Source organism: Streptomyces sp. WMMC1477, assembly GCF_027460245.1.
GTDB lineage: Bacteria > Actinomycetota > Actinomycetes > Streptomycetales > Streptomycetaceae > Streptomyces.
The window spans coordinates 2,835,162-2,892,648 of record NZ_JAPZBD010000003.1; the positions used below are offsets into that span (position 1 = coordinate 2,835,162).

Genomic DNA, 57,487 nt, shown 5'->3' on the forward strand with positions numbered 1-57,487 from the left:
GCGGCACACACCGAGACGAAAAGGGCTGTGGATACCGTTGGTAACCCCTACGGTCGGCGGGAGGCTCTCCACCCTGAGGCGGATACGCCTCCAGCCGTCGAGGCGGACGCCGCGCCTCCGGCGCGCCGATAGCGTCGAGTTGTGACTGTGATCGCGACCCAAAGCCTCACCAAGCGGTATCCCCGGGTGACCGCGCTCGACCGCCTGACCGTCGACATCACACCGGGCGTCACCGGCCTGGTGGGTGCCAACGGCGCGGGCAAATCCACTCTGATCAAGATCCTGCTCGGGCTCTCCCCGGCCACCGAGGGCGGCGCCCGGGTCCTCGGCCTCGACGTCGCCACCGAGGGCTCGGCCATCCGGGAGCGCGTCGGCTACATGCCCGAGCACGACTGCCTCCCTCCCGACGTCTCGGCCACCGAGTTCGTCCTCCACATGGCCCGGATGTCCGGGCTGCCGCCCATCGCCGCCCGCGAGCGCACCGCCGACACCCTCCGGCACGTCGGCCTCTACGAGGAGCGCTACCGCCCCATGGGCGGCTACTCGACGGGCATGAAGCAGCGGGTGAAGCTCGCCCAGGCCCTCGTCCACGACCCGAAGCTCGTGCTGCTCGACGAGCCGACCAACGGCCTCGACCCGGTCGGCCGGGACGACATGCTGGCCCTCATCCGGCGCGTCCACACCGACTTCGGCATCTCGGTGCTCGTCACCTCCCACCTGCTCGGCGAGCTGGAGCGCACCTGCGACCACGTCGTCGTCGTGGACGGCGGCCGGCTGCTGCGCTCCTCCGCCACGACCGAGTTCACCCAGGCCACGGCCGCCCTCGCCGTCGAGGTCACCGACACCGACGCCCACCCCGACGGCGGGGCCGCCCTGTTGGCCGCCCTCCGGGACGCGGGTCTGACCGCCCAGCCGGCCGGCGCCGAGAACGGCCTGCCCGGCGCCGGGCACGTCCTCCTCGTGGACCTCGCCCGCGCCGGGGAGGTCCAAGACGCCGCGGTCGAGGGCGACCAGGACGCCGAGGCCACCTACGACCTCGTGCGGGACGCCGTCGCGGATCTCGGCCTCGGCCTCGTCCGCATGGAACAGCGCCGCCACCGCATCGCCGAGGTCTTCCAGAGCCACGACAGCGACCCGAAGGGAGGCAGCGGCCATGCAGACTGAGCACCCCCACCGGCCCGGCGGGACGCAGCACGCCGCCACCGCGCACGCCGCCAGCATCCACGACATCGGCTACCGCAACTACGAGGGCGCCCGGCTCGGCCGCTCCTACGCCCGGCGCTCGCTGTTCGCCCAGTCGCTGCGCGGCGCCTACGGCCTCGGCCGGTCCGCGAAGTCCAAGATCACACCGATGATCCTGTTCGGGATCATGTGCGCGCCGGCGCTCATCGTCGTCGCCGTGGCCATCACCACCGACCTGAACGACCTCCCGGTGGACTACCGCGAGTACGCCGGCTACCTCTCGGCCGTCATCGGGCTGTACCTGGCGGCCATGGCCCCGCAGTCCGTCTCCCGCGACCTGCGCTTCCACACGGTGCCGCTGTACTTCTCCCGGCCGATCGAGCGGATCGACTACGTCCTGGCGAAGTACGCGGCCATGGCCTCGGCGCTGCTCGTCTTCACCGCGGCGCCGCTGCTGATCCTGTACGTGGGCGCGCTGCTGGGCAAGCTGGACTTCGGGGAGCAGACGGCCGACCTCGCCCTCGGCCTCGTCTCCGTGGCGGTGCTCTCCGTCCTCTACGCCGGGGTCGGGCTCGTCATCGCCGCCCTCACCCCGCGCCGGGGCTTCGGCGTCGCCGCCATCATCGGCGTGCTGACTGTGCCCTACTTCGCGGTGACCACGCTCCAGTTCATCGCCGACAGCAGGAACAACGCCGACGCCGTCGGCTGGCTCGGCCTCGCCTCGCCGGGCACCCTGGTGTCCGGATTCCAGGCCAAGTTCCTGGGGGCGCCCTCCGACTTCCCCGGCGCCGTCGTCCCCTCGCACGCCGCGGGCGCCTGCTACCTCCTCCTCGTCCTCGCCCTCGTGGCCGGCTCCTACGCCGTCCTGATGGCCCGTTACCGGAAGGCCGGACTGTGAGCACGATCCGCATCGACCACGTCTCGCGCTGGTTCGGCAACGTCGTCGCCGTCAACGACGTGACGATGGACGTGGGCCCCGGAGTCACCGGGCTGCTCGGCCCCAACGGAGCCGGGAAGTCGACGCTCATCGCCATGATGGGCGGCTTCCTGGCCCCCTCCGTCGGCACCGTCACCCTCGACGGCGCCGCCATCTGGCGCAACGAGGGGGCCTACCGGGAGATCGGCATCGTCCCCGAGCGGGAGGCGATGTACGACTTCCTCACCGGTGAGGAGTTCGTGCTCGCCAACGCCGAGCTGCACGGCCTGCCCGACCCGGGCGCCGCCGCTCGGCGCGCCCTGGCCACCGTGGAGATGGAGTACGCACAGACCCGTCGCATCGACACCTACAGCAAGGGCATGCGGCAGCGGGTCAAGATGGCCTCCGCCCTCGTCCACGAGCCCTCCGTGCTCCTTCTGGACGAGCCGTTCAACGGCATGGACCCGCGGCAGCGCATGCAGCTCATGGAGCTGCTGCGGCGCATGGGCGACGACGGCCGCACCGTGCTGTTCTCCTCGCACATCCTGGAGGAGGTCGAGCAGCTCGCCTCGCACATCGAGGTGATCGTCGCGGGACGCCACGCCGCGAGCGGCGACTTCCGCCGCATCCGCCGGCTGATGACCGACCGCCCGCACCGCTACCTGGTCCGCTCCAGCGACGACCGGGCGCTGGCCTCGGCCCTCATCGCGGACGCCTCGACGACGGGCGTCCAGTTCGACCAGAGCGAGCGTGCCCTGCGCGTGCAGGCCGTGGACTTCGAACGTTTCACCCGTGAGCTGCCCCGCATCGCCCGCGCCCACGACATCCGGCTCCTGACCGTCTCACCCTCCGACGAGTCGCTGGAGTCCGTCTTCGCCTATCTGGTCTCGGCCTAGCAAGGAGCCCGCGAGATGTACGACCCCACCGTCGCCCGGCTCACCTACCGGGCACTGCTCGGCCGCCGCCGGGCCGCCCTGCTGAGCCTTCTCCCGGCACTGCTGCTGCTCATCGCCGTGGCCGTGCGACTCATGGACCTCGCCGACGACGAGGTGGCCGTGGAGCTGCTGCGGGGCTTCGCCCTCGCCACGATGGTCCCGCTCATCGGCGTCATCGCCGGAACGGGCGCCATCGGCCCCGAGATCGACGACGGCTCCATCGTCTATCTGCTCTCCAAGCCGGTGAAGCGGAGCACGGTCATCACCACGAAGCTCTATGTGGCCGTGGCCGTCACGATGACGTTCTCGGCCGTCCCGATCCTGCTGGCGGGCCTCATCCTCGTCGGGGGAAGCCAGCAGATCGCCATCGCCTTCGCCATCGCAGCCGTGGTGGCCTCCATCGCCTACAGCGCCCTGTTCCTCCTGCTGGGCACCGTCACCCGGCACGCCGTCGTGTTCGGCCTCGTCTACGCGCTGCTCTGGGAGACGCTGTTCGGCTCCTTCGTACCCGGTGCCCGTGCCCTGAGCGTGCAGCAGTGGGGGCTGGCCGTCGCCGAGGAGGTGGTGGCCAGCGGTGCCGACGTCACGGCTGACGTCGGCCTCGGTGTGGCGGCGGTCCTGCTCACGGCGGTGACGGCGCTGGGCGCCTGGTACGCCGCACGGCGGCTCAAGGTGCTGACGCTGACCGGAGAGGAGTGAGCTTGCGCCGGTTTCACGTGAAACCGGCGCAAGCATCCGGCCATCACTGACCGGCCATCAGGAGTACCGTCCGTGACGGTCGTCGGCCTCCGCCGTTATACGCGGCGGATCTGCTCCCTCCCCGTTGGGATGTACGCCGATGACCACTCCCTCCTCCGCCACGTGGAACCGCTCCGCCGGCCGCGCCCTGACCGGTGCCGTACTCGCCGCCGCCCTCGGCCTCGCCGCAGCGCCCGGCGCCCTCGCCCTCGACTCGCCCGCCGCTTCCGGCGCCCTGATCGGGAAGCCCGTCAAGGCCAAGCCGCTGCCCGTCGGCGATCCGTCCGACGCCACCGCGGGGGAGGCCGCGGCCGCGCAGAAGGACGGTTGGCGCCAGGGCGACCTCCGTCTCGACGCCAATCAGAACGCCGCGGTCGAGGCCTTCCTGGATCGCGCGGCGAAAGCCGAGAAGACCATCAGCCCCCAGATCCGCACGGTCGCGGCGTGGACCGGTGCCGAACTCGTGGGTTTCGACTACCGGCTGAAGTCCGAGGAGTCCACGAAGCGCAAGATCGCCACCTGGCTCAAAGGCGACCCGAACCAGACCGTGCACGAGGCGCTGGACGACCTCAACGACTCCGTGCGCTACACCCTCGTGTGGCAGGACGGGGAGTACACCGAGGGCGCGCGCGAGGCCTCGCACATGCTCGTCCACTGGGGTCACGACAGCGTGCGCTGGGCCAACGCCTGGAAGAACCGCACCGGCTACAAGGCCATCAACGCGGCGTGGAAGGACCCCATGTGGGGCCACAAGTTCGAGATCCAGCTCCACACCCCCGCCAGCAAGCGGGCGGCCGAGCTGACCCACCCGCTGTACGAGGAGTGGCGTCTGCCCGACACCTCTCCCGAGCGCAAGGCCGAACTGGCAGCGGAGCAGGCCCGGATCTTCGCCGCCGTGCCGGTGCCCGCCGGGGCGGCGGAGCTGAAGGCCCCCGAGCTCACCCGTCCGCCCCGGGTGCCGCAGCCCGCGTGAACCGGGCCGTAGGAGCGCCGGTCCGTGTGACCGGCCACGTGCCCTGGGGCGCCTGACGCGGCCCGCGTGGCCTGGCCCGCGTGCCCTGGGCCCCCGCGCCCCGGCCCGCGAGAGCCCCGGGCGCACGTCACCCGGGCCGGGGCGTACCTCGGCCGCCGCACTCAGCGGCCGAGGTACGCCCCGCCGTTGACCTGGATGACCTGGCCGGTGATGTGGCCGGCGGAGTGCGAGGCCAGCCAGTGCAGCGTCTCGGCCACATCGCCCGGCGTGCCCGGGCGGCCGTTGAACGTCTCGTCGACCAGCCGTTCGTGGCGCTCGCGCGGCAGCCCCTCGCCGAAGAACTCGGTCGACTCCACGTAGCCGGGCGCCACCACGTTCACGGTCACGCCGCGGGGGCCCAGCGTCCGGGCCAGGTCGAAGGCGTACGGGTGCAGTGCGGCCTTGCTCGCCGCGTAGGCGCCCGAGCCCGAGCCGCGGTAGGCCGCGATGGAGCTGAGGAACAGCACCCGGCCGCCGGGGGAGGCGAGCCGCTCCCGCAGGGCCTCGGTGAGCAGGACGGCCGTCAGCGTGTTGAGCCGGAAGTTCAGCGTCCAGTCGTGCTCGGCCGAGGCCACCGGGTCCTCGCGGTCCAGGCCCTCGGGCTCGGACTCCAGGCGGCCGTTGCCGCCCGCGCTGTGCACGAGGACGTCGACCGCGCTGAACTCCTCCGCCACCGTCCGGGCGAGCCGCCGGGCGCCCTCCGCCGTGGCGAGGTCCGCCGGCACGGCCAGGGCCCCGGGCACCTGGGCGGCCGCCTGCTCCAGCACCTCGCCGCGCCGCCCGGCCAGGACCACCTGGTCGCCCTCGGCCGCGAAGCACCGGGCCGTCGCCAGGCCGATGCCGCTGCCACCACCGCTGATCACCACTGTGCGCGTCATGGCGCGAGCGTAACGTCACGCGGCGGACGACGCGTGACGGTTCCTACGCTCCGGGGACGCCGCTCTCGAGCAGGCGCTCCAGCACGAGGGCGATGCCGTCGTGCTCGTTGGAGGCGGTGACCTCGTCGGCCACCTCGACCAGCTCGGCGTGCGCCCCCGCCATCGCGACGCCGTAGCCCGCCCACGCGAACATCGGGGCGTCGTTGGGCATGTCGCCGAAGGCGATGGTCTCCGCGCCGCGCACCCCCAGGCGACGGCCCGCGAGGGAGAGCCCGGTGGCCTTGGAAAGTCCCGGCGGCAGCAGCTCGACGATCCCCGGGCCCGCCATCGTGACGCCGACGAGCGCGCCCACCGTCTCCCGGACGAGCTTGGTCAGGACGTCGTCGGACAGGCGTGGGTGCTGGAGGTAGAGCTTGCTGAGCGGCGCGGCCCACAGCTCGTCCCGTTCCGGGCACGGCAGTACCGGCAGGGGGCCCTCCTGGACCCGGTAGCCGGTCTCCACCAGGACGTCGCCGTCCAGCCCGTCCCGGGCGGCGGCCAGCAGGAGCGGGCCGGTCTCGGCCTCGATCCGCTCGACCGCGTGCCGGGCGAGCCGGCGGTCCAGGGTGACGGAGGTCAGCAGCCGGTGCTCGCCCGCGTGGTAGACCTGCCCGCCCTGGCCGCAGACGGCCAGCCCGCGGTAGTCCAGGGCGTCCAGGATGTGGCGCGCCCAGGGCACCGAGCGGCCGGTGACGACGAGGTGGGCGGCGCCGGCGGCCGTGGCGGCGGCCAGCGCCTTCCGGGTCCGGGGTGAGATCGTCTCGTCGCCGCGGAGCAGGGTGCCGTCGAGGTCCGTCGCCACCAGCCGGTAGGGGAAGCTCACGAGGCGACGGGCTCCAGCAGCTCCCGGCCGCCCAGGTACGGGCGGAGGGCCTCCGGCACCCGGACCGAGCCGTCGGACCGCTGGTGGTTCTCCAGCAGCGCCACGATGGTGCGGGGGACGGCGCACAGCGTGCCGTTGAGTGTGGCCAGCGGGCGCACCTGTTTGCCGTCGCGCATCCGCACCGACAGCCGGCGGGCCTGGAACTCGTCGCAGTTGGAGGTGGAGGTGAGCTCTCGGTACTTGCCCTGGGTGGGGATCCAGGCCTCGCAGTCGTACTTACGCGAGGCGGAGGAGCCCAGATCGCCCGAGGCCACGTCGATGACCTGGAAGGGCAGTTCGAGCGAGGTCAGCCACTGCTTCTCCCACTCCAGCAGGCGGGCGTGCTCGGCCTGGGCCTCCTCCGGGGCGACGAAGGAGAACATCTCCACCTTGTCGAACTGGTGGACCCGGAAGATGCCCCGGGTGTCCTTGCCGTAGGAGCCGGCCTCACGGCGGAAGCAGGGTGAGAAGCCCGCGTAACGCAGCGGGAGCCGGGAGGCGTCCAGGATCTCGTCCATGTGGTAGCCCGCGAGCGCGACCTCGGAGGTCCCGACGAGGTAGAGCTCGTCCTTCTCCAGGTGGTAGACGTCCTGCGCGGCCTGGCCGAGGAAGCCGGTGCCCTCCATGGCGCGCGGCTTGACCAGCGCCGGGGTCAGCACGGGGGTGAAGCCGGCCGCGGTGGCCTGCGCGATGGCCGCGTTGACCAGGGCCAGTTCGAGCAGGGCTCCGACGCCGGTGAGGTAGTAGAAACGGGAGCCGGACACCTTCGCGCCGCGCTCGACGTCGATGGCGCCGAGGAGCTGGCCCAGCTCCAGGTGGTCCTTGGGCTCGAAGCCCTCGGCCGCGAAGTCCCGGGCGGTGCCGATCGTCTCCAGCACGGTGAAGTCGTCCTCACCGCCGACGGGGACGTCGGGGTGGACGAGGTTGCCGAGGCGGCCCAGCAGCTCCTGCGTCAGGGCCGCGGCCTCGTCCTGTTCGGCGTCCGCGGCCTTGACGGCGGCGGAGAGCTCGGCGGCCTTCTTCAGCAGCTCGGCCTTCTCCTCCCCGGTGGCCTTGGGGATGAGCTTGCCGAGCTGCTTCTGCTCGGATCGCAACGCGTCGAAGCGGGCGCTGGAGGACCTGCGCCGCTCGTCGGCGGCCAGGAGCGAGTCGACGACGTCGACGTCCTCGCCTCGGGCGCGCTGGGAGGCGCGCACACGGTCTGGGTCCTCACGAAGCAAGCGAAGGTCAATCACTCCCCCAGGCTACCGGGGTGTGGAAGGGGTGCTCTCACCGATATCCCGGTTGGTGGCTCTATGCACCGTTTGGTCGTTTGTGTCGATGGCGGGTGAAGGGAATTCCGCCGTGTTCGCCACCGGCTTATCCACAGGTCACGGGGGGTCGGCGAAGATATCCACAGGGTGTTCACGACCTCTGTGGAAATGATCGGAACAGGTTTGAGGCGGGGAATCCCGGGTGTGGCGCGGGCTGCCACGCGGGGGCACTTCGGACAATTCGTCGGCCAAACTCGAAATCCCTACCCGAAAGGGGGGTGTGGCTGTGATGCGTCTCACTGTGAAGTGTGCTGCGTCTCCGCCCCATTGACCCTGCCACGTCCGCGCCGGGTCGCGCCCGCCCGTCACCGCCGGGCTCGGGTCGACTTATACACAGGAGAATGCCCCCAGCCTGTGGATAACTTGGCACCCGGCCTGTTTCCCCGTCGGTCCCCGGGCGTTTCCCGCCTCTTTCCGGACCCTTCGACGACCGCCGAAGACCGAAGACGCCCCTCGGCGCCCGGCGGCGGCTCAGCCGCGGCCGTCCATACAACGCAGCACCCAGTCCGCGGCGGCCGTGAAATCCGCGTCCGTCGTGCCCTGCTCCAGCGTGGGCCGCACCTCGTCGGCGCGCGGGTACGAACCCAGGAACCGCACCTCGCGGCAGGAGCGTCGCAGCCCCATCAGCACGTCGGCCACCCTGCGGTCCTGGATGTGCCCCTCGCAGTCCACCGAGAAGCAGTACCGGCCGATTCCCTCGCCCGTGGGCCGCGACTCGATGCGCATCATGTTGACCCCGCGCGACGCGTACTCGTGCAGCAGCTCCAGCAGCGCGCCCGGGTGGTCCTTGCGCAGCCACATCACCACCGACGTCCTGTCCGCGCCGGTCGGGGCGGCGGGACGGGCCGGGCGGCCGACGAGCACGAACCGCGTCACCGCGTTCTCGGCGTCGTGGATGTCCGTGACGAGTGCCTCCAGCCCGTAGGTGGCCGCCGCGAACTCCCCGGCGAAGGCGGCGTCGTACCGTCCCTCGCGCACCATCCGCGCGCCGTCCGCGTTCGACGCGGCCGACTCCCAGACCGCCTCCGGCAGCTTGGCCGCCAGCCAGTTGCGCACCTGCGGCTGGGCCACCGGGTGCCCCGTGACCGTCCTGACGTCCTCCAGCGCGGTACCCGGCCGCACCAGCAGCGCGAACGCGATCGGCAGCAGCACCTCGCGGTAGATCATCAGCGGCTCGCCGGACGCCAGCTCGTCCAGCGTGGCGGTGACACCGCCCTCCACCGAGTTCTCGATGGGCACGAGGGCCCCGGCGGCCTCCCCGGCGCGCACGGCGTCCAGAGCGGCGGCCACCGAGACCATGGGCACGAGCTGCCGGGTCGCGGCCTCCGGCAGGGAGCGCAGGGCCGCCTCGGTGAAGGTTCCCTCGGGGCCCAGGTAGGTGTAGCGGCTGGCAGGTGACATGTCGCAACAGTAGGCGCATCCGGGCGCCCCGCGCCCCGCCGTCTCACCCGATGCGGGACGGGACGTCCCCTCCCACCGACACGCGACGCGGCCTCCCGCCGGGCCGGAGGGGCGGGAGGATACGGCCGGGCTCAGCCCTCCAGCAGCGGCTGGCCCACGTACTCGCCCTCCGCCGGCGCCGGCGGGACGGCGAACAGGGCGCTGGCCTCGTGCCGGATGAACGCGGACAACGCGTCGCCGCGGTCCAGCTTCCGCTGCACCGGCACGAAGCCCCGCAACGGGTCCGACTGCCAGGCGACGAACAGCAGGCCGGCGTCCACGGTGCCGCCGGGGCGCTGCCCGTCCTGGTAGGAGTACGACCGCCGCAGCATCGCGGCGCCGCCGTTCGTCTCCGGCGCCGAGACGCGGACGTGGGCGTTCGCCGCGACGGCGAGTTCGCCCCCGGGCGTGCGCTTCTCCAGGTCCACAGGCGTCGTCTCGCCGCCCCCGGACAGCGGCGCGCCGTCGGACTTCCGGCGGCCGATCACCTTCTCCTGCCCGGCGAGCGGCAGCTCGTCCCATGAGTCCAGCAGCATCCGGATGCGCCGGACGACGGCGTAGGAGCCGTCGGCCATCCACGCGGGGTGGCGGCCGTCCCCGCCCTCCCGGGGCACGAAGACCCGGGCGTCGAAGTCCGGCTCGCCGGGCCTGGGGTTGTTCGTGCCGTCCACCTGACCCATGAGGTTGCGCTGCGACCGCGGCTCGGTGGTCGCGCCGGGGGTCCGGTTGAAGCCGGTCATGTGCCAGCGGACGCGGGCCGCGTCGCGCGCCTGCCGCCGGACGAGGCGCAGCGCGTCGAAGGCCACCAGGGCGTCGTCGGCGGCGATCTGCACCCACAGGTCGCCGTCGGAGCGCCGCCGGTCGAGCGCGTCGGAGGAGAAGGCGGGCAGCGGGGCGAGCGCGGCGGGGCGGGCGTCGGCCAGCCCGGTGCGGTCGAAGAAGGTCGCGCCGAGCCCGAAGGTGATCGTCAGGGCCGACGGTCCGGCGTCCAGCGCGATGCCGGTGGGCGTCGCGTCCGCGTCCTGCGGCGTCCGGCCCGCCATGAGCTCGGCGGCCGTCCGCGACCAGCGCCGCAGCAGCGCCGCCGCCTCCCGCCGCCCGGCGCCGGGCGCCAGGTCGAAGGCCACCAGGTGGCCGTGGGCCTGGAGCGGTTCGACGATGCCGGACTGCCGTCGGCCGTGGAAGGCGTACCCGGTGCCGCCGACGCTCTTCAGCGCCGTCGGCGGCTCCGGTTGCGCGGCCGCGTGCCCGAACACCCCGCCGGCCGCGCCGGCCGCCACGCCGACCGCCCCCGCGGCGCCCGCCGTACCGAGCAGCCGCCGCCGGGAGACGCCCGCAGAGGCGGCCGGGCAGGCGGGGGGAGGGGCAGCGGAGGAGGCGCGACCGGCCCGGTCCGGCGCGGCGCCCTCGTCGATGTCGTCGTGCGCGGGGGAGTCCCCGCCTGCGTCGTGTGTCTGGTTCATGAGCTTCGCTTCAGCCGATCGTGAGGGTCTTCTTCTCGGTGACCTGGTCGATGTCCGAGGTGCGGACGGTGACGGCGACCTCCCACTCACCCGCCAGCGGCAGCCGTACGCCGGTGGCCGTCCACACGCGCCCGGCGGCGTCCGTGCGTTCGGGGGTGACCGTCAGCGGGCCGATATCCCGGGAGGGCAGCGTCAGCGCGACGCGGACCTCCTCGGCGGCCACGTCGGTGCGAAGGTCCAGGGTGTTCTCGCCGCTTCGGCCCGGGTCGAGTTCGAGGGTGGCGGTGCCCCGGCCGTCCGGGCCGCCGGTGTCGAAGGGCACGCTCAGGCGGACGGGACCGGCCTCCGCCTCGGCCGCCTCGGCCGCCGCGGCGGCCTCGGTACGGGCCGGCTGGGTGCCGGTCAGCGCCGTGGTGACGGCGAGCAGGACGACGGCCACGGCGGCCTCCGCCAGGACGGAGCGCCGGAGCGCGGCGCGCGGAGCGTCGGCGTCCAGCTCCCGTCGGCGCCGGGCGGCCGCCACGGCGGCCCGCTGCCGGGCGAGCTGACGGGCCCGCTCAGGCGGGACGTCGTCCCCGGCGCCGCTCCCGGCCGCGTTCGCGGTGCCGTCCCCGGCGCGGTCCTCTACACCGTCCCCGGCGCGGTCCTCTACACCGTCCTCCACGCCGTCCCCGGTGTCGTCCCCGCCGCCCGCCGCCGGTGAGGGGGGCCGTGCCGACTCGCCGAGCCTCGCCGTCCAGCGCCGGGAGCGGGCGGCCACCCCGACCAGGACGGCGATCAGCAGCACCTTGACGACGAGCAGCCGACCGTAGTCCGTCCCGGTGAGCGCCGACCACGAACCGACCTGACGCCAGGACTGGTACAGCCCCGTCGCGACGAGGAGCAGCACGCTGACGAACGCGAGCCGCGAGAAGGCGTGGGTGGCGGAGCGGGGGAGGGCCGGCCCCCAGCGCAGGACGGCGGCCAGGGTGGCGAGACCGCCCAGCCACGCGGCGACGCACAGCAGGTGGACGACGTCGAGGGGCATGGCCAGGCCCGGCTGGAGGCCGGTGGAGGCGTGCTCGGACATGGCCCACGTGCCGCCGAGGCCCGCCGCGACCACACCGCCGCCCAGGCAGAGCCCGAACAGCAGGTCGCGCCGTTGGGCCGCCGGGCGGGGGCGGGTGAAGGTGCCGAACAGAACGGTGACGAACAGGGCCGCCGCGCCCAGCAGGACGAGCCGGGAGACGAGGGCGGAGCCCGTCTTCGTCTCCAGCACCTCGCGCATGCCGCCGAGGTCGAGGGCGTCCGCCACGGTGCCGCCCGTGGCGTAGGGGGAGCGCAGCAGCAACAGCGCGAGGGTGGCCACGAACAGGGTCACCCAGCCGGTGACCACCACCCGCCGGACCGGGCGGACGGAGGCGCCCTCGCGCCAGCAGACCAGGACGAAGGCCGTGCCGCCGATCAGCAGCGTGAAGCCCGCGTAGGCGGTGTAGCGGGCCACGTCGTAGAGCAGGCCCACCGTGCCCCCGCCGACCACCTGTCCGGGCAGGGCGACGGTGGTCTCGGACGGGGCGCCGACGGAGAAGGTGTAGGCGCCCGCGATGGGATGGCTGTCGGCCGAGACGGCCTGCCAGGTCACGGTGTACGTGCCGTCCGCGATGCCGGGCCGCAGCGCGACGCTGACGGTGCCGGACTCCGGCTGCTTCGCCCTGCCCTCGTCGACGCGTTCGCCCCGCGGGTCCAGGACGCGGACGGCGTCGTCGGACACGGCGACGTCCTCGGTGAAGGTGAGGGTGACGGCGTCCGGTGCCCGTGCCACCACCGAGCCCTGCGCCGGGTCGGACTCCGTGAGCGTCGCGTGCGCGGCGGCCGGCGGTGCCCAGGCCAGCGCGGCCAGGAAGGCCGCGCAGACCAGGGCGGCGAGCACGAGCCCGGCGAACGGCCGCCGGAGCGGCGGCGGAACGGTGGCGGTCATGTCCGGCGCTCCCTCACCCGTGCCCGGCGTGCTCGTCGTGACCGCCGCGCCGGGCGTCGCTGTCGGCGTCGCCGTCGCCCGAGCCGTCCGCGTGCTCGGAGTGCTCCGCGCCGTCCGCGCCCGGCTGGTAGGTCTTCGCCCTGACCGGCACCTCCAGCGTCAGCGGGGCGGACTTGGAGAAGCGCAGCTCCACCGTCACGGTGTCGCCCTCGCGCGGCAGCCGGGTCAGGTCGTGGAACATCAGGTGGTCGCCGCCGGTGCGCAGTTCGAGCTTCTCGCCCGCCGGCACGGGGAGGGAGTCGACCTTCTTCATCGTGTTGTCGACGCTGCGGTGCAGGGTGACGTCGTCGGACAGCTCACTGCTGACGGAGACGAGCGCGTCGTCCTCGTCGCCCTGGTTGGCGAGGGTGACGTACCCGGCCGCGAGCTTCGCGGTGACGGGCTCGGGCATGTACGCGCTGCCCTCGACGGTCTCCGGCTCGGGCCCTGAGGTGCCGCAGGCGGCCAGCAGCAGGGCGCCTACGAGGGCCAGCGCGGAGGCCGCGACGGTACGGGTGCGGGGCGTCCGGTTCACGGCAGCTTCCCCTCGACCAGCTTCGGCAGGTCCTTCTCGTACGTCGCGAGGGGCACGTCCTCGGTGTAGACGACGCGTGCCTTGTCGTCCTCGGGCGAGAAGTAGACGACCTGCGAGCCGTGCACGGACTCGATCTCGCCGTCCTCCCGCACCGTCGAGGGCTCGACGCTGATGCCGAGGGTGCGGGCACCGGCCTGGATGGTGGGGAAGTCGCCGGTCAGCCCGACGGCGCCGGGCACCACGCCCTGGAGCCATGTGCCCAGCTCCTTCGGCGTGTCCCGCTCGGGGTCGGTGGTGACGAAGACGACCTGGAGCTCGTCCTGCTGCTCCGGGGTGAGCTGGGACTCGGCCAGGGCGATGTTGCCCATCGTCAGGGGGCAGACGTCGGGGCAGTTGGTGTAGCCGAAGAAGAGGAGCGTCGGCTTGCCCGCCGTCTCCTCGACGAGGCTGTACTCCTCGCCCTCGGTGTTCGTCAGGACGAGGTCGGGCTTGTCGAAGGGGTTGTCGAGGACCGTCGCCTTGGACGCGTCGGCCGCGCCGGAGACCTCGACGGCGGGGGTGCCGCCGTCGCCCTGGCCGCCGCCGTCGCCGGAGCCGCAGGCGGTGACGCCGACGGCGAGCACGGTGGCGAGGGTGAGTGCGAGTGCGCCGCGACGGCGGCGCGGGGTACCGAAGTGCATGAAGGTGTCCTTGGTGAGTACTGCGCGTGGGTTGCCGGGGCCGGTCGGCGGGTGGGGCGGGCCCGGCGCTTCGGCCGGGCCCGCCCGTGCCCGGGGGCGGTCCGGCCGTCAGGCGTTGTGGCGGCGTCCGGCGAGGAGGCCGAACGCGACGCCCCCGAGGCCGACCACGATGCCGATGACGGCGAGGACGCGGGCGGTGGCGTCGGTCGTGTCGTCGTCCCCGGCGGCCGTGGTGTCCGCGACGGGGTCCGGGTCCTCGCCCACGATCTCCTCGGCGTTCTCGCCGTGGTGGCCGTGGCCCCCGCCCTCGGTCAGGCTCAGGACGGGCGCCGGGCTGTCGGGCTCCTCGCCGCCCTCCTCGGGGACCTCGATCCAGCGCACGACCTCGCCGCCGTCGTAGGTCTGGATCGCCTTGAAGACGAGCCGGTCGGCGTCCTCGGGGAGCCGGCCCAGGGACACGGGGAAGCGCTGGAAGGTGCCGGGCGCGATGCCGCTGTCGGTCGCCGTCCAGGTGATCTTGCTGGGCGCCTCGTCGATCTTCTTGCCGTGGACCTCCAGCGGCGTGTCGAGCTTGGCCTCCTCGACCTCGACGTCCCAGCCGGGCACGGGCTCGGGCATGGCGGAGGAGAGCGGGTGCTCCTTGGGCAGGGTGACCTCCAGCTTCACGGTGGAGGCGTCGTCCCGCTCGTTCGGGACCTTGAAGTCGACCGTCGCGTAGCCGCCGCCGGGGGCCGTCTTCGGGTCGACGGTGACGTGGGCGAGGGCCGGGGCGGCGGTGGCGAGCACGGCCGCGGCGGCGAGGGCGCCGACGGCGGTGAGGCGGCGCGGGAGGGTGTTCATGAATGCTCTCCGGAGAGGGTGGGTCGGACGACCGCGCGTCCGGGCGCACACACGTCGGTGTGCCGGACGCGGGCCTGGGCAGGGCACGGTCCGCGGTCGCGCCCGGCCTGCTCGGTGCGTCCGAGCCTCCGGGGAAGGCACCGCCGAGGCCCCGTCAGGCGCTGTCAGAGCGCCGTCAGGGCGGAGTCGAGGGCGCGCCGGTCGGGGGCACGCCGGTGGTACCGGCGGAAGGGACGCGTCAGGCCGCGAGCGCGTACACGCGCGGGGACGTCGGCGGGCCGCGGCGGACGACGCTGTGCCGCAGGGCCCGCGGCTGGTCCGGAACCTCGTCCTCGGCACCCGGCGCCGGTACGCCGACGACCGCGCCCGTCGCGTCTGTGCCGAGCCGCAGCCAGGCCAGGGCGACGCGCAGCACGCGCAACAGCCCGTCCACGGCGGTCGCCGACAGCCGCACCAGCCGCCACAGCGCGGCGTCACCGCAGCGCAGCAGCCAGCCCGCGGCGAGCGCGGCCAGCAGGTGCCCCAGCAGCATGGGCCAGGACGTGAGATCGAGCAGGGAGGCCGCGTGGTGCCCGCCGCCCGGGGCCGGGAACGGGTTCTGGGCCGGTGACGGGGTCTGGGCCGCGGCGAGCCCGCCGAGCCCGGCGTCGTCGAGCACGCGGCGGGCCTCGGCCTCGCTGAGCGGCGCCGCGGAGGCGCCGTTGCACAGGAGACGCTGGGCGAGGGCGGCGAGGCCACCGGTCGCCGGTGCCGCTCCGCTCGCCGCCGGGGCACCGGCGGCCGGCTCGGAGAGCTGGGCACCGGCGAAGAGCACGTGGAGGCCCACCTGCCCGGCCGCGAGTCCCGCGGCGATCCCGGGGAGCGAGCGCTCCCGCCCGGCCAGGGGTACGGCGAGCGAGAAGACGAGCGCGGCGGCGGCGCCGAAGGCCCACAGGGGAACCGTCGCCCCGGCCGCCAGCACGTGCCCGGCCGCCGACAGCACGACGCAGGCCGCGGTGAACACCGCGGCCCGGAGAAGTCGCAGATCGGCGCTCGCGCGCGCGACGGGCACGTCCATGGCGGCCACATCATCTCACCGGGGCCCCGCCGCGCGGCCGGGCAGGGGTCCGGTTGGCGGCCTGGACCCGGCTTTCGCCCGGGATCGGCCGATTGAGCGTTCTGCCGCGCGGCCCATGCTTACTGTGCGTGGAGAAGGGCAATACGTATCCGTACGTCAAGCCTCGGTTCGTCGAGCCGCAGCCGGGAGGCCGAAGCATGAGCATCTGGTGGTCTCTTCACCTGCGGCGCGAGGCTGCGAGCGTGCCGCTGGCGCGCCGGCTCCTGCTCGGTGCGATGGAGACCGCGGGGGTGGAGGCGGACATCGCGTACGAACTCTCCGTGGCGCTCTCCGAGGCGTGTGCCAACGCCGTCGAGCACGGCGGCGGTCCGGGGCACGGGGAGCGCTACCGGGTCACGGCGTACCTGGACGGGGACCTGTGCCGCATCGAGGTCACCGACCACGGGCCCGGCTTCGTCCCGCCGGTCATGGCGGACGGCCCGGCGGAGCCGGACGAGACGGAGCACGGGCGGGGGCTGTTCCTCATCAACGCGCTCGCGGACCGCGTCCGCTACCGCAACGGCCCCGGCGACGGGGCCGTCGTCACGTTCGACAAGATCCTCAAGCTGCGGGACGACTCGCTGCTGCGGACGACGCCCTGCTGACGCGCCACCGACGCCCCTGACGCCGCGCCGGCTCCCAGGGCCGGCTGGCGCCCCGGCGGCCCGGCTTCACCGTCGCTCCGGCTCACCGCCCGGGTGCGGCTCGGCGACGTGCCCCGGGTCGAGGGGCGGAGCGACGACGCCGCAGTGGGTGTGGCACTCGGCGGTGCAGTGGTGGGGCGCTGGGGCCCCGGGTTCCGGTTCGGGGGCGTCGCCGGTCTCCAGGACGTCGCCGCGGACGGTCAGCCAGGCCAGCGCACCGCCGACGCCGAGGACGAGCGCGCAGTACAGCATCGAGCGGTCGAACGCCGCGTCGAACACCGTGGGGTCGCGGTAGGACTCGGGGCCCATCCCGGCCAGCAACGGCAGGGCGGCCACCGCGACCAGCCCGGCGGCGCGGGCGACGGCGTTGTTGACGCCGCTGGCCAGCCCGGCCCGGGCCACGTCCACCGAGGCCAGCACGGTCGCGGTGAGCGGCGCCACCAGCAGGACCATGCCGGAGCCGAGGACGAGCAGCGCGGGCAGGACGTCGGACACGTACGACGCGCCCGGGCCCGCGCGGGTCATCAGCAGCATGCCGCCCGCGCACAGCAGCGGTCCGACGGTGAGCGGGACGCGCGGCCCGATGCGGGTGCCGAGCGCCCCGGCCCGGGCCGAGAGCAGCAGCATGAGGACGGTGGTGGGCAGCAGGGCCGTTCCGGCGGCGAGCGCGGAGTAGCCCACCGAGACCTGGAGCTGTACGACGGCCAGGAAGAAGAACCCGCCGAACGCCGCGTAGACGCACAGGGTCACCGCGTTGACGGCGGTGAACTGGCGCGAGGCGAAGATCTCCGGCGGCACCATCGGGGCCGGGACGTGCCGCTCCCACCACACGAAGACGGCGGCGAGCACGGCGCCGCCGAGGGCCGTGCCGACGACGGCGGCGGAGGCGCCCACCTCCGGGGCCGCGATGAGCGCGTAGGTGACGCCGCCGAGCGCCAGCGCCGCGAGCGCCGCCCCGGTGACGTCGAACCGGCCCTCGGCGGCCGGGTCGCGGCTCTCCGGGACGTGCCGCAGGGCGACCGGCACGCACAGCAGCGCCAGCGGGACGTTCAGCAGGAAGACCCAGCGCCAGCCGGGACCGTCCACGAGCCAGCCGCCGAGGAAGGGGCCGACGGCGGCCGCGACCCCGCCCAGGCCCGACCAGGCGCCCACCGCGCGGGCCCGGTCGTCGGGGCGGAACGTGGCCTGGATGAGGGCGAGGGAGCCGGGGGTCAGCAGGGCTCCGCCGACGCCTTGGAGCGCCCGGGCCGCGATCAGCACGCCCGCGTTCCAGGCGAGCCCGCACAGGGCGGAGGCGAGGGCGAACCAGACGATGCCGAGGAGGAAGACCCGGCGCCGCCCGTAGCGGTCGCCGAGCGTCCCGCCGAGGAGGATCAACCCGGCGAGGGTGAGCATGTAGGCGTTGACCGTCCACTGGAGGACGCCGAGGTCGGCGTCGAGATCGGCGCCGATGTGCGGCAGGGCGACGCCGACGACGGTGCTGTCCAGCATCGCCATGCCCGAGCCGAGGACCGTCGTGAACAGCACCCAGCGGCCCTGCCGCTCCGCGAGCCGCAGGGTGCCGGCGCCCGCCGTGCCGTGGGGGTTGGCCGCGCTCATAGGGCGATGATCCATGCTGCCGTCCATCCGGGCCACCGGGCCACCCGGGCCACCGGGCGGCGCGGGTGCCGGACCCCGGCGGGCGGTCATGCGCGTCGGCGTGACGGGCCGCGCCGCGGCGCGGTTGCGCACTACCCTGCCAAGGGGCGGCGAGCGCAGGGGCGGTGACGACTTGGGCAGCGGGACGACGGAGAAGACGACGCGCGGGACGGCGGAGCGGACGACGCGCGGGGCCGGGACGCTGACGCGCCGTGGTGCGGTGTGGCTGGGCGCGGCGCTGGTGACCTTCGGCGCGTCCGTCGTGGCGGGGGCGACGCTGGGCTCCGCCCGGGGCGGCCCGGGCGACGACATGTCCGGGGGAGTGACGCGGCCGTGGCGGGATGCGCCGCCGCGGACGACGACACCGGTGACCTCCGAGGCGGAGGCGGCGTTGTGGCGGCTGCGGCAGGCCGGGCTCCCGGTGGAGTCGGTCCGCGTCGTCACCCGTTCCGACGACCCGGACCGGCTGCTGGGCTACACGGACGGCTACCGGAGCAAGCTGTCCTTCGAGGACCGCAGGGTCAACGGCGGTCTGGTGGTGGACAACGACCCGGGCAGCGTGTCGCTCGGCGGCGTCATCGAGGTGTTCCCCGACGCCGTGGCCGCGCGGAAGCGGGCCGAGCAGTTGCAGCGGGATGCCCGGGGCATCCCGCCGAGGGCCGAGCGCGGCTTCCTCGCCGGGCGGGTGCTGCTGCGGCTCTCGCCCTATCTCGCCGACGCCCAGGCCCTGGAGTACGGCCGCGCCCTCGACGCCCGGCCGGTGCCGGCCCTCGCCCCGCCGCAGGACCTCCGCGACGTCTGACGGGCGCGCCGGACACGCCGGGTACCCCAGGCGCGCCGGGCGTCCGGGCACCCGGACACGGCCCGCCGGACCGCCCCGGCTGACCCGGGCCGGGTCAGCCGCGCAGGCCGGGGAAGTCGTCGCCGATGACGAGGGTGATCACGCCCGGTGCCGCGCCGGGCTCGGCGGCGGCCGGCTCGCTGTCCGGCACCCGCCCCGAGAGCACCTCCGCCTTGGCCTCAAGGCCCTCCGGGTAGCGGATGGCCGTCTCGGCGGCCGGTTCGGCCGCGTTGCCGGTCCCGACGATCTGGAAGCCCGCGCGCCGCAGTTCCTCGGCCACCTCGCCGGCCCGGCCCGCCTCGCCGGTGCCGTTGAGCACCTGGACCCGGATCTGCCCGGGCCGGATGTCGCGGCTGGCCTCGGCGCTGGCCTCCAGGGCCTCCTTGTCCACTTCCTCGTCCCGGGCGAGCTTGCTGAACAGCGTCTCCGTCTGCGGGTACTGCCACACGACGTTGGCCCTGTCGGTGGGGACGTCCAGCTCCCGGGGATAGTTCGGCACCGTCATGAACGTCAGCCGGTCGGTGGGGATGCCCTGCACGCTCCTGGCCAGGTCCGACAGGGGGCGGACGCCGTCGAGGGCGCTGTCGGTGGCGAGGTTGGAGGTGAAGGCGTCCAGGAAGCCGAACATCGCCTTGGGGTCGCTCAGCTTGGACTGGGCCTTCTTGGCCAGCGTCTCCATGAACTCCTGCTGGCGGCCGATGCGGCTGATGTCGCTGCCGTTGCCGAGGGCGTAGCGGGTGCGCACGTAGCCGAGCGACTCCTCGCCGTCGAGCGTCTGGCAGCCGGGCTGCAGGTCGAGGTTGGCCTTCTTGTCCTTGATGGCCTGCTCGGGGCAGACCTCGACGCCGCCGAGCGCGTCGACCATGCCCTTGAACCCGTTGAAGTTCAGCGACATGAAGTGGTCGATGCGCAGCCCCGTGTTCTGCTCGACCGTCTTCACGGTGCAGGTGGCCGCGCCCTCGATGTCGCCGCTGAGGCCGCCGATGGCGAAGGAGGAGTTGATCTTGAAGTGGTGGGGCTCGGACATGGTGCCGTCGCCCTTGTCGCAGGCCGGGATCTCCACCCAGGAGTCGCGGGGCAGCGAGACGACGGCGGCCCACTCCCGGTCGGCCGCGATGTGCACGATCATCAGGGTGTCGGACTGCATGGTCTCGAAGCCCGAGCCGTACTTGCCGCCCGTGCCCTCGCGGCTGTCGGAGCCGACGACGAGGATGTTCTTCGCGCCGGGGCTCAGGTTGGCGGGCCGGCTGTCCTCGTCGAGGCCGCGCTCGAGGTCGAAGCCCTCGATGTTGCCGTCGAGGCGCTGGTAGAGGTAGGCGGCCGTGCCGGCGCCGGCGAGTAGGAGCACGGACAGCGCTCCGGCGGTCCACAGCAGGGCCCGGCGGCGGGTGGAGCGCGGCGCCTTGCGGCGTCTGCTCCGGGCCCGGCGCCCCTCGCCCGGTTCCGCCGACGCGGCGGCCCACGAGGGCGTCTCGGACTCCGGGGCCGCCTCGGACGCGCTGTGTATACCGCCCACCTGTGAGCCTTTCCTCCGTTCGGGGCCTGCCGAGACCGGGGCTCGACGCGGCCGGACAGCTTCCGACCCGACAGACCGCTGCCTGACGCCTGCCCGAGAAGACGGCGGGGCGTCGATCGGGGTTCCGGGGCGCGCCGTGGGGGGCCGCACTGGTGTGCGGGGCGGCGGGTGCGAGGGGACAGTACCAATTGGTCCCGGAGGCAGGGCAGTTTCGCGATCATGAAGGGCGCGGAAAGCCGCGCCCCGATCCGCGTGACCGGCACGGAACGCTGGGTGAGTGAATACCGGGGAAAGGGCGGGGAAAGCCGCCCTGCTCCGGCGCGGTGCGCCGCGGTGAGCCGCTGGTGAGACGCCCGAACGGGGGTGCGCCCCGGTGCGGGAACGGGCTCCTGGGCCGCTTGCCGCCACTGCGCGGGGAATGGCGGGAGAAGCTCCGCTGTTGTGTTGTTCCTCCCGGAATCCCCGACCTCTCGTGTGGCGCAGGCCACGTGCGAATATTTGCGCTTCCTTTACGATGCCCGGATAGGAACTGTCAGCAGCGGGCATACCAGTGTTCCGGCCCGTACGGTGTTGTCACCCGTGGGCCGGTCCGTCCGACACACCCAACCGACCGATCGGCAGTGATCGGCTTCCCGCCCGACCGAAAGGAGCCACAGTCCCGCCATGGGCGAACCTCCCAGTACCGGCCGTGCCAGGCCCTGCGTAGCCACGACTCAGGTGGAAGCGGGGGTGGCACGGTGACCGAAGTGCTGCTTCTGCTGCTTGCCCTGCTGCTGACTCTGGCCTGCGCCGTCTTCGTCGCGGCCGAGTTCTCCCTCACCACCGTCGAGCGCGGTGCGCTGGAGCGCGCCGCGGAATCCGGTGAGCGCGGCGCCGAGGGCGCCCTTCGCGCCGTCCGGCGGCTGACGTTCCAGCTCTCCGGCGCACAGCTCGGTATCACCGTCACCTCGCTGGTCATCGGCATGCTCGCCGAGCCCTCGCTGGCGGCGCTGCTGCGCGGTCCGCTGGAGTCCGCGGGGCTGTCCGGCGGCATCGCGTCCACTGTGGCGCTCGCCCTGGGCGTGGTCGTCTCCACCGTGGTCCTCATGGTCGTCGGCGAGCTCGTCCCCAAGAACTGGGCGATCTCCCGTCCGCTGGCCGTGGCCAAGGTCGTCGCCGGGCCGCAGCGTGGCTTCACCGCCGTGTTCTCCCCGCTGATCCACCACCTGAACGAGACGGCGAACCGCCTGGTGCGCCGCCTGGGCATGGAGCCGGCCGAGGAGCTGGCCTCGGCCCGCACCCCCGCCGAGCTGGTCGCCCTGGCGGAGCACTCCGCGGCCGAGGGCGCCATCGAGGCCGACTCCGCCGAGCTCTTCGTGCGCACCCTGCACCTGGGCGAGCTGACGGCCGAGAACGTCATGACGCCCCGCGTCGACGTGAAGGCCCTGGAGGTCCGCGCCACGGCCGCCGACGCCGCCAACCTCACCCTCGCCACCGGCCTGTCCCGCTTTCCCGTCTACCGCGACACGCTCGACGAGGTCATCGGCGTCGTCCACGTCCGGGACGTGCTGGCCCTGGACGAGGCCCGGCGCGGCTTCACCCCCGTGGGTGAACTCGCCGCCGAGCCGCTCTTCGTCCCGGACAGCCTGCCCGTCGACCGGCTCCTGGACCGGCTGCGCGGCAGCCGCACCATGGCCGTCGTCGTCGACGAGTACGGCGGCACCGCGGGCGTCGCGACGCTGGAGGACATCGTCGAGGAGGTCGTCGGCGAGGTGCGCGACGAGCACGACCCCGAGGAACACCCCGGCCTGCTGCCCACCGGGCGTACGGAGGCCGGACGCCCCGAGTGGGACGCCGAGGGCAGCGTGCGCATGGACGAACTGGCCGCCATCGGTCTTGAGGCCCCCGAGGGCCCCTACGAGACGCTCGCCGGGCTCATCGCGACACGGCTGGAGCGCATCCCCGACAAGGGCGACCGGGTACTGCTGGACGCCTGGGAGCTGACCGTGCTCGAGACCGAGCACCACCGCGCCGACCGCATCCGCATCACCGGCCCGCGCGAGGCCGGCCACCAGGAGCAGGCCGACGTGCCCGCACCGGCGGCCGGCGCCGCGGCCGAGCCCCTGCTGGAGGACGCCCGATGACCGCGCTGCAACTCACCATCGGTGCGATCACCCTCTTCACCAACGCGTTCTTCGTGGGCGCCGAGTTCGCCCTCATCTCCGTGCGCCGCAGCCAGATCGAGCCGCTCGCCCGTGCGGGCAACAAGCGTGCCCGCACCGTGCTGTGGGGCCTCGAACACGTGTCCGTGCTCATGGCCACGGCACAGCTCGGCATCACCGTCTCCTCCCTGGTGCTCGGCATGGTCGCCGAACCGGCCATCGCCCACCTGCTGGAGCCGCCGTTCGAGGCCCTGCACGTCCCGCACGCGCTGGTGCACCCGATCGCCTTCGCGATCGCCCTCGCCCTCGCGACGTACCTGCACATGCTCATCGGCGAGATGGTGCCGAAGAACATCGCGCTGGCCGCCCCCGAGCGCACCGCGCTGCTGCTCGGCCCCGCCCTCGTCGGCCTGACGCGGGTGATGCGTCCCGTCGTCTTCGGCATCAACAAGCTGGCCAACGTGCTGCTGCGGATGCTGCGGGTGGAGCCGAAGGACGAGGTCGCCTCCGTCTTCACCGACGACGAGCTGGCCCGCCTGGTGGAGGACTCCAGCGCCGCCGGGCTCCTGGAGCCGGGCGACAGCGCACGTCTGCGGGACGCGCTGGAGCTGGGCCGCCGCCCCGTCGGCACGGTCATCGTGCCGCTCGGCCGCATGGTGACCGTCGGCCACGGCGTCACCCCGGCGCAGCTGGAGCGGACGGCGACGGCCTCCGGTTTCTCCCGCTTCCCGGTCAGCGGCCCCGGCGGCACCGTCCTGGGCTACCTCCACATCAAGGACGCGCTCGGCGTGGCCCGCGAGCGGCCGTTCCCGCGCAGCGCCCTGCACACGGTGATCCGGGTCCGCATCGACACCCCGCTGGACGACGCCCTCACCGCGATGCGGGCGGCCGGCACGCACCTCGCCGCCGTCACCGGTGACAAGGGCGCCGTCCTGGGCTTCGTCACCATGGGCGACGTGCTGGAGGAACTGGTCGGCTCCACGCCCGCCACGCAGGCCGACGGGCAGGCCCCCGCGCCGCGCTGACGGCACCCGGGCCCCCGGGGAACCGGGCGGGGCCCCGGCACCGTCCGGTACCAGTGTGCGGCGGCTCCCAGGGGCCGCCGCACCGCCGAGGAGGCGTTCCGGACGCGAAGGGGTGGAGACGGCATGGTGTTCAGGCGGCTGCTCGGATCGCTCGGGGTGGGTGGGCCCACGGTCGACACCGTCCTGGAAGGACTCCCCGCCCGGCCGGGCGGGATGCTGCACGGTCAGGTGCGGCTCAGGGGCGGCGCGGCCGGTCATGCCATCGAGCACGTCACCCTCGAACTCGTCGCCCGGGTGGAGAACGAGCACCTCGGCGAGGACGAGGTGACGCACGACCACGTCTTCGAACGGGCCACGGTCGGCGGCGGCTTCCGGCTGCCGGAGGAGTCCGGGCACAGCCTCCCGTTCGCCGTCGCCCTCCCCTGGGAGACGCCCATGACCGAGCTGTACGGCCAGCACCTCGGCCTCACCCTCGGCATCCGCACCGAGCTGGGCGTCGAGGGCGCCAAGGACAGCTCCGACCTCGACTCCCTCCCCGTCGCCGCGCTGCCCGCCCAGGAGGCGGTCCTCCGGGCCCTCGGCGATCTCGGCTTCACCTTCGCCTCCGCGGACCTGGAGAAGGGCCACATCCGCGGCACCGGCCAGAAGCTGCCCTTCTACCAGGAGATCGAGCTGCACCCCGCGCCGCGCTACGCGGCGGCCCTGAACCAGCTTGAGGTGACGTTCCTCGCCGGGCCGGACGGCGTCGAGGTCGTGCTGGAGGCCGACCAGCGCATCGGCGGCGACGCGCTGAACCTCCACCGGGTCCGGCACGAGGGTGTCGAGCACCGCGACGTCACCACGGAGGTCGACGGCTGGGTGCGCGACCTGCTGCGCCGCTGAGGACGTCCGGGCGCGGGCCGGGGCCGTGGGGTGCCCGGCCCGCGGTGCGGTGGGCGCGGGCTCGGGGCGCGGTGGGCTCAGCCGTGGGCCAGCGGAAACGCGGTCAGAAAGCCGCACACGGTGACCAGGCCGGTGATCAAGTGCGCCTTCTCGAACGCCTCGGGGATCATCGTGTCCGCGATCATGGCCAGGATCGCTCCTGCCGCGACCCCGCTGCCGGCCGCCAGCGCCTCGTCCGACATGGTGCCCAGCACCGTGCGGCCCAGCACCGCCGAAACGCCGCTGATCACCGCGATCCCGCCCCACAGCCCGAACACGTAGGAGCGGTCGCGGCCCGCCCGGCGCCAGCCCGCCGAGCTGGAGAGCCCCTCCGAGACGTTGCTGAGGCACACCGCGCTCACCGTCGCCACGCCGACACCGCCAGGGCCGATCAGACTCGTCCCGATCACCACCGACTCCGGGATGCCGTCCAGCAGGGCTCCCAGCGCGATCGCGTTGCCGGACCCCGGCTGCTCGCTCTCCGAGGGCTGCTGCTCGCCGGAGCGCTTGCGGTCCCGGGCGCCGCGCCGGGCGAGCAGGACGTTCGCCCCCGTGTAGACGGCCGCGCCGCCGAGGGCGCCCAGCGTCGTCGGCACCAGCCCGCCCTGCTCATGGGCGTCGGCGATCAGGTCGAAGGAGACCGCGGAGATCAGTACGCCGCTGCCGAACGCCATCACCAGCGCGACCACGAGCGGGGGCACCCGCAGCCCGTAGCCGATGGCGGCGCCGACCAGCAGCGCCGAGCCGGCCAGCAGTCCCCAGCCGCCCGCGGCGAGTGCCTCTCCCAGCAACGCTCTCCCTCTCCGCCGCCCTCACGCCTCCCGTGCGCCGCACAGCCCGCCGGGCGAAGCCGGCGGGTCGGGCGGAACCGGCGGCGGGCCGCCGCGGGGAGCGTTCCCCGGCGACGGCCCACCCGGTACGCACGGGCCTCGGTGCGGCCTGTGTGTCGGTGGTGCTAGGCGCGTCCACGGCGCCGGTACCACAGTGCTCCACCGATCAGCCCGAGCGTCGCCGCCCCGCCGAGTGCCCACGCGGTCGTGTCGGCGGCCGTGCTTCCGCCGACCCCGGTCGCCACGCTGCCCCTGGGCGCCGGGCCGTCGTGCGAGCGGTGCCGCATCGACTCGGAGCCGTCGCCCGCGTGGCGGTCGGCGTGCTCGCCGTTCCGATGGTGGTCACGGGCGTGCTCGCCGTCGGGGTGGCGGTCGGCGCCCCCGCCGTGCCGGTCGTGTCGGCCCGCGTCCTTGCCCCTGTCCTCGTCCTCGTCGTTCTCGTCCTTGCCCTTTTCCCTGCCCCCGTGCTGGTCGCGGCCCTCGTCGTGCTCCGTGGCCCGCTCCTTGCCCTGGCGTTCGTCCCGGGGCTCGTGATGGGGGGCCGCGTCGTGTTCGTCCTCGCCCTTGCGCGGGGTGTCCGGCTCGCCGTCCTTCGTCTCCGGGACCTTGCCGGGTGCCTTGTCGGGCGTCAGGTCGTGGCGTGCCTGCCCGCTCGGCTCGCCGTCGTGCTGGGCGTCGCGGGGCTCGCCGTCCCGGTCGCGCTTGGGCGTCGTCACGGTGAAGCTGCCGGTGAACGGGCCTTCGCCGTCCGCGCATTCGACGGCGACCTTGTAGAAGCCCGGGGCCGTGTCCTTGGGCAGGGTGCCGGTCGCGCCGACCATGTTGGCCAGCGGTTTCAGGTCGAGGTCCGGCAGCCGGCTGCCGTCCGGGGGTGGGATGAAGGAGGCCGTGGCGTTCTCGGCCGCGCAGTTGCCGCCGTCGAAGACGGAGAAGTCGTCGCCCGGTGCCACTCGGCTCGGCTGGACGACGACACCGCGTCCCCGGGTGTCGTCCGCCGTGGTCCGGCCGCGGAATCCGTCGTCGTCACCGTCCGCCGCACCGGCGCCGGCGGCCGTTCCCAGGAGGGTCGTGGCGGCCAGGGCGGTGGCGGCGGCCAGGGTCGGGAGGGTCGGTATACGCATGGTCGTTGCTCCTCGGAGACACGCGGAAGACGTCGGGGCGTGTCCAGGAGCCATGTCACCCGCCGAGGGAACGGCGGGCCATCGGACGGCGGCCGTTCGAGCGAGCGGGCCCCTCGGCGGTCTCGCCGGCGGGAACCGTCTACGGGCACCGTCGGCGGCGTCGGAGGGACCGCCGGAGACGACGAGACCGGGCGTGCGGAGCCTCTCCCGCACGCCCGGTCCGCTCACGCGAACGGGCGGACCGCGTCAGCCGCGCAGCCGTGCCATCCACGCCTCGACGTCGTCCGAGGTGCGCGGGAGCCCCGCGGACAGGTTCCGGTTGCCGTCCTCGGTGACCAGGATGTCGTCCTCGATGCGCACCCCGATGCCGCGGTACTCCTCGGGCACCGTCAGGTCGTCCGGCTGGAAGTACAGGCCCGGCTCCACGGTCAGGCACATGCCCGGCTCAAGGGTGCCCTCGGCGTAGAACTCGCGGCGGGCGGCGGCGCAGTCGTGCACGTCCAGGCCGAGCATGTGGCCGGTGCCGTGCAGCGTCCAGCGCCGCTGGAGCCCGAGCTCCAGGGCCTTCTCCACCGGGCTCTCCAGCAGCCCCCACTCGACCAGCCTCTCGGCCAGGACGCGCTGGGCGGCGTGGTGGAAGTCCAGGTACTTCGCCCCGGGCTTGACGGCGGCGATACCCGCCTCCTGCGCCTCGTACACCGCGTCGTAGATCTTGCGCTGGAGCTCGGTGAAGGTGCCGTTGACCGGCATCGTGCGGGTGACGTCGGCGGTGTAGAGGCTGTGCGTCTCCACGCCGGCGTCCAGCAGCAGCAGGTCGCCGGAGTTGACCGGGCCGTCGTTGCGCACCCAGTGCAGCGTCGTCGCGTGCGGCCCCGAGGCGCAGATCGAGCCGTAGCCGATGTCGTTGCCCTCGACGCGGGCGCGCAGGAAGAACGTGCCCTCGATGTAGCGCTCGGACGTCGCCTCCGCCCGGTCGAGGACGCGGACGACGTCCTCGAAGCCGCGCACCGTGGAGTCCACGGCCTTCTGCAGCTCACCGACCTCGAACTCGTCCTTCACCAGCCGCGCCTCCGAGAGGTACTCGCGCAGCTGCTCGTCCCGTTCGGCGGTGACCTTGTCGGTCAGCGCCCGCTCCAGGCCGGCGTCGTGGCCGCGCACGATGCGCACCGGGCCGCTGGCCTCGCGCAGCTTCCCGGGAAGCTCGCGCACGTCCGCGCAGGGGATGCCGTAGAGCTGCTCGCCCTCGGCGAGGCTGTTGCGGCGGCCGACCCACAGCTCGCCCTGGCCGTCCAGCCAGAACTCGCCGTTCTCCCGGTCCGAGCGGGGCAGCAGGTAGAGCGTCGCCTCGTGGCCGCCCTCGGTGCGCGGCTCCAGCACGAGGACGCCGTCCTGTGTCTGGTCACCGGTGAGGTAGGCGTACTCGACCGACGCGCGGAAGGGGTACTCCGTGTCGTTCGAGCGCGTCTTCAGGTTGCCCGCGGGCACGACCAGCCGCTCCCCGGGGAAGCGGGCGGAGAGCGCCGCACGGCGGCGGGCCGTGTGCGGGGCCTGGGCGATCGGCTCGAGGTCGCGCCGCTCGGTGTCGGCCCACCCCGTCTTCATGTTCTCGGTGAGCTCGTCGGACACGCTGGTTTCCAGACCGTTCTTCCGTCCCTTGATCGGCTGCTGCTCGTCTTCCGGGGTCTCCGGCGACTGCTGCTCGGCCACGTCGGTGCCTCCTTGCATCGGACTCAAGCCGCCCTCCATCGTATGTCCGAGCGAAGGGGTACCCCAGGGCTGCCATAGGTGACGAAAGCGGCGGTGTGGCGGTGCCCGCGCGAGGCCCCGGCCGCCGGCCGCCTGCCGCGTCAGAAGCGCGCCGCCAGCAGGACGACGTCCTCCTCACTGCACGGATCGTCGGCCAGCCCGTCCGGCAGCACGGTGTGCAGAACGTGGTCGGTCAGCTCCTCGGGGTCGTCGCGGACGGACGGAGCGGCGTCCATGACCGCGGAGCGGAGCCTGGCGAGGGCGCGGTCCATCGGCTCGCCGGTGCGCTGGACCAGGCCGTCGCTGTAGAGCAGGAGCGTTTCACCAGCGGTCAGGCTCAGCTCCACACTGGGGGCCTCCCAGCAGGTGAGCATGCCCAGCGGGGCGGAGAGCGTCGTCTCGGCGAACTCGCACCGCCGCGGCCCGACGATCAACGGCGGACAGTGCCCGGCCCCCGCGAGCGTGACGCGCCGGGCCTTCGGCTCGACGTACCCGAACAGGGCCGTCGCACACCGCGCGGGTTCGGTCAGGCGCAGGAGGAGCTCCAGGTCGGACAGCACGGCCACCGGGTCCTCGCCCTCCATCACGGCGTAGGCCCGCAGAGACGCGCGCAGCCTCCCCATGACGGCGACCGAGCCGGGCCCGGTGCCGCTGACCCCGCCCACGGAGAGCCCGAGCGCCCCCTCCGGCAGCGGCAGGACGTCGTACCAGTCGCCGCCGCCCCGCGGGCCGGTGCGGTGCCGCACCGCCATCCGGACCCCGGGCACTCTCGGCAGCCGGACGGGCAGCAGCTCCTCGTGGACGGCGGCGACGGCCGCCTGCGCGCGGCTGAGCTCGAGCCGGCGGGCGATGTGCTCGGCCGCGCACCGCAGGTAGAGGCCCAGCAGGTGGCACTGGCGCTCGGTGGGCGTGGCGGGCTCGTCGTACAGCCACATCGCCGCGCCCAGGGACACCGCGGCCTCGGTCGTCACCGGGGCGGCGTGCGTCGCCGCGAAGCCGAGCCGGGCGGCGACCTCCCGGTGCCGGGTGCCGACGCCGCGCTCGCTCCCGATGTCCGCGTGGGTGACGACGGCGCCGGGAACCGTCTCGATCTGGCCGAGGTCCGCCCGGCCGAGCCCGAGGCCCACGGTGTGCCGCGGGCCCAGGCCGTCGCCGGGCTCCAGGGCGACCAGGCCGCGCCGGGCTCCGACGAGGGCGGCTCCGCCGCGCAGCGTCTCGTCCAGGGTGGCGTCGAGCGTCTCGGTGCGGGCGAGCCGTTCCGTCAGCTCGTGCAGGGTCGTGAGGTCCGTGACCCAGGTCGCGAGGCGGTCGTGCAGGGCGGCCAACTGTTCGACGGGACCGGACCAGTGTTCGGGCGTCTCCTCGGCGCCGCCGGGCCGGCGCGGCGCGAGTCCGGCGACCGGGCCCCCGGGCGGGGTGATGTCCTCCGACGCGCGCACGTCCGCCGAACTCCCTGCGTCCGTGGGCGGGTTAGTCTGCTCCGGCGACGTCGGAGGGGGATTGATTCCAGCCACTTTTGACGAATGGGGCGTGCTCATGAGGAGCAGCTCTCGTCAGGGGTGATTTCTCGCAAAAGCATCGCAAACCCCCATGTCATGCCGCTCTGCTATCAATGCATCCAGATGTACACGTCGCGATGACGCGATGTCCAGCATCGCCCGGTTCGGGGTGCTGGTGTCCAGGAGGCTCAGGGCCCCGGGGGTGGCCCTTGTAGTGTCCCGCAGAATGGCGCGAAAAGTACCCTGCTTGTGCATATTCACGATCGACTGGCCTGGCTCAGCAGCGGCCGTACGGCTGTTCCGGGTACGTATCACCAAACGGACGCGGGGCAGTTGGGCCGAGTGGAACCCTTCGGCGGAGCCGCGCGTCGTAATCGGTGAGGCGCGGGCGCCCCGGTGAACCGGGTGCCCGTCGGCCCGAGTGGCGAACCAGCAGGGCGTCAGGCACGTTCGAACCGAACGCACGACCCAGCACGACGAGAGCGCAAGCGCCACGTGCGCGCCACCCCCCGCCACGTTCCACGCACGGCCCGCGGCATGATGCGCTGCCTCGCACACGCGGTGGCGAGAACCGGTACCGGTGCGCAGCGCCGGGTGAGCGGGCGGCAGTACGGCACGAAGGCATCACGCAGTACGGCACGACGCAATGCGGCAGTTCCCATTCCTCGGGCTGCCGGTGTTTACGGACGTTACGGAAAGGAACGAGCGCTTATGCGCGAGATCCTCGGAAGGCGACGTGTCACTCGTAGGGGGCGGCGTTCGGCCGCACTGACCTGTGCCACCCGATGGCGCTGGCCGGTGGTCCCCGGGGCGGAGCCGAGAGAACGGCCCGCGCGGGCCGCCCGGCGGCTGCTGCCCACGAGCGGAACCGGACGGACCGACGACGCGGAAATGGCCTGTTCCTGCGGGCTGCCGGACTGCGCGGTCCCCGGAGCGCACCCCTTCGACCCCGACCTGCTCGCGGCCACGACCGACGCCCGCATGGTCCGCTGGTGGTGGACGCGGCGGCCCGACGCGCCCGTACTCCTGGCCACCGGCGGCCGGGCGCCGTGCGCCCTGAGCCTCCCGCTCGACGCCGGCCTCCGCGCCTTGGACGCCTTCGAGGACCTCCGGGTGCGCACCGGCCCCGTCCTCGCCACGCCCAGCCGGCTCGTGCTGCTCGTCCGGCCGTACGACCTGCCGGAACTGGGCGAGCTGCTCCACGCGCGGGACCGGGTGCCCAGCTCGCTGCGCTTCCACGGGGATGGTGGCTACGTGCCGTTGCCCCCGACGCGGCTCCCGGCCGGGCCGGTGCGCTGGCTCCGGGCCCCCGAGCGCGACGAGCCGTGGCTGCCGGGCGTCGAGGGGCTGCTCGACGTTCTCGTCGAGGCCAGCATCAGCGCGCCGGACAGCGGCGACCGGCTCGCGCACTGAGCCTCGGCGTTGTGCGGGCACGGAGGGTGTGACGGACGCGTGCGGCGAGAGCGGCCGGTGCGGCACGCGGGTCGGTGTGCGTCGTCCGCGTGCGGGAGGTGTGCTGTGCCGGGTGTGCTGCGGGGGTGTGCGCCGGAAACACGCGGCGAGGGCGCGTGCGGGCATGGAAAAGCCCGGTCGCTGGCGACGGGGGATGCACCAGCGACCGGGCTTGTAGAACGGTAACAAGAGTTGGGCCGTTCGCAAATTCCCTCGTCCCTTTTCAGCCCCAGAAAGGCGGCTGGGAAGGGCGCTTGTGACGAGAATCACTAGTCATTGAGTGTTCAATCAGTGATCTCCGTCGTCTCGGCGGACTTCAACTCAGCGTGATCTGCCGGTTGGTCAGACCGCTGCGGGCCCGCCGCTCGTCCGCCGTCAACGGCGAGTCGTCCGCCAGCGCCTCGCCCAACCGCTCGGCGAAGGCCGCCGCGGGCTTCTCGCAGTCCTCCGCCGTCATCGCCCCCGGCAGGTCCCACACCGGCACCATCAGGCCGTGCGCCCGGAACGAACCGACCAGCCGCGTCCCGTCCCCGAGCCCCGAGGCTCCGGCGGCGTGCAGCCGGGCCAGCGCGTTCATCAGCCGCTCCTCCGGGTGCGGCATGACCCACCGCAGGTGGTTCTTCTCCGGCGTGCGGCACCAGTAGGCCGCCTCCACCCCGGTCAGCCGACTCGTCGGCAGCGCCGCCTCGTTGGCCCGCTCCAGCGAGGCCGCGACCGCGCCGTCCGCGCTCTCCGCGTTCGGCACCCAGAACTCGAAGCCGTCGTGCACCTCCGGCGTGAACGGCGCCTCGGGGTCCAGCAGGTCCTGCAGTCGCGGCCCCTCACCCGGCGCCCGCTCCGCCGCCACGGGCTGCCCCGGCTCGCCGGTCAGCGCCCGCCGCAGCACGTCGGCGAGGTCCCGGCTCAGGTCACCGGAGGGCGTGTCGTTCTGCAGCCCCACCATCACCGAGCCGTCGTCGCGCCGCAGCGCGGGCCACGCCATCGGCAGCACCGTCGCCAGCGTCACCGAGGGGACGCCCTCGGGCAGCCCGTCCGCCAGCGTCAGCGGCACCGTGGCCGCCGGGACCAGCTCGCGCAGCGCCACCCAGTCGCACTCCCCGGCCAGACCCTCGAACGGCCGCTGCACCAGCTCCGTCACCGCCTGGGCCGCGGCCCGGCCGTGGCAGGCCTTGTACCGGCGGCCCGAACCGCACGGGCAGGGCTCGCGCGCACCGACGACGGGAATCTCCCCGTCGACGCGTCGCGGCTTCGCGGCCTGGGACTGAGGACGGCGCTTCTTGGCCATGGGGCGGATCTCCGTGCATCACTGGCGGGACTGACTGACCGGCGGCCGCCCGGGCACGTCGCGAGCATCTGGCCTGCCCCGCCCGGGACACCCGCCGCCGCGGCGGGCCCTGGGCCTGATCCGGCACGATCCACGCGACCCGTCCAGGGCCGACCGGCGGATCACACCGTACGCCGTCCGGCCGCGCCCGGGTATCTCACCGGGCCGGGCCGCCACGGCAGGGTCAGACGCTGATGCCGTCCAGGCCCTCGAACCCGTCGAGCCCCTCGATGCCGTCCAGCCCGCTCGGCGCGTGCCCGGCCTTCGCGGCGCCGCCGAACTCCGGCCGGCCCACGACCGCCCACACCGTCACGGCCTCGCACTCCACGTCCTCGCGCACACCCCAGGCCTGCGCGAGCGAGGTGATGATGGACAGCCCCCGGCCGCCGTGCGCGGTCACCGAGGGCGAGGCGGGAAGCGGCCGCGTGGGACCACCCCCGTCCGTCACCGCGATCGTGACCTCCCCGGCAGAGCCCCGGCTCCAGTCCGCCCGCACCGAGTCGTCGGGCGGAAGCGGGCGAGCGTGCCGCGTCGCGTTGCTCAACAGCTCGGACAGGACCAGGACGGCGTCGTCCACGACCGCGTCCGGCGCACCCGACGCACGGAGCTCGTCACGCATCCGCCGCCTCGCCAGACCGACGCCGACCGGCCCATGGGGAACGGCCATCGTCGACGACGTCGGCACTTCCTGTGCCACCACGAACGCCACCCCCGGAACCTCCTCTGCCCCACGCATCGTGATGGATGCCCTCTCCCTACCGGCCGGAAACCGACCTGTCGCAGGTCATTGAGGCAATCCCGACGTACCGGCACGCATCGCGTGCGCCGGAGCACTCCGTGTGACCACACCCCTGGAGCCCCGCCGCGCCCCACAGCGCCCCTCCCGCACCCCGCCGTGCGCCCCCGCGCCGGCTCCGTCAGCCGGGCGCTCGGACCTCCGCGGTGCGCCCCGCGCCGTGCGGCGCTCCTGCCCCCGGCGCGTCACCTCCGGCCGAGAGCCGCCAACTGCTCCACCACCTGCCGCGGCCGGTTCGTGATGACGGCGTCCACCCCGAGCCGTGCGCACAGTTCCACGTCCAGCGGATCGTCCACCGTCCACACGTGGACCTGGTGTCCCGCACGCTGGGCCCGGATGACGTACTCCGGGTGACTGCGCACGATCCGCATGGCCGGACCGCCGATCCCCACGCCCGGCGGCAGCCGTCCCTCCCGGTGCCGTGGCAGCAGGAACTGCATCAGATAGACCGTCGGTACCCGCGGCAGCGCCGCCCGCACCCGGTGCAGCGAACGCGCCGAGAAGCTCATCACCCGGACCGAGTCCGTCAGCCCGTACTCCCGAACCAGCTCGACCAGCCGGTCCTCCACCTGACCGGCCCAACGCGTCGGGTGCTTCGTCTCGATGGCCAGCTCCACCCGTCGGCCGGCCTCCTCCGAGTCCTTGACCAGCCGCAACAGCCGGTCCAGCGTCAACACGGAGCTGCGGTCGGGGTCCGTGCGCTCCGGCTCCGGGTCCGTGCGCTCCGGCTGCTCCTCCTGGTCCTTCCAGGAACCGAAGTCCAGGGCCGCCAGATCCGCCAGCTCCAACGTCGAGACCGCGCCCCGGCCGTTGGACACCCGGTTCACCCGACGGTCGTGCACACAGACGAGGTGCCCGTCGGCGGTGAGGCGGACGTCGCACTCCAACGCGTCGGCGCCGTGCTCGATCGCCTTCCGGTACGCGGCGAGCGTGTGCTCCGGGGCATCCTCGGAGGCACCGCGGTGCGCGATCACGGAGACCGGGGAAACCGGGGAATGTGGGCCTGGCACGACGCCATCGTCCCATCCACCCCCAACCCTTCACCCCGCCCCCTCAGCAGCGGTGACCGGGGGCGATGTGCCGGAGGTAAAGGCCACACCCGAAGGCGGCCACACGGTTTACGCCGAGCTGACGGGCCATGGGCAAGGCTTTCTGCACACTGGAACCGAGCGGCAGGCGGCCGCCGACACCCCCGGCGCGCCGCCGCGGCGAGGCCAGTACCGGTGCCGCCCCGGCACCGGCGACCGTGACCGGCGACGACAGGAACCCGAGGAGACCGCTGTGAACCCCGAGCACGAGGGCGTGGGCCCATCGCCTGACGAGCGCCGCGCCGCCGACCAGGCGGCCCCGGCCGGTGACCGCGAGCCTCCGGCTGCGGCGCCCGACGCTCAGGAGCGGCCCGCCCCCGAAGACCCGACGGCGCCCCTCCCCGCCGTCCCCCCGGCCGACCCGGGCCCCGGCTCGACGGCTCCCGAGCCCCCCGGCGCCGCGGCTTCCGGCATCGCGCCCGCCGACTCCGGCCCCGGGACGGCGCCCACGCAGGCCCCTGACGCGGCGTCCGGCTCGGCGCCCCACCCAGGCCCCGAGTCCGCCCCCGGCACCGCCGCCGCTGCCCCCGGCACCCTCGGCCCAGCCGCCGACTCCGGCGTAACCGCCCCGGCCGCCCCCACCAAGCCCCCGGCGGCTCCCACCTCGCCTCCCGCCTTTCCCGCCTCACCCGGCCATGTGGCCACCCCCGCGCCGACGGCCCAGCACGGCTCGGGCGGCTGGGGCCCGCCCCCCGCCTCCCCGCCGCCCGGGAGCCCCACCGGGCACCACGGCCCGCAGGAACCACACGGCCCGGGCGACGGCAGACCGGGCCACGGCGGCTCCGGCGGCGGATACGGCCCCGGGGGGCCGGGCCCCGCCCAGCCCTGGGGCGCCCCGCTGCCGCCGCCCGCTCCACGCAAGCGCCGCGGCCCCCTCGTCGCCGCGCTCGTCGTCGCCGCGCTCCTCGCCGGCGGCGTCGGCGGAGGCGTCGGCTACTGGGCAGCCGACCGCGCCGACAGCACCTCGGAGACCGTCGGGTCCTCCTCGTCCGACGGCCAGCGGACCCTGAACCGGGCGCCGGACTCCGTCGCCGGCATCGCGGAGGAGGCCCTGCCCAGCGTCGTCACCATCCAGGTCAACGGCGGCAGCGAGAACCGCGGCGGTGGCACGGGCACCGGCTTCGTCTTCGACAAGCAGGGCCACATCCTCACCAACAACCACGTCGTGGCCAGTGCCGCCCGGGGCGCGGACCTCAACGTCGTCTTCTCCGACGGCAAGCAGTACGACGCCCAGGTCGTCGGCCGCGCCGAGGGGTACGACATCGCCGTCATCAAGCTCAGCGACCCCGACGGCGCCACCCTCACCCCGCTCCCGCTCGGCGATTCCGACAAAGTGGCCGTCGGCGACTCCACCATCGCCATCGGCGCCCCCTTCGGCCTGTCCGGAACGGTCACCACGGGCATCGTCTCCGCGCTCAACCGCCCCGTCGCCTCCAGCGACGCGCAGGGCTCGGCCCCGTCCTACATGAGCGCCCTGCAGACCGACGCCTCCATCAACCCCGGCAACTCCGGCGGGCCGCTCCTCAACGCCGACGGCGAGGTGATCGGCGTCAACTCCGCCATCCAGTCCAGCGGCGGCGGCCCGATGGAGGGCCCTGCGGGCAGCATCGGCCTCGGCTTCGCCATCCCCATCGACCAGGCCAAGCGCGTGGCGACGACCCTGATCGAGACAGGCGAGCCCGTCTACCCGATCATCGGGGCCACCGTCGAGATGCGCCAGAGCGGCAACGGCGCCCTCATCTCCGAGCGCGGCGAGGGTGACGCACCCGCCGTCACCCCGGGCGGCCCGGCCGACCGCGCGGGCCTGCGACCCGGCGACGTCATCACCAAGTTCGACGGCACCCCCATCGACAGCGGCCCCACGCTGATCAGCGAGATCTGGACCCACACCCCCGACGAGACGGTCACCCTCACCTACGAACGCGACGGCAAGGAGACCCAGGTCGAACTGACCCTGGGTGAGCGCGTGGGCGACGGCGACTGAACCGTTAGGCTGTTCCTCGCGCGGAGCCCGGCGCCCCGCGCGAGGAGGTGTGCCCGAGCGGCCGAAGGGAACGGTCTTGAAAACCGTCGTGGCAGCGATGTCACCGTGGGTTCAAATCCCACCGCCTCCGCGCTGACGCCGACGCGAACGGCCCTTGACCTCGGATCTTGGGTTCAAGGGATCGTCGCAACACCGCTTGGTTTCAGGTGGTGAGTAGATCACGTAGACGCTCGGCTGGGGTATCCCAGTCGAGCGTCCTGCGTGGGCGGCCGTTGAGCTCCCGAGCGACGTGCTTTGAGGTCTTCGGGGCTGTGGACGCTCAGGTCGGTGCCCTTGGGGAAGTACTGCCGCAGGAGTCCGTTCATGTTCTCGTTCGAGCGGCAGCCCACCGGGCGGCGGCCTCGCGCAGGCCCCGGTGCTCGCCGGCCGCCCCAAGATCAACCCGCTCAACGCCCACGGTCCTCGCAACTCCCACAGATCGCGGGTGTTGCGAGGACCGTGAGAACCCAAGGATTGTGGTCAGGGGCCGTTGGCGTGTGCCGCCGCTGGTGCCCGTTCGGCGTGGGGGGCGTGGTGGGCTTGACCTTGTCGCGACGGCAACGTTTGTCCTGAGGCCATGCGCATCGGAGAGCTCGCCGCTATCGCCGGCATCACGACCCGGGCCGTACGGCACTACCACCGCATCGGCCTGCTGGCGGAGCCGCCACGGCAGACCAACGGCTACCGCGAGTACGCGCTGCGGGACGCCGTCGAGCTGGCCCGGATTCGTCGGCTGACGGAGCTGGGGCTCAGTCTCGACGAGGTGAGGGACGTGCTCGCCGACGACGCGGGCAGGGAGCTGGCCGAGGTACTGACCGAGCTCGACGCCGACCTGGCGCGTCAGGAGGAGTCCATTCGACGGCGCCGGGTGCGGCTCGCGGAGCTGTTGCGCCAGGCCGAGGGCGGTCGGCTGCCGGACGAGTCGCCCGTCACCCCGGAACTGGCCGATCTCTTCGCCGACATGGCCAGGGCCTCCGCGCGGCTGCCGGGCCCCGAGCCGGCGATGGCGGCCAAGGAGCGGCAGCTGATGGCCCTGCTGGACACCGCGTCGCCCGGCGGCGACCGTGGCTGGCTCGACGCCATGGTGCACAGCCTCAGTGCCGACCCGGCGGCCATGCGGCGGGCCTATGAGGTCTACGCGCGGCTCGACGAGCTGGCCGAGGCGGCCGAGGACGACCCGCGGGTGGACTCGACGGCACGCGCGATCGTCGACAGCGTTCCGGAGGAGGTGGCACGGGCGCTGGACCTCCCCGAGAGCAGCGAGGCGGGGGAGAGCGGCAGGTTCGCGGGGGCGTTCTTCGCCGACTTCGCGCCGGCCCAGGCCGCGGCCGTGCGCCGGGCCGTGGAGCTGCTGCGGGAGGGCGCGCGGTGAGGACGCTGCGGAAGGCGGTGCGCTGGTCGCTCGCCGCGCTGGTGCCGCTGGAGTTCGTGCTCGTGCTGTGCGTGGTCGGCGGGGTGCGGGTGGCGCCGGGCGCCCGGATGGCGGTGGAGCTCGCGGTGCTGGCCGTGGCAGCTGTCACCGGAGCATTGCTCCTCCGGGACGTCCGGCGGCACCGCCGTGTGGGGCTGCGTGGCCGTGCGGCGCTGCTCGCCGCGGTCGAGGACGCCGTCCCGGTGCCCGTGCGGAAGCTGACCGCCCACGAGTTCTTCCTCTCGACCAGCTTTCTCCGGTGGGTGACGCGCCGGGGTCCGCACGGCGTGCGCGAGGGCGATCTGCCCGTCGCGTACGCCCCGGGGCAGACGGCGGTGATGGCAGCGTTCCTGTTCGCCTGCGTCGTCGAGACGGTGGCCCTCGCGCTCCTGATCCCCTGGCCGGTGGTGCACGCGGTCACGCTGGTCGTGGACGTCTGGAGCTGCTATTTCGTCATCGCCCTGCACGCTTCCTGTGTGGTGCGGCCGCACGTGATCGGGGCCGACGGGTCACTGCGCCTGCGCTACGGGGTGCTGCTGGACATCCGTGTCCCGCCCGAACGCGTGGCCTCCGTTCGCCTGGAGCGGACGTTCCCGGAGGGCAAGCTGGCCGCCGTGGACGAGGGCGGGGTCGCCGACATGGCCGTGGCGGCCCAGACGACGGTCACCGTCGAGCTGGCCGAGCCGGTGCGGTTCGTTCGGGCTCTGGGGAGGCCTGCCGAGGCCCGTGCCTTCCGCTTCTATGCCGAGGACCCGGGGTCGGTGGTGGCCGCGCTCAGGGCGCGGGCCGGTTCCACCACGGCGGGGCGGGGCGACTGACGGTGGGAAGACATTCCGAACGGCTTTTTTTCGTATGTGTATTGGGGTATCGAGGCGGCGGTTGGGGCAATGGGGTGAACGGCGGCCGGAAGGCGGGAGAGGGCGGTATCGGTCGTGGTAGTCCGGGCTGGTTACAACGCCTACCCGAGGAATCCCCATGCGTCATGCGTCGTTGCTCGCCATCGATTTCGAATCCGGGATCGAGGAATCGTTCACCTCGGTCGCGACGTTCGTGCCGAAGCTGGCCGCCTTTCTCGTCATCCTGCTCATCGGCTGGTTCATCGCCAGCATGCTGGCGAAGCTGGTGCGGACCATTCTCGACAGGGTCGGCTTCAGCCGTGTCACCGAGAAGAGCGGGCTCGACCGCGTCCTCGAACGCTCGCAGTTCGACGCGATCGACATCATCGCCAAGCTGGTCTATTACGCCGTCCTGTTGATCGTTCTGCAGGTCTCCTTCTCCGTCTTCGGACCCAACCCGATCAGTGACCTGCTGAAGGGCGTCGTCGCCTGGATTCCGAAGGCCATCGTCGCGATCATCATCGTCATCGTCGTCGCGGCCATCGCGAACGGGGTCAAGACGCTGATCAGTGCCGCCCTCAGCGGCGTCTCGTACGGGCGTCTGCTGGCCAACACGGCCGCGGTGTTCCTGCTCGGCCTCGGCATCATCGCCGCGCTCAACCAGATCGGGGTCGCCGTCTCCGTGACGGTCCCGGTGCTGGTCACGGTGCTCGCGACGGTCGGCGGCATCCTGGTCGTCGGCGTCGGCGGCGGCCTCGTACGTCCCATGCAGCAGCGGTGGGAGCGCTGGCTCGACGGCGCCGAGCGCGAGACCGCACGGCTGCGCGAGGAGTCCGGTGAGGACGAGCGCGTCGAGGTGGGCGTTTCCGCGGGGCCCGGCGCCTGACGACAGCGGCTTCACGGCTCGGCTCCGGGAAGGGGCGTCTCCGGACGGGGGCGCCCCTTCCCGTGTGCGGGGCGGGCGGTGCCGGTGGTCGGGGCGCGGCGGCCGGGGTGGCGGCGCCCGGCTCGGGCCCGCCGGGTCGTGCGAGCCGCGACCGGGAGCGGCTTGGCTGGTGAGGACTGGAGCAGCCGCCCGGTGGAGAGGGTGGAGAGGGCGGAGGAGGGGGGTGACCGACTGATGGTGACCTGGCTGGCTGAGCACGCCGTGGCGTGGGGAGGTGTCGGCATACTCGCGGTCGTGCTGGTCCTGCCGGCGTTGGAGGCCGCGTTACCGGTGGCCGGGGTGCTGGTGCCCGGGCAGACGGCGCTGGTGGTGGGCGGGTTGTTGTCGTGGCACGGCCATGTGCCGGTGGTGGCGGCGATCGTCGCGGCGCTGGTGGGCGGGGTGGTGGGCAACGTCGTCGGGTATGTGGCGGGGAGGCGGTGGAAGGCGCGGGTGCCGGCCGGGGTGGTGCCGCGGCCTTACCCGACGCGGCGGTTGCGGAAGTGGCAGCGTCGCACCGAGCGGGGGTTGGCGCTGGTCGAGCGCTGTGGCGGGGGAGCCGTGTTCATCGGACGGTTCACGGGGGTGCTGCGCACCGTGGTCCCGACGCTGTGCGGGGTGGCCGGTATGCCGCTGCGGCGCTATGTGCTGTGGACCGTGCTGAGCAGCGCGATATGGGCCCCGGTGTTCGTGCTGGCGGGCTACGCCCTGGGCCCGGCCGGGCGGTTATAGGGCCGCCCGGCGGGGGTGGATCGGGATGTATTCGAGTTTATCGGTAAGTCGTCATGCTTGCGGGGGAAACGGGGCGCAGTGGGGGGTGTGGCGGGTGCGGGGCGGGCAGCGTTGGGTCGCGACGTCGTTCCGCTCGGGTGGTAGGCCAACCCCCCGGCACGACAACCGAGTTCCGTTTCTGGAGGAATCCGACATGGCACGTGTCCGTACCGCTCGCCTCATCGCCGCAGCCGCGGCCCTGCCGCTCACCGTGGCGGTGTTCGGGGGCGTGGCACAGGCCGACAACGGCGCGTTCGCGGGGGATGGGTCGAACGCGAGCGTGGTCAGCAGCGTGGGCAGCGGGGTGATGGGGAACAACAACGGCAACTCGACGACGAACCAGCAGGCCGCGACCGGCTGGGGCGCCTCGAACCAGGCCAACAACGCGAGCGCCAACGGCCCCGGCCTCACGACGATCGACCAGGACACCGTCGCGATCAACTTCTGGAACCTGATGAGGTGACGGGGTCGGCGCTCCTTGGGGAAGGTCGGCGCCGAGGGAGACCAGTGAGGTAGGCACGGGCCGTGAGGCCGCACCGCTCCGGTGCGGCCTCACGGTCCTTTCACGTGCGGTGGCCCGGCTCACCGCACGAGGCCGACGAGGTGCTCGCCGGCCGGTCCTCCGCCTCCCGCGCGGGCTCCCTCGGGGAGGCACCCCTTAGGGGTGGGGGTCGCCCCTCCACCCCTGGGAGGTGCGGGTGGAGACGGCACTACAACTTGAGGGGGAGAGGGCTCGGCACTTCCGGCCGATCCCCGGCCGGGACCAGCGCTCATAGCGTTGGGGACATGACCACGCCTGGGACTTCCGTCGGCAACACCGCGCCCGTCGCCGGCCCTGTCGGCGCCACTGTCACGCCGCTCGTTCCGCGCCGTTCGACGTCTGCCGACGCGGCGGCCTCCACCGCCGCGCGTTCCGGCAAGCGCGTGGCGGACGTCACGGAGCTGGCCTCGGCGCCCTCCGCGATGTCGGCCGCGTCCGCCGTGTCGGCCGCGTCCGCCTCGACGCCCTCGTTCACCTCCTACGTGCGCCAGCGCGGCCCCGTGCTGCTGCGCACCGCGCGCTCGCTCACCGCGGACCCCTGCGACGCCGAGGACCTGCTGCAGACCGCGCTGACCAAGACCTACCTCGCCTGGGAGCGCATCGAGGACCACCGCGCCCTGGACGGCTACGTGCGGCGCGCGCTGATCAACACGCGGACCTCCCAGTGGCGCAAGCGCCGGGTGGACGAGTTCACCTGCGAGGAGCTGCCCGAGCCGGAGCCGCGGCCCGGCCCCGACCCGGCCGAGCAGCAGGCCATGCGCGACGCGATGTGGCGCGCGGTGATGAAGCTGCCCGTGCGGCAGCGGGCCATGGTCGTCCTGCGCTACTACGAGGACCTGAGCGAGGCGCAGACGGCCGAGATCATGGAGGTGTCCGTGGGTACGGTGAAGAGTGCCGTCTCGCGGGCGCTGGCCAAGCTCCGCGAGGACCCGCAGCTCACGGCGGACGCTCTGGACGCCGCGGCCTGACGCGGAACGGCGTCCTTCGGCGGCCCACGGCCACCCGCGAGGGCCGGTGGCTCCTGCGGTCACCCGTGGCGGTCGGTGTCTCACCGTGGCCGGTGGAGGCCGTTCGGCCGCCGGATCCGGCTGTCGCTTACGACACGGTCGCCAGGTAGTGACATGCGGTCTAGCGGGGCCCAGAATCAGCGCGTTACCCGCACGTAGCTGGTCTCGGGAGGCAGGCCCATGCTGAGCACGATGCAAGACGTACCCCTTCAGGTCGCACGGATCCTGGAGCACGGCCGGACCGTCCACGGGAAGGCCGAGGTCATCACCTGGACGGGGGAGGGCGAGCCGCAGCGGCGTTCGTTCGCCGAGATCGGCGCGCGGTCCGCGCAGCTCGCCCACGGTCTGCGGGACGAGCTCGGCGTCACCGGTGACGAACGGGTCGGGACTCTTTGCTGGAACAACGCGGACCACGTCGAGGCGTACCTCGCGGTTCCCTCCATGGGCGCCGTCCTGCACACGCTGAACCTGCGGCTGCCTCCGGCCCAGCTGGCCTGGGTCGTCAACCACGCTGCGGACCGTGTCGTCATCGTCAACGGAACGCTGCTGCCGCTGCTCGTGCCGCTGCTGCCGCAGCTCAAGAGCGTCGAGCACGTCGTCGTCTCCGGAGCGGGCGACCGGGCGGCCCTGACCGAGGCCGCAGCGGGCGCCGGTGTGCGGGTACACGAGTACGAGGAGCTGATCGGCGGCCGTCCGACGACGTACGAGTGGCCGGACGTCGACGAGCGGCAAGCGGCCGCACTCTGCTACACCTCCGGCACGACCGGGGACCCCAAGGGCGTGCTGTTCAGCCACCGTTCCGTCTACCTGCACGCGATGCAGGTCAACTCGGCCGAGGCCTTCGCTCTCACGGGTAACGACATCGTCATGCCGGTGGTCCCGATGTTCCACGTGAACGCCTGGGGGCTGCCGCACGCCGCGTTCATGGCCGGTGCGTCGATGCTGATGTCCGACCGCTTCCTTCAGCCGGCCCCGATCGCGGAGATGATCGCCACCGTCCGTCCGACGGTGTCCGGCGCGGTGCCGACCATCTGGCAGGGCCTGCTGGCCGAGCTGGAGGCCAACCCGCGCGACGTCTCCTCCCTGAGCAGAGTCGTCATCGGCGGTTCCGCCTGTCCGCCGAGCCTGATGCGGGCCTTCGAGGAGCGGCACGGCGTCACGCTGATCCACGCCTGGGGCATGACGGAGACGTCGCCGCTCGGCACCGTCGCGCGCGTCCCCGCCGGCGTGGGCGAGGACGAGAGCTGGGCGTACCGGCTCACGCAGGGTCGGCTGCCCGCGTCCGTCGAGGCTCGGCTGGCGGCGCCGGACGGGACCTTCGCGCCCTGGGACGGCGAGAGCACGGGCGAGCTGGAGGTGCGCGGGCCGTGGATCGCCGCCGCCTACTACGGTGGCGCGCTCAGCGACCAACCGCTGCGTCCCGAGGACAAGTTCAGCCCCGACGGCTGGCTGCGCACCGGCGACGTCGGCACCATCTCCCCGGACGGCTTCCTGACGCTCACCGACCGTGCCAAGGACGTGATCAAGTCCGGTGGCGAGTGGATCTCGTCCGTCGAGCTGGAGGGGCACCTGATGTCCCACCCCGACGTCGCCGAGGCGTGCGTCGTGGCCGTGCCGGACGAGAAGTGGGGGGAGCGGCCGCTGGCCACGGTCGTCCTGCGGGAGGGCGCGACGGCGGACTTCGCCGCCCTGCGCGCGTTCCTCGGCGAGCACGTGGCGAGCTGGCAGCTTCCGGAGCGCTGGACGGTGATCCAGGAGGTCCCGAAGACGTCGGTCGGCAAGTTCGACAAGAAGCTGCTGAGGAAGCGGCACGCCGAGGGCGAGCTGGACGTCACGACGGTGTAGACGCGCCATGGGGCCGAGGACGGCGCCGGGTGGCGCCCGGCACCGTCCGGCCCGGCGGCGGGCCCGGGGTCAGGCCCATGGGCCCGTCCGGGGTCAGTTGGCGCCGATCTTGGCCAGCAGGTCCACGATCCGGTTCTGTACGTCGGGGCTGGTCGAGCGCTCGGCGAGGAAGAGCACCGTCTCGCCGGTGGCCAGCAGCTCCAGCTCGGACGGGTCCATCGGGGCGGAGGTGTAGACGACGAACGGGGTGCGGTTCAGCTGCCCGTTGACCCGCAGCCAGTCGAGGACGCCCGCCCGCCGGCGGCGGACCTGGCGCAGGTCCATGACGACGAGGTTCGGTCGGACCTGGCCCGCCATCGCCGCCGCCTCGCTGTCGCTCGGCGCATGCGTGACCTGCATGCCGCGCCGCTCCAGCGTCGCCTTGAAGGCCTCCGCGATGGCCGGCTGCTCCTCGACCAGCAGCACGCGTGGCGGGTGCTGCTCGCTGTCCCGCGGGGCGAGCGCCTTGAGCAGCACGGCCGGGTCGGCACCGTACGCGGCCTCCCGGCTGGCCTGCCCCAGACCCGCCGTGACGAGGACGGGCACCTCGGCGGCCACGGCGGCCTGACGCAGGGACTGCAGGGCGGTCCGGGTGATGGGCCCGGTGAGCGGGTCGACGAAGAGGGCCGCCGGGTAGGCCGCCATCTGGGCGTCCACCTCGTCGCGCGAGTGGACGATCACCGGACGGTAGCCGCGTTCGCTCAGTGCCTGCTGCGTGGAGACGTCGGGCTCGGGCCAGACGAGCAGACGGCGCGGGTTGTCCAGCGGCTCCGGCGGCAGTTCGTCGTCGACGTCGATGGGCCGCGGCGGCGTGCCGGAGGCGGCGCTGCGGACCTCCACGGCGCCGTTCGGGCCGTCCAGCGGCTCGGGCCCCTCGTCGGCACCGGCCTCGGGCGCACGGACGGCGAACTCCCGGGCGGCCGGGTGCGCGGCTGCCTGGTGCGGGGCGGCCGGGGCCGAGGCATGGGGACGTGTGGGCGCCGGAAGGTTGTTGCTCTCGGGGGCGGCGGGGGTGCGCCGGTGCGGGACACCCTGGGGCGGCGTCGCGGACGAGGCCCGTTCGCCCTCGGGCGGCGGTGCGGCCAGCTTGCGGCGCCTGCCGGTTCCGGCGGCGGGCGTGTGCGGTGAGGCGGCCGCCTCCGTGGCGGAGCCCTGGGCGCCGGACGCCTGCGGCGCGGGGACACCCGGTGGGGCGGTGGCGCCTGGTGGTGCGGGGGCTTCGGCGGCGGGCTCGTCCACGGCGGGTCGGGCGAACGGCACGCCCTGCCCGAGGGTGCGGACGCTGATGCCCGAGCCCGAGGTGTCTTCCGCCTGGGTGTTCCCGGCGGGCAGGGAGGGCCTGTGCGGTGCCGACCGCTCGGCGTGGGCCGGGGCCGCCCCGCCCAGTATCGGGCTGCTCGCCACCACGGGGTGCGCGGCGCGGGGGTCCTGGCGGGCGGGCTCCAGCGCGGCCATGCCGGACGACGCGGGCGTCCCGCCCTGCCCGTCCCCGGCGCCGGGGGTACCGGGGACGGCGCCGTGCGCGGGGCCGTCGTGGCCGGGCGTGCCGTGGGCGGGCGTGCCGTGGCGGGGGCTGGCCTGCACAGGGGCACCGGAGGCGGGGGCGCCGTGCGTGGGCGTGCCCGGTACCGGCGTGCCCTCTCCGGGCGTCCCGGGAAAGGGTGCGCCGGGCGCGGGGCTCCCGTGGGCCGGGCTCCCGTGCCCGGGCGTACCGGAGTGCTCGGCCGGAGGGGGCGCCTCCTCGGGCGGGCTCGGCTTCCGGCGCCGTCCCGTAGGCCGGTCGGCGACGGGCGGCGTCGCGGGCCGGCCCGCGACGGCCGGGTGGCCCGCGGCGGCTTGCTCCATGGGGGCTTGGTCCGCGGCTGCGGGCGGCAGGGCGAAGGCGGCACGCCGCTGCGGTTCAGCACCGGCGTCGGGGTCCGTGCCGAAGCCCGCCTCGGGGCCTGCGCCCGCGTCAGCGCCTGCACCTGCACCTGCGCCTGGTCCCGGGCCCGTGCCTGGTCCCGGGCCTGCGTCTGGTCCCGGGCCCGTCCGGGCACCCTCGGCGCCCGGCTGCCCCACCGGAGTGCTCTCCTCCGGCTCCGGGCGGGCCCGCCGGCCGCGTCGACCCGTACCCGGGCGCACGCCGGCGGGCGTCGCCTGCTCCGGAATGAGCCCGGCCGCTGCCTCACCGGGTGCACCGGTGCCGCCCGGTGCGGCGGGCCCGGGTGCGTCCGTGTCTCCGGGGCCCGGGCCAACCGCGCCCGCCGCCCCGGCACCGGCCATCCCCTGGCCCACCCCGTCCGAGGGTTCCTCCGTGGGAGGGCGGAGGGCACGCCGCGCCCTGCGCCCTGTCGGCGTCGGCGGAACGGCACCGTCCGGCCCGGCGGCGGGCCCGGCCCCCGGCTCCGGCTGGGGCTGCCCCGGTTCCGGCGGGGCCTGCGCCGGTTCCGGCGGGGCCTGCGCCGGTTCCGGCGGGGCCTGCGCCGGTTCCGGCGGGGCCTGCGCCGGTTCCGGCGGGGCCTGCGCCGGTTCCGGCGGGGCCTGCGCCGGTTCCGGCTGCGTCCGGGGCGGTTCGGCGGCCGCCGGGGCAAGGCTCTCGTCGACGTCACCGACCGGGACCTCCAGCACGAACGCGCTGCCGTTCACGCCGTCGCCCGGTAGCTCGTGCGTCTGGAGCACACCTCCGTGCCGGGCGACCACGCCCCGCACCACCGGCTGGTGGACCGGGCTGCCCCCGGGGTAGGGGCCGCGCACCTCGATGCGGATCACCGCGTCGGGGCCCTTGCCGCGCTTGGCCGCCGCCACGACGACCGTCGCACCGCCCGTACCGCCCCCGACGGCGTTCCCCGTCGAGTCCACCCCGGCGACGTCCGCGACGAGGTGCGCGATCGCCAGGCTCAGCCGCCGCGGGTCCACGACCGCCTGGATGGGCGGCGCGTGGACCGCGAACTGGACCCGCCCCGGCCCGATCAGCTCAACCGCGCCCTCCACCCCGGCCGACACGACCGAGTCCAGCGCGACCTGTTCCGGCGCGAGCTTCTCCCGGCCCGCTTCCAGCTCCTGGAAGGCCACGACGTTGTCCAACAGTGTCGTCATGCGCGCGTAGCCGGCCGACAGGTAGTGCAGCACCTGGTTCGCCTCGGGCCACAGCTGCCCGGCCGGGTCGGCCGTGAGACCGCTCAGCTCCCGCCGCAGCTCCTCCAACGGCCCGCGCAACCCGTCGCCGAGCACCGCCCGGAGCTGCTCGTGCCGCGCCTCCAGCGCGTCGAACGGCGAGCGGTCCGTGAACGTGAGCACGGCTCCCACGAGCTGGTCGCCGTCCCGCACCGGTGCCGTCGTCAGGTCCACCGGCACTGGGCGCCGGTCCTTCGTCCACAGCACCTGGTTGCGCACCCGGTGCTTGCGCCCCGACCGGAGCGTGTCGGCCAGCGGCGTCTCCTCGTACGGCAACGGCGAGCCGTCCGCCCGCGAGTGGTGCACCAGCGGGTGCAGCTCCTGCCCGCCGAGGTCGCTCGCCCGGTACCCGAGGAGTGAAGCGGCGGCCGGATTGACGAGCACGACCCGCCCCTCCACATCCGTCCCCACGACGCCCTCGGCCGCCGCGCGCAGGATCATCTCCGTCTGGCGCTGCTGCCGGGCGAGCTCCGCCTCGGTGTCCAGGGTGCCGGTGAGGTCCCGCACCACCAGCATGAGCAGCTCGTCGCCGGTGTAGGTGTTCCCGTGGTCGGCGTACGCGGCTTCGAACGCCGACTCGTACGGCGTCCGGCCGTCCGCCAGGTTCGCGCTCGTGACCTCGACGGGGAACTCACTGCCGTCGGTACGGCGTGCCACCATGCGCGTCGGCGGCTGCCGCCCCTCCACCTGCTCTTCGGGCCGCCGCATCGATCCCGGTATGCGCTTGGAGTCGAAGGCGGGCAGCAGGTCGAGCAGCCCGCGTCCGATCAGCGCGGTTCCCGGGGCCTCGAAGGTCTCCAGGGCGATGCTGTTGGCGTTCACCACGGTGCCGTTGGCGTTGACCAGAAGCAGTGCGTCGGGCAGCGCGTCGAGTATGGCGGCGAGGCGAGCAGCGCCTCGGGACGGCCTGCTGCTCACGTCGGCGTTCCTCCCTGTGTGCACGTGGGGGCCCGGTCAGTCTGGGCGTGTCACCTCAGGGAGTCTACGGGCCGAAGTTGCACACGCCACGGTCACCGCAGACGCTGTGGCATCCCACAAACGTCAATCGCACAAGTCCGGGCAAAAGGCGGCGAAAAGGCTCACCGCACCTCGGGCAACGCCGGCGTCAGCCGGTCCCATCGCGCGATCTCGCAGCCGTTCGTCCGGTCGAACTCGGCGTCGATCTCGCGACCGTCCCACGTGCCCGTGATCCGCGCCGTCTGCGGGCCGCCGTAGATGAACGTGCAGATCGCGTCCCGCTCCACCGGCGTGAACGGACTCGCCGCCCGGTTGCGCGTCGCCTGGTCCAGCGTTGCGCAGGCCTCCGCCGCCCGCGGGTGATCACCGCCCGACGGGTGGCACTCCAGGACGAAGCGCTCCACCGCGGCCGTCTTCCCCTCGTGGTAGGTGATCGTCAGCCGATCCTCCACGAGCCCCGGCCACGGGGGCGGACACGCCACCGCAGCCCCACCCGTCCCGGCGAGCACAGCGGCAAGACCCACGACAACAGCGGTACGGCGCAACATCACGACTCCCTGAGCGAAGGGCGAAGACCCGGCTCCACCCTCCTAACGCTCCACCTCGTCCCGTGTCCCGCAACTCGGCCCACCGCCACCCGAACGGTCGACGCCACGCCCCTCACCCCGCCCGCCAAGCCCTTTGCCCACCGCCCCACCCGCCGGGTAGGCTGACGGCGATTGGCCGCAGCCGCCCAAGCTGTGCCATCATCTTGCGCACACCCGCTGGTCGCGGTGTGTGGGGAGGCTTCGCCTAGTCTGGTCTATGGCGCCGCACTGCTAATGCGGTTTCGGGGTAACCCCCTGATCGAGGGTTCAAATCCCTCAGCCTCCGCTCGATCGTCAAGATCACCAAAGCCCCTGCCCCTCGTCGGCGGGGGCTTTCGCGTACCTGCTCCACGCCCCCCGGGGAACCACGTTTTCCCAGCTCAGGCACCCTCCGGGGAACGGATTTCGCCTGACGCCGCAGGTCATGTAATGTTGTCCCCGCAAACGCCGACCGGCCGAAAACAGCCGGGAAGCCAAGCGCTCGTAGCTTAACGGATAGAGCATCTGACTACGGATCAGAAGGTTGCAGGTTCGAATCCTGCCGAGCGCGCACGATGACGAAGCCCCGTCCCGATCACCGGGACGGGGCTTCGTCGTGCGGTGCCGCGGCACGGGCGACGAGGGAACGCCGAGGTCGGCGGCAGGGACGTGTGCCGGGAACGGCTGAGCATCGACGGAGGGCCGCGAGCCCGTTGCTACGGTGAGTGAGCCTGGTCAGCCGAGAGAACGAGAGCCGCCGGACGTGAGCACCGCCGAGCGCCCCCACTCCGTGAGCGTCGCCGGGGTGATCCTTGACGACCACGGCCGTGCCCTGCTCGTCAAGCGACGCGACAACGGCCACTGGGAGCCGCCCGGCGGCGTCGTCGAAGCCGGTGAGACCCTCCCCGACGCCCTCCGGCGCGAGGTGTTCGAGGAGACCGGTGTCAAGATGGCCCTTCCAGCCACCCTCACCGGCGTCTACAAGAACATGAAGGCTCTGGTTGTCTCCTTGGTCTTCCGCTGCGAGGCCATCGACGGTCAGCCGACCACCGGCGACGAGACCGAGGCCCTGCGCTGGGCCACGCGCGAGGAGGTCTCCGAGCTGGCCGACGAGGCGTACGCGATCCGCGTCCTCGACGCCTTCGACGTGGCGTCACCGCCCGCCGTCCGCGCCCACGACGGGACCAGGCTCGTCTAGCACGCACCCGCGTCTGCCCGCTCCCGCCGCCCACAACGCCCGGTGCGGCGGAAGTCGTTGCTCCGCTGGGAGCCGCATGACCGCGTGGCAGCATGGCTGCGTGGCCAACGAACATCTCGGGCGGACTCTGCGCCGTCTGCGGTGCCTCGCCGCCCTCACGCAAGAGGAACTGGCCGAGCGTTCCGACGTCTCCGTTGACGTGATCCGCCAGCTCGAACAGCAGCGGAAACACTCCGCCCGTCTCCCCACGCTGCACGCCGTCGCGAACGGCCTCGGCGTGGAGCTGACCACGCTGCTCGGAGCCCCGCCGGCGGTGGCCGCCACCGGAGAGAGCGACGGGCCGCGATGCGTGGCGGTGCGGCGGGCCATCATGCCCGCGCTCTGGGCACCCCGGCCACGGCGGCCGGGCCCCGGCTTCTCGATCACCACCCTGCGCGAGCAGATCGCGGACGGGTGGTCGCGATACCACGCGGCCGAGTTCGAGGCGCTGATGAAGGCCCTGCCCGGCCTGATCGCCGAAGCCCGCAGCGCAACGGCCTCGCAGGACGACGAGGACAGCGCGGCTGGGTTCGCGGCCCTGGCGAAAGTCCTGCAACTGGGCGGGCATGTCGCGGTGCGCATGGGCAAGACGGACCTGGCCCTCATCAGTTTGGAGCGGGCCGTAGAGGCGGCAAGGCTGTCTTCCGATCCGCTGCTCGTCCCGATGGTCGTCAACTCGACCGCGTGGACTTACCAGCGGCAAGGGCGGCTGGAGGACGCCCTGAACATCGCCTTGCGGGCCGCCGACGACATGGAGAACGAAAGCCGCACCGAGACGGCGGACGGTCTGAAGGTGAGGGGTGCTCTCACGATGAGCGCTGCCACGTCGGCCGCGCGCGGCGGGGACTACGAGCGTGCGGCCGCAATGATGAAGACGGCCGAGAAGGAGACCGCCCGCGTCTCCGAGCTGCCCGAAAGCGGTGACAACCGCATGGTGAGCGTCTTCAGCCCGTCGTCCGTGCGCATCGAGCGTGTCCGGCTGGCCGTGCAGTACGGGCACCCGTACGAGGCCCTGGCCCTCGCCAAGGGCATGCGGTTGAGCAAGGACACCCCGCAGTCCTGGCGTACGTGGCTGCTGTTGGACGTGGCACGGGCGCATACCGACGTGGGCGACGCAGCCGGGGCCGTGAAGACGCTCGAGTCGCTGCGCCGCGTGGCACCCACGTGGATGCGGCACCACACGTTGGCCGTGGCGATCGTGCGCGATCTGTGGGCCCTCCCGAACCATCCACCGGGGCTGAGCACGTTGGCGGAGTTCCTGGGGGTTGCCGAATAGCGGCGCGAAAGTGGGACATTGCATCCCTGGTTGCTCTCTGGCATCGCTCGCTTACATAAACGGCGAGCGCCCCGGCGAGCGTGCGGACGGCCCCGGGGCTTGGCCGATCTGAGAGAGCAGACCGACATGTCGCACCCTACGGCGAGTGCCCTGGTCCATCCGACGGGGCATCCCGGCTACACCACGTGCCTGCCACGGGAACCCGCGAGCGCCGCCGCTGCCCGTCGTCTGGTGCGAGGTCGAGTTCCTGGTGCATGGGTGTGGGGCCATACTCCCTGATCAACTCCGCGCGGAGCCCGTAGGAGCTGCGGAGACGGGCGGTCGTCACCGGTACGTCCTGTTTGGAGTAGCGCAAGGGGTAGAGCAGGTTGCCCTTCACCATCATGATGATGCGGCCACGCAGGGAGAGCGGTTCACCGTAGGGGGCGAGACCTCGGGCCAGCTCCTCGTACTGCGCGGCGTACAGGCCGTTTCCGTATGCCTCGAGCGTCTGCGTGCCGATCGACTCATGGCAGTTCCGAGCGCGGTCGTGCGCGCGTGAGAGGCAGGCAGGAATGATGTCGGCCAGTTCACAGGCAAGTTCACCGAAGGTCTCGTTCGCCCACTCGCTGCTTGAACCCATGAGCTGCCCCCTGCTCGTGTTGGCCAGACTCCACCTCAAACCGTGCGGTGGGCGGAGCGCGTCCGCGAGAGCGCACTCAGGGGGCGGACGGGGCACGGCAGGGAGCACGCCAAGTGGCGAGCCTGTCCGGTGTCGCCCCCTCCGGCTGGTTGTCGGCTGCCCATGGATCTAGCCAAGGGACGTCCGTCGGGGCTGGGTGCTTCGGCCTGGGTGTGCGGGTGGTGGGCGGGGCTGGGAGACGAGAATTCGAGTTCTCGGATGGCTGGAACGTGCCTTATGCGGTGGGGGAGCGCGGCTCTATCGTCGTCGGGAGAACAGTGGTTCTCGCCGGCAGCGGGTCTGTAGGGGAGGCCGCTGCTCCGGGGGCGCGCAACTGCGAGCTCGGGCCGCCGGACGCTGGCGGGGGATCGCTGAGGGAACGCCGTCCGGGATGCGGGCGTGTGCCGAGGGGGCGGGGCGTTCCCGGTACGTCGGGGGTGTCTCCTGACGGGGCGCGGGGCTGACCGCGCATCAGGAGGTTCGGGGGAGGGCGAGGCCCCGCTCCGGTTCGCCGGAGCGGGGCCTCGCCCGTGCGCGCTCACGGGTGTGGCGTGTGTCAACCCCTGGTGCGTTAGGGCGAAGTGAGATCCGTCGTAGGCGGGGCGCGAACCATCGCAGTCACCAGGTGCCGGGCGCCCGGGTCCGGCACGACTGCGGAGGAGCGATGACCATGCACGAAGACGTAGAGCCGAAGGGGCTCGACCGCCGGCTGTTCCTCGGAGGCGTGGGCGCGGCGGCGGCCGGTGCGCTCGTCACGGGGGCCGCGGGTGGACGGGCGTGGGCTGCCGAGGACCCGACGGTGCAGCCGCTGCCGAGGGAGATGCAGGCGTCGGGCCAGACGGTGTCGGCGCTCGCGCTGCGCACGTTCAGCAAGATAGACGGGACGCCGGTGTACTACTGGCGGTCCAACAGAGGGAACACGGTGCTGCGTGACTGGCGCTGCACGTACGACTTCTACGACCGGCTCGTGGTGTGGATCCGCGACCTGCGGCGGCTCTCGGAGGACGGGGGCTTCGGCAACGTGAGCTTCCTCGTCTCGGCCGGGTTCTACGTGAACAAGTCGGGCCAGCACGGGGCCGGTACGGCGATGGACCTGGACCACGTGCGGTGGGCGGGTGGACGGCGCTGCTCGCCGCTGGACCGCCACCACTCGTCCAGCAACCGGACGCTGCGCCGCCGCTACCTGGCGGTGGACGCGACGTGCCGTCGCCGGTTCCGGTACGTGCTGGACGGCTGGTACAACTCGGCGCACGCGGACCACATCCACGCGGACTTCGGCGGACTGCCCACGCTGTGCCAGAAGGGCTCGTCCAGCGACACGAAGTTCGTCCAGGCCATGTGCAACAACTTCATGGGCTCGGGCCTGGCGGTGGACGGCATCTGGGGTCCGAAGACGAACGGTGCCTTCTCGACGGCGAAGAACCGGCTCAACATCTCCGGCAACCCGCACACGGAGCTCGACGCGTGGCGCACGATGCTGGCACGGGTGGCCCGGCACGGTTTCCGCGACGACGCGTTCTGAGCGCACCGCGGCGCCCGGGGCCCGCGCCCTGGGCCGGCGCTCAGGGGTCCACGTCCGCCGGGCGCACGAGCCGGCGGACGTGGGCGGGGAGCCGGAGGCAGGCCGGGGCGAGGGCGTGGCGCCGCAGGAGGGCGCGGCAGGCGTCGGCGTGGCGCTCGGCGGGGGCGGGCTGGTCGGCGTGGCGCAGGGTGACGGTGAGCCGGGCCTCGGTGCGGGCGAGCTCGACGGGCAGGCCCATGCGTGCGTAGAGGGCGAGGGCGGCGCGGAGGTGGCGGTGGGCGTCGGCCCAGTGTCCGGAGCCGATGGCGGCGTCGCCGAGGCTGCGCAGGGCGCCGGCCTCGCCGGAGGTGTCGCGGTGGTCGCGGAGGGTGTGCAGGGTGGTGCGGAGCCGGGCGGTGGCGCGTGGCCACGCGCCGTGGAGGAGGTCGACGAGCGCCCGGACGCGCTCGACGTGCGCGGCCCCGACCTCGTCGCCGATGCCGGAGACGATGGTGTGGGCGTCGGCGAGCAGGTCGAGGGCCCGGCCGCCCCGGCCGTCGTCGGCGAGCGCTTCGGCGCAGCGCAGGTGCATGACGACGCGGGTGCGGTCGGCGGCGGAGTGGAGGTCGAGGGCGCGCTGGTAGGCCCGGACGGCGGCGGGGGCGTCGCCGAGGTCGGCGAGGACGTTGGCGAGGCCGGTGAGGGCGTAGACGTGGGCGCGTGCGGACAGGCCTAGGCGTTCGGCGTCGCGGATGGTGCGCAGGTAGTGTTCGGCGGCTTCGTCGAGCCGTCCGCACAGGGCGGTGGCGCGGCCCATCTGCCAGGCGGCGTCGGCGATGACCTCGGGGTCGCCGAGGTCGCGGGCGACCTGGAGGCCGCGGGCGGCGGCGGGGGCCAGCTCGCTGTAGCGGTCCTGCTGGTACATGGCCCAGCACAGCGCGAAGTAGAGGCGGGAGAGGCGGCGGTCGGTGGTGGGGCGCTGGCCCCAGCTGGCGATGGCGGCGCGGACGACGGCCTCCCGTTCCGCTTCGTAGAAGCGGATGACGAGGTAGCTGTTGAGCTGGAGGGCGAGGTCGCTGGCGAGTTCGGGGAGCCGCAGACGGCAGGCGAGGAGGGCGGCGTTCAACAGGTTGGCCTGTTCGGCGGCGAACCAGCGTTCGGGGTGTCGCCGGACGACGTCGGCGGCTTCGGCGGGTGCCTCGTCGGCGGGGGCGACGGGGTCGAGGACGCCGCCGTGGCCGAGCCGTCCGGCGGCCTCGGAGGCGAGGGCGAGCCAGCCGCGCAGGACGCGGGCGAGTGCCGCGTCCCGCTCCGCCCGGGTGTCTTCGGCGAGGGTGCGCTCGTGGGCGAAGTCGCGTACGAGGGCGTGAAGTTGGTAACGCGGCTGGCCTGCCTGGTCGGGCCCGAGGGCCTCCAGCAGGTTGCGCTCGACGAGCTGGTCCTGAAGCCAGGGCGCGGACCGCCTGGTGAGGACGCCGACGACCCACCCGGGGACGCTGTGCGCGTCGAGCAGCGCCAGCCGGCGCAGGGCCGTGCGCAGTTCGGGCGCGAGGGAGCGGTAGCTGAGGGCGATGCCGGCGCGGACGTCGAGATCGCCGACCGCGAGTTGGTCGAGCCGGTGGTGCTGTTGGGCGAGCCGGTCGCGGAAGCCGGTGACGGTCCAGTCGGGGCGGGCGGCGAGCCGGGCGCCGGCGATGCGCAGGGCGAGCGGCAGGTGTCCGCACAGACGTGCGACGTCGGCCGTGGCGGGCCGGTCGGCGCGGGCCCGCTCGGGACCGACCAGCCCGGCGAGGAGGGCGGCGGCGTCGGCCGGTTCCAGGGTGCCGACGCCGAGGACGCGGGCGTCGGCGCGGGCGGCGAGAGCGGTGAGCCGGTTGCGGGAGGTGGCCAGGACGGCGCAGCCGGCGCCGGCCGGCTGCAGGGGCCGGAGCTGGGCCTCGTCGTGGACGTCGTCGAGCACGAGGAGGACCCGGTCCCCGGCGAGCCGGCTGCGGAGTTCGGCGACGCGCCCGTCGGCGTCGGCGGGAATGTCCTGGCCGTCGACGCCGAGGGCGCGGAGGAAGCGTGCGGCCACCTCCAGCGGGTCGGCGGGGGCGGGCTGGGAGCCGCGGAGGTCGGCGTAGAGCTGCCCGCCGGGGTAGCGGTCGGCGAGGGCGTGTGCGGTGTGGAGGGCGAGGGCGGTCTTGCCGACGCCGCCCGGCCCGGTGAGGACGAGCACGGGGGCGGCGGCTCCGGGGTGGCGGAGGGCGTCCCGCATCCTGCCGAGGAGCTCGTCGCGGCCGTACAGGGCCCCGGTGGCCGGGGGAAGCTGGCGCGGGACGGGCGCCCCGGAAACGCTTTCGGCGGCCGCGGTCGCGACGGTGGGGCTGGTCCCGGCCGTCGCGGCGGCCGGGACCGCTCCGGGAGCGGGGACCGCGTCGCGGGCGGCGCCGGTGCCGGGAGCGGGGACCGTGCCGGAGGTGGCGCCTGTGCCGGGGGCAGGCGCCGGGTCGGTGGCCGCGTCGGGCGTGCCGCCGGTCCGGCGGTCGGTGCCGTGTCCGGCCGCCGATTCGGCGCGGGCCGCGGTGGCTTCGGGCGGGGCTTCGGGCGCGGCGTCGTCGTCCCGGCCGCCGTGTTCCTGCTCTCCGGCGGCGTGTCCGGTGGCGGAACGGTTCGCCCGGGGTGGGCGGTGCCGTCCCGCCGTCGCCTCCACCGCCAGCGGAGGGACCGGTGGCACGGCACCGCGCAGGATCTGCTCGTGCAGCTCCCGCAGCGGGGGGCCGGGTTCGACGCCGAGGTCCTCGCCGAGCCGTCGGTAGGCGCGCCGGTAGCAGGCCAGGGCGTCGGCCCGGCGGCCCTGGGCGGCGAGGGCGAGCATCTGGCGCCGGTAGAGGTCCTCCCGGTACGGCTGCTGCTCCAGCCACGGACCCACCTCGGCGAGGACTCGTTCGTGGCGGCCCAGGGCCAGGTGGACGTCGAGCAGCGCCTCGACGGCTCGCCAGCGCTCGTCCTCCAGGGTCTGCCGGGCGGCGGCGGCGAAGGGGGCGGAGCAGCCGCTCAGGGCCTCGCCCCGCCAGCAGTCGAGGGCCTGGGAGAGCAGCGCGGCGGCCCGGTGTCCGGCGCCGCGCTCCATCGCCTCGCGCCCCCGCGCGGCGGCCGTCCGGAAGGCGCCGAGGTCGGTGCGGTGTCGGCCGGGCTCCAGCCGGTAGCCGCCGTCGGCCGTGACGAGGACGTCCCCGGTGCCGTCGCGGTCGAACGCGGCGCTGTGCAGCCGCCGGCGTAATCCGCTGACCAGGTTGTAGACCTGGGCGCGGGCGCTGTCGGGCGGCTGCTCCCACAGAAGCGTCACGACGCGGTCGGCCGTGAGCAGATAGCCTGAGTTGAGCACGAGCAGGGCCAGCAGTGACCGTTCACGGCCCGGCCGCAGCCCGATGCGCACACCGCCGCACCGGGCCTCGACCTGGCCCAGAATTCCGAACTGCACTCGGTACGTCCCTCCGTGCGCCAACGCCGCCACACCGTTGCAGTGTTCGATTCCGCATGCTTTCCCGGGAGGGCGGCGACCATGCGAACACGAGGTGTCGGCCTCTTGCAACGGCGGGGGAGGGGGCCGGAGACTTCCCCAGTGACGCTGACACTCGTTGAGGCGAACAAGGTCCTGGCCGACAACTTCGCACCCTGGGTGACCGATCTCGGGCTGACCGTGGTGGACACGGGGGAGCGCCGGGCCGTGCTGCGGCTGCCGTGGTCCGAGCGGTTGGCGCGGGACGGCGGTGGGCTGTCGGGGCAGGCGCTCATGGCCGCCGCGGACACCGCCACGGTCGTCGCCGTCTCGGTGGCGCGCGGCGAGTACGGCCCGATGACGACGGTGCAGCAGTCGACGTCGTTCCAGCGGGCGGTGACGGGGGTGGACGTGCTGGTCGAGGCGGTGGTGACCAAGCTCGGCCGGCGGATGGCCTTCGCGGACGTGGCGATGACGGCCGAGGGCGTGGCGGAGGTCGCCGCCCGCGCGTCCACGGTGTACGCGCTGCTCGGCTGACCCACCGCGCCGGTCAGGCCCGGGGGCTCGTGCTGCCCCGGGCCAGACGCGCGTCAGAAGTTGATCATGTGTCCCGCGAGTCCGTGCACGGCCTCCTTCACGGCCTCGCCCAGCGTCGGGTGCGCGTGGACGTTGCGGGCCACCTCGTGGACGGTGAGGTCCCACTGCTGGGCCAGCGTCAGTTCGGGCAGCAGCTCGGTGACGTCCGGG

At 73.8% G+C, this 57,487-nt stretch carries 47 protein-coding genes, 3 tRNA genes and 1 pseudogene (1 of these 51 running past the window's edge); 26 read left to right on the forward strand and 25 right to left on the reverse strand.

Translation table 11 applies throughout. From position 1 onward, the window contains the following. Positions 1-147 precede the first annotated feature (147 nt). The 5 genes from O7609_RS13090 (at position 148) to O7609_RS13110 (ending at position 4,744) form a co-directional block, all read left to right on the forward strand. The gene (locus O7609_RS13090; protein WP_269744355.1) at positions 148-1,164 is read left to right on the forward strand and encodes an ABC transporter ATP-binding protein; all 1,017 of its coding nucleotides are present in this window, start codon (positions 148-150) and stop codon (positions 1,162-1,164) included. Continuing rightward, positions 1,154-2,080 carry an ABC transporter permease gene (locus O7609_RS13095; RefSeq protein ID WP_269736770.1) on the forward strand — a complete coding sequence of 309 codons (927 nt, stop codon included), beginning with the start codon at positions 1,154-1,156 and terminating at the stop codon, positions 2,078-2,080. Before O7609_RS13090 ends, O7609_RS13095 begins: the two co-directional genes overlap by 11 nt. Then, positions 2,077-2,994 (forward strand): ABC transporter ATP-binding protein, encoded by a 918-nt coding sequence (locus O7609_RS13100; protein WP_269736769.1) that lies wholly within the window; start codon positions 2,077-2,079, stop codon positions 2,992-2,994. The genes O7609_RS13095 and O7609_RS13100 overlap by 4 nt, the downstream gene beginning before the upstream one ends. Positions 2,995-3,009: 15 nt before the next feature. Then, positions 3,010-3,732 carry an ABC transporter permease subunit gene (locus O7609_RS13105; protein ID WP_269736768.1) on the forward strand — a complete coding sequence of 241 codons (723 nt, stop codon included), beginning with the start codon at positions 3,010-3,012 and terminating at the stop codon, positions 3,730-3,732. A gap of 139 nt (positions 3,733-3,871) precedes the next feature. Next, positions 3,872-4,744 (forward strand): ATP nucleotide 3'-pyrophosphokinase, encoded by an 873-nt coding sequence (locus tag O7609_RS13110; RefSeq protein ID WP_269743617.1) that lies wholly within the window; start codon positions 3,872-3,874, stop codon positions 4,742-4,744. 161 nt (positions 4,745-4,905) lie between these two features. Here the strand turns inward: O7609_RS13110 and O7609_RS13115 are convergent, their stop codons facing one another. The 10 genes from O7609_RS13115 to O7609_RS13160 all read right to left on the reverse strand — a co-directional run bounded on the left by O7609_RS13115 (position 4,906) and on the right by O7609_RS13160 (position 15,886). Further along, the gene (locus tag O7609_RS13115; RefSeq protein WP_269743618.1) at positions 4,906-5,661 is read right to left on the reverse strand and encodes an SDR family NAD(P)-dependent oxidoreductase; all 756 of its coding nucleotides are present in this window, start codon (positions 5,659-5,661) and stop codon (positions 4,906-4,908) included. Between the two features lie 43 nt (positions 5,662-5,704). Beyond that, a complete protein-coding gene (locus O7609_RS13120; protein WP_269736765.1) occupies positions 5,705-6,523 on the reverse strand; it encodes an HAD family hydrolase in 819 nt (272 codons plus the stop codon). After that, entirely contained in the window at positions 6,520-7,797 is a 1,278-nt protein-coding gene (gene serS, locus O7609_RS13125) for a serine--tRNA ligase (protein WP_269736764.1), read from the reverse strand. Before serS ends, O7609_RS13120 begins: the two co-directional genes overlap by 4 nt. A gap of 549 nt (positions 7,798-8,346) precedes the next feature. After that, positions 8,347-9,276: a prephenate dehydratase gene (gene pheA, locus O7609_RS13130; RefSeq protein WP_269736763.1), complete on the reverse strand. Its 930-nt coding sequence runs from the start codon at positions 9,274-9,276 to the stop codon at positions 8,347-8,349. A 131-nt stretch (positions 9,277-9,407) separates the two neighbouring features. After that, positions 9,408-10,778 (reverse strand): iron uptake transporter deferrochelatase/peroxidase subunit, encoded by a 1,371-nt coding sequence (gene efeB, locus O7609_RS13135; protein ID WP_269743619.1) that lies wholly within the window; start codon positions 10,776-10,778, stop codon positions 9,408-9,410. Between the two features lie 10 nt (positions 10,779-10,788). Further along, entirely contained in the window at positions 10,789-12,735 is a 1,947-nt protein-coding gene (locus tag O7609_RS13140) for a copper resistance CopC/CopD family protein (RefSeq protein WP_269736761.1), read from the reverse strand. Between the two features lie 13 nt (positions 12,736-12,748). Beyond that, a complete protein-coding gene (locus O7609_RS13145) occupies positions 12,749-13,309 on the reverse strand; it encodes a copper chaperone PCu(A)C (protein ID WP_269736760.1) in 561 nt (186 codons plus the stop codon). Continuing rightward, a complete protein-coding gene (locus tag O7609_RS13150; RefSeq protein ID WP_269736759.1) occupies positions 13,306-13,989 on the reverse strand; it encodes an SCO family protein in 684 nt (227 codons plus the stop codon). The genes O7609_RS13145 and O7609_RS13150 overlap by 4 nt, the downstream gene beginning before the upstream one ends. Before the next feature lie 108 nt (positions 13,990-14,097). Beyond that, complete coding sequence (locus O7609_RS13155; protein WP_269736758.1) at positions 14,098-14,829, reverse strand: YcnI family protein; 732 nt, start codon at positions 14,827-14,829, stop codon at positions 14,098-14,100. Positions 14,830-15,067: 238 nt separating this feature from the next. Continuing rightward, complete coding sequence (locus O7609_RS13160; RefSeq protein ID WP_269736757.1) at positions 15,068-15,886, reverse strand: hypothetical protein; 819 nt, start codon at positions 15,884-15,886, stop codon at positions 15,068-15,070. Between the two features lie 197 nt (positions 15,887-16,083). On the opposite strand from O7609_RS13160, the gene O7609_RS13165 reads away from it, so the two are divergent. Further along, positions 16,084-16,530 carry an ATP-binding protein gene (locus O7609_RS13165; RefSeq protein WP_269736756.1) on the forward strand — a complete coding sequence of 149 codons (447 nt, stop codon included), beginning with the start codon at positions 16,084-16,086 and terminating at the stop codon, positions 16,528-16,530. A 66-nt stretch (positions 16,531-16,596) separates the two neighbouring features. Here O7609_RS13165 and O7609_RS13170 read toward each other — a convergent pair whose 3' ends face one another. After that, a complete protein-coding gene (locus O7609_RS13170) occupies positions 16,597-18,168 on the reverse strand; it encodes an MFS transporter (RefSeq protein WP_269743620.1) in 1,572 nt (523 codons plus the stop codon). A 172-nt stretch (positions 18,169-18,340) separates the two neighbouring features. Here O7609_RS13170 and O7609_RS13175 point away from each other — a divergent pair, with 172 nt between their 5' ends. Next, a complete protein-coding gene (locus O7609_RS13175) occupies positions 18,341-19,009 on the forward strand; it encodes a hypothetical protein (protein ID WP_269736754.1) in 669 nt (222 codons plus the stop codon). Positions 19,010-19,103: 94 nt separating this feature from the next. Here the strand turns inward: O7609_RS13175 and O7609_RS13180 are convergent, their stop codons facing one another. Beyond that, complete coding sequence (locus tag O7609_RS13180; protein ID WP_443072109.1) at positions 19,104-20,564, reverse strand: LCP family protein; 1,461 nt, start codon at positions 20,562-20,564, stop codon at positions 19,104-19,106. 737 nt (positions 20,565-21,301) lie between these two features. Between O7609_RS13180 and O7609_RS13185 the strand changes: the two genes are divergently transcribed. The 3 genes from O7609_RS13185 to O7609_RS13195 all read left to right on the forward strand — a co-directional run bounded on the left by O7609_RS13185 (position 21,302) and on the right by O7609_RS13195 (position 24,612). Further along, positions 21,302-22,687 (forward strand): hemolysin family protein, encoded by a 1,386-nt coding sequence (locus tag O7609_RS13185; RefSeq protein WP_269736753.1) that lies wholly within the window; start codon positions 21,302-21,304, stop codon positions 22,685-22,687. Further along, the gene (locus tag O7609_RS13190; RefSeq protein ID WP_269736752.1) at positions 22,684-23,730 is read left to right on the forward strand and encodes a hemolysin family protein; all 1,047 of its coding nucleotides are present in this window, start codon (positions 22,684-22,686) and stop codon (positions 23,728-23,730) included. The genes O7609_RS13185 and O7609_RS13190 overlap by 4 nt, the downstream gene beginning before the upstream one ends. Before the next feature lie 123 nt (positions 23,731-23,853). After that, positions 23,854-24,612 (forward strand): sporulation protein, encoded by a 759-nt coding sequence (locus O7609_RS13195; protein WP_443072110.1) that lies wholly within the window; start codon positions 23,854-23,856, stop codon positions 24,610-24,612. 77 nt (positions 24,613-24,689) lie between these two features. Here the strand turns inward: O7609_RS13195 and O7609_RS13200 are convergent, their stop codons facing one another. From O7609_RS13200 to O7609_RS13215, 4 genes are all read right to left on the reverse strand, one after another. Continuing rightward, positions 24,690-25,439: a ZIP family metal transporter gene (locus O7609_RS13200; RefSeq protein WP_269737282.1), complete on the reverse strand. Its 750-nt coding sequence runs from the start codon at positions 25,437-25,439 to the stop codon at positions 24,690-24,692. Positions 25,440-25,606: 167 nt separating this feature from the next. Then, positions 25,607-26,602 (reverse strand): hypothetical protein, encoded by a 996-nt coding sequence (locus O7609_RS13205; RefSeq protein ID WP_269743621.1) that lies wholly within the window; start codon positions 26,600-26,602, stop codon positions 25,607-25,609. Positions 26,603-26,848: 246 nt separating this feature from the next. After that, positions 26,849-28,309, reverse strand: coding sequence for an aminopeptidase P family protein (locus O7609_RS13210; protein WP_269743622.1), 1,461 nt, complete (start codon positions 28,307-28,309; stop codon positions 26,849-26,851). A 140-nt stretch (positions 28,310-28,449) separates the two neighbouring features. After that, a complete protein-coding gene (locus O7609_RS13215; protein WP_269736750.1) occupies positions 28,450-29,886 on the reverse strand; it encodes a PP2C family protein-serine/threonine phosphatase in 1,437 nt (478 codons plus the stop codon). 672 nt (positions 29,887-30,558) lie between these two features. On the opposite strand from O7609_RS13215, the gene O7609_RS13220 reads away from it, so the two are divergent. Then, positions 30,559-31,260 carry a bifunctional DNA primase/polymerase gene (locus O7609_RS13220; RefSeq protein WP_269736749.1) on the forward strand — a complete coding sequence of 234 codons (702 nt, stop codon included), beginning with the start codon at positions 30,559-30,561 and terminating at the stop codon, positions 31,258-31,260. A 355-nt stretch (positions 31,261-31,615) separates the two neighbouring features. Here the strand turns inward: O7609_RS13220 and O7609_RS13225 are convergent, their stop codons facing one another. The 3 genes from O7609_RS13225 to O7609_RS13235 form a co-directional block, all read right to left on the reverse strand. Further along, complete coding sequence (locus tag O7609_RS13225) at positions 31,616-32,584, reverse strand: DUF5926 family protein (protein WP_269743623.1); 969 nt, start codon at positions 32,582-32,584, stop codon at positions 31,616-31,618. Positions 32,585-32,807: 223 nt separating this feature from the next. Continuing rightward, the gene (locus O7609_RS13230; RefSeq protein WP_269736747.1) at positions 32,808-33,359 is read right to left on the reverse strand and encodes an ATP-binding protein; all 552 of its coding nucleotides are present in this window, start codon (positions 33,357-33,359) and stop codon (positions 32,808-32,810) included. 245 nt (positions 33,360-33,604) lie between these two features. Next, a complete protein-coding gene (locus O7609_RS13235; RefSeq protein ID WP_269736746.1) occupies positions 33,605-34,393 on the reverse strand; it encodes a glycerophosphodiester phosphodiesterase in 789 nt (262 codons plus the stop codon). Between the two features lie 307 nt (positions 34,394-34,700). Between O7609_RS13235 and O7609_RS13240 the strand changes: the two genes are divergently transcribed. Next, positions 34,701-36,491, forward strand: a complete 1,791-nt coding sequence (locus tag O7609_RS13240; protein WP_269743625.1) for a S1C family serine protease — start codon at positions 34,701-34,703, stop codon at positions 36,489-36,491. A 43-nt stretch (positions 36,492-36,534) separates the two neighbouring features. Further along, positions 36,535-36,621: transfer RNA gene (locus O7609_RS13245), tRNA-Ser, on the forward strand. A gap of 72 nt (positions 36,622-36,693) precedes the next feature. On the opposite strand, the pseudogene O7609_RS13250 reads toward O7609_RS13245, so the two are convergent. Beyond that, positions 36,694-36,868 (reverse strand): annotated as a pseudogene (locus O7609_RS13250) (transposase); the annotation flags it as partial. A 239-nt stretch (positions 36,869-37,107) separates the two neighbouring features. On the opposite strand from O7609_RS13250, the gene O7609_RS13255 reads away from it, so the two are divergent. From O7609_RS13255 to O7609_RS13285, 7 genes are all read left to right on the forward strand, one after another. Beyond that, positions 37,108-37,902 (forward strand): MerR family transcriptional regulator, encoded by a 795-nt coding sequence (locus O7609_RS13255; protein ID WP_269743626.1) that lies wholly within the window; start codon positions 37,108-37,110, stop codon positions 37,900-37,902. After that, complete coding sequence (locus tag O7609_RS13260; protein ID WP_269743627.1) at positions 37,899-38,759, forward strand: hypothetical protein; 861 nt, start codon at positions 37,899-37,901, stop codon at positions 38,757-38,759. The genes O7609_RS13255 and O7609_RS13260 overlap by 4 nt, the downstream gene beginning before the upstream one ends. A gap of 157 nt (positions 38,760-38,916) precedes the next feature. After that, on the forward strand, positions 38,917-39,663 hold the full coding sequence (locus O7609_RS13265; protein WP_269736725.1) for a mechanosensitive ion channel family protein: 747 nt from the start codon (positions 38,917-38,919) through the stop codon (positions 39,661-39,663). A 234-nt stretch (positions 39,664-39,897) separates the two neighbouring features. After that, positions 39,898-40,434, forward strand: a complete 537-nt coding sequence (locus O7609_RS13270; protein ID WP_269743628.1) for a DedA family protein — start codon at positions 39,898-39,900, stop codon at positions 40,432-40,434. A 193-nt stretch (positions 40,435-40,627) separates the two neighbouring features. Beyond that, positions 40,628-40,936 (forward strand): hypothetical protein, encoded by a 309-nt coding sequence (locus O7609_RS13275; protein ID WP_269736723.1) that lies wholly within the window; start codon positions 40,628-40,630, stop codon positions 40,934-40,936. A gap of 500 nt (positions 40,937-41,436) precedes the next feature. Further along, a complete protein-coding gene (locus tag O7609_RS13280; protein WP_269737278.1) occupies positions 41,437-41,982 on the forward strand; it encodes a SigE family RNA polymerase sigma factor in 546 nt (181 codons plus the stop codon). 219 nt (positions 41,983-42,201) lie between these two features. Beyond that, on the forward strand, positions 42,202-43,866 hold the full coding sequence (locus O7609_RS13285) for a long-chain fatty acid--CoA ligase (RefSeq protein WP_269736722.1): 1,665 nt from the start codon (positions 42,202-42,204) through the stop codon (positions 43,864-43,866). A 93-nt stretch (positions 43,867-43,959) separates the two neighbouring features. On the opposite strand, the gene O7609_RS13290 is transcribed toward O7609_RS13285, so the two are convergent. Both O7609_RS13290 and O7609_RS13295 read right to left on the reverse strand, forming a co-directional pair. After that, positions 43,960-47,979: a PAS domain-containing protein gene (locus O7609_RS13290; RefSeq protein ID WP_269743629.1), complete on the reverse strand. Its 4,020-nt coding sequence runs from the start codon at positions 47,977-47,979 to the stop codon at positions 43,960-43,962. 161 nt (positions 47,980-48,140) lie between these two features. Continuing rightward, complete coding sequence (locus tag O7609_RS13295; protein ID WP_269743630.1) at positions 48,141-48,542, reverse strand: SSI family serine proteinase inhibitor; 402 nt, start codon at positions 48,540-48,542, stop codon at positions 48,141-48,143. Positions 48,543-48,799: 257 nt separating this feature from the next. On the opposite strand from O7609_RS13295, the gene O7609_RS13300 reads away from it, so the two are divergent. The 4 genes from O7609_RS13300 (at position 48,800) to O7609_RS13315 (ending at position 51,097) form a co-directional block, all read left to right on the forward strand. Further along, a tRNA-Ser gene (locus tag O7609_RS13300) sits at positions 48,800-48,891 on the forward strand. A gap of 191 nt (positions 48,892-49,082) precedes the next feature. Further along, positions 49,083-49,155: transfer RNA gene (locus tag O7609_RS13305), tRNA-Arg, on the forward strand. 219 nt (positions 49,156-49,374) lie between these two features. Next, entirely contained in the window at positions 49,375-49,782 is a 408-nt protein-coding gene (locus O7609_RS13310; RefSeq protein WP_269737277.1) for an NUDIX hydrolase, read from the forward strand. 100 nt (positions 49,783-49,882) lie between these two features. Beyond that, positions 49,883-51,097 carry a helix-turn-helix domain-containing protein gene (locus O7609_RS13315; RefSeq protein WP_269736719.1) on the forward strand — a complete coding sequence of 405 codons (1,215 nt, stop codon included), beginning with the start codon at positions 49,883-49,885 and terminating at the stop codon, positions 51,095-51,097. A 136-nt stretch (positions 51,098-51,233) separates the two neighbouring features. On the opposite strand, the gene O7609_RS13320 is transcribed toward O7609_RS13315, so the two are convergent. After that, entirely contained in the window at positions 51,234-51,719 is a 486-nt protein-coding gene (locus O7609_RS13320; RefSeq protein WP_269736718.1) for a hypothetical protein, read from the reverse strand. A 709-nt stretch (positions 51,720-52,428) separates the two neighbouring features. On the opposite strand from O7609_RS13320, the gene O7609_RS13325 reads away from it, so the two are divergent. After that, positions 52,429-53,280, forward strand: coding sequence for an extensin family protein (locus O7609_RS13325; RefSeq protein ID WP_269736717.1), 852 nt, complete (start codon positions 52,429-52,431; stop codon positions 53,278-53,280). A gap of 40 nt (positions 53,281-53,320) precedes the next feature. On the opposite strand, the gene O7609_RS13330 is transcribed toward O7609_RS13325, so the two are convergent. Continuing rightward, entirely contained in the window at positions 53,321-56,722 is a 3,402-nt protein-coding gene (locus O7609_RS13330; protein ID WP_269736716.1) for an AfsR/SARP family transcriptional regulator, read from the reverse strand. A gap of 141 nt (positions 56,723-56,863) precedes the next feature. On the opposite strand from O7609_RS13330, the gene O7609_RS13335 reads away from it, so the two are divergent. After that, entirely contained in the window at positions 56,864-57,277 is a 414-nt protein-coding gene (locus tag O7609_RS13335; protein WP_269736715.1) for a PaaI family thioesterase, read from the forward strand. A gap of 53 nt (positions 57,278-57,330) precedes the next feature. Here the strand turns inward: O7609_RS13335 and lpdA are convergent, their stop codons facing one another. Further along, positions 57,331-57,487, reverse strand: the end of a protein-coding gene (gene lpdA, locus O7609_RS13340; RefSeq protein WP_269736714.1) for a dihydrolipoyl dehydrogenase. It continues 1,247 nt past the right edge of the window; 157 of the gene's 1,404 nt are visible here — the last part of the coding sequence; the start codon falls outside the window, past its right edge; the stop codon is at positions 57,331-57,333.

Excerpts from the sequence above, each read along its gene's own strand:
- O7609_RS13160 (WP_269736757.1), bottom strand. The coding sequence starts at position 15,886 with ATGGACGTGCCCGTCGCGCGCGCGAGCGCCGATCTGCGACTTCTCCGG.
- O7609_RS13110 (WP_269743617.1), top strand. The coding sequence starts at position 3,872 with ATGACCACTCCCTCCTCCGCCACGTGGAACCGCTCCGCCGGCCGCGCC.
- efeB (WP_269743619.1), bottom strand. The coding sequence starts at position 10,778 with ATGAACCAGACACACGACGCAGGCGGGGACTCCCCCGCGCACGACGAC.
- O7609_RS13165 (WP_269736756.1), top strand. The coding sequence starts at position 16,084 with ATGAGCATCTGGTGGTCTCTTCACCTGCGGCGCGAGGCTGCGAGCGTG.
- O7609_RS13190 (WP_269736752.1), top strand. The coding sequence starts at position 22,684 with ATGACCGCGCTGCAACTCACCATCGGTGCGATCACCCTCTTCACCAAC.
- O7609_RS13280 (WP_269737278.1), top strand. The coding sequence starts at position 41,437 with ATGTCGGCCGCGTCCGCCGTGTCGGCCGCGTCCGCCTCGACGCCCTCG.
- O7609_RS13265 (WP_269736725.1), top strand. The coding sequence starts at position 38,917 with ATGCGTCATGCGTCGTTGCTCGCCATCGATTTCGAATCCGGGATCGAG.
- O7609_RS13155 (WP_269736758.1), bottom strand. The coding sequence starts at position 14,829 with ATGAACACCCTCCCGCGCCGCCTCACCGCCGTCGGCGCCCTCGCCGCC.
- O7609_RS13105 (WP_269736768.1), top strand. The coding sequence starts at position 3,010 with ATGTACGACCCCACCGTCGCCCGGCTCACCTACCGGGCACTGCTCGGC.
- pheA (WP_269736763.1), bottom strand. The coding sequence starts at position 9,276 with ATGTCACCTGCCAGCCGCTACACCTACCTGGGCCCCGAGGGAACCTTC.
- O7609_RS13225 (WP_269743623.1), bottom strand. The coding sequence starts at position 32,584 with ATGGCCAAGAAGCGCCGTCCTCAGTCCCAGGCCGCGAAGCCGCGACGC.
- O7609_RS13150 (WP_269736759.1), bottom strand. The coding sequence starts at position 13,989 with ATGCACTTCGGTACCCCGCGCCGCCGTCGCGGCGCACTCGCACTCACC.
- O7609_RS13285 (WP_269736722.1), top strand. The coding sequence starts at position 42,202 with ATGCTGAGCACGATGCAAGACGTACCCCTTCAGGTCGCACGGATCCTG.
- O7609_RS13095 (WP_269736770.1), top strand. The coding sequence starts at position 1,154 with ATGCAGACTGAGCACCCCCACCGGCCCGGCGGGACGCAGCACGCCGCC.
- O7609_RS13320 (WP_269736718.1), bottom strand. The coding sequence starts at position 51,719 with ATGGGTTCAAGCAGCGAGTGGGCGAACGAGACCTTCGGTGAACTTGCC.
- O7609_RS13215 (WP_269736750.1), bottom strand. The coding sequence starts at position 29,886 with ATGAGCACGCCCCATTCGTCAAAAGTGGCTGGAATCAATCCCCCTCCG.
- O7609_RS13270 (WP_269743628.1), top strand. The coding sequence starts at position 39,898 with ATGGTGACCTGGCTGGCTGAGCACGCCGTGGCGTGGGGAGGTGTCGGC.
- O7609_RS13115 (WP_269743618.1), bottom strand. The coding sequence starts at position 5,661 with ATGACGCGCACAGTGGTGATCAGCGGTGGTGGCAGCGGCATCGGCCTG.
- O7609_RS13275 (WP_269736723.1), top strand. The coding sequence starts at position 40,628 with ATGGCACGTGTCCGTACCGCTCGCCTCATCGCCGCAGCCGCGGCCCTG.
- O7609_RS13255 (WP_269743626.1), top strand. The coding sequence starts at position 37,108 with ATGCGCATCGGAGAGCTCGCCGCTATCGCCGGCATCACGACCCGGGCC.
- O7609_RS13205 (WP_269743621.1), bottom strand. The coding sequence starts at position 26,602 with ATGCGTATACCGACCCTCCCGACCCTGGCCGCCGCCACCGCCCTGGCC.
- O7609_RS13170 (WP_269743620.1), bottom strand. The coding sequence starts at position 18,168 with ATGAGCGCGGCCAACCCCCACGGCACGGCGGGCGCCGGCACCCTGCGG.
- O7609_RS13230 (WP_269736747.1), bottom strand. The coding sequence starts at position 33,359 with ATGCGTGGGGCAGAGGAGGTTCCGGGGGTGGCGTTCGTGGTGGCACAG.
- O7609_RS13140 (WP_269736761.1), bottom strand. The coding sequence starts at position 12,735 with ATGACCGCCACCGTTCCGCCGCCGCTCCGGCGGCCGTTCGCCGGGCTC.
- O7609_RS13195 (WP_443072110.1), top strand. The coding sequence starts at position 23,854 with ATGGTGTTCAGGCGGCTGCTCGGATCGCTCGGGGTGGGTGGGCCCACG.
- O7609_RS13220 (WP_269736749.1), top strand. The coding sequence starts at position 30,559 with ATGCGCGAGATCCTCGGAAGGCGACGTGTCACTCGTAGGGGGCGGCGT.
- O7609_RS13325 (WP_269736717.1), top strand. The coding sequence starts at position 52,429 with ATGCACGAAGACGTAGAGCCGAAGGGGCTCGACCGCCGGCTGTTCCTC.